Source organism: Burkholderia sp. BE12, assembly GCF_002959955.1.
Lineage (GTDB): Bacteria > Pseudomonadota > Gammaproteobacteria > Burkholderiales > Burkholderiaceae > Burkholderia.
The window spans coordinates 112,575-168,490 of the sequence record NZ_PREY01000015.1 but is presented as its reverse complement, the minus strand read 5'-3'; the positions used below and the strand labels follow the sequence as shown (position 1 = coordinate 168,490).

The following is a 55,916-nucleotide window of genomic DNA, read 5'->3' as shown; positions in this document are numbered from 1 at the left end:
CGCGTGAACGGTTTCGCGAGCGGCGCGGCGGCGGTCGTCGCCGCACTCGCGCTCGCCGCGTGCAGCTCGCCGCCCGCGCGGTTCTACACGCTCAGCCCGGCCGACGCCGCGGCGCCGCTGCGTACCGCGCCGGCCAACCCGGCGTTCCTGATCGAGGTGCCGTCGGTCGGCGTGCCCGAGCAGGTCGCGAAGAGCCAGCTGGTCGTGCAGAAGAACGCCGCGCAGGTCGACGTGCTCGAGCAGGAACGCTGGGCGTCGCCGCCGGCCGACGAGATCCGCCGCGCGCTGTCGGACGATCTCGCCGCGCAGCTCGGCACGATCGACGTCGCGAATTCCGCCTATCCGGCCGGCGTGCCCGTCTATCGCATCAGCGTGAACGTGCAGCGCTTCGAGTCGTGGCCCGGCAAGCGAGCCGCGGTCGACGCCGTGTGGAGCGTGCGCTCGCTCGCCACGCAGGCCGTGATGACCTGCCGCACGAGCGTCGCCGAACCGGTCGCCGACGGCTACGACGCGCTCGTCGCCGGCCACCGGCGCGCGCTCGACGTGATTGCCGCGCAGGCCGCGGCCGGCGTGCGCGCGATGGCCTCACGCCGCGGCGCGACGGCCGCGCCCGCGGCCGGCAGCAAGACGGCGGTCACGCCGGCCGTGCCGTGCCCGGCCAACCCGACGTCCGGCGGCGACGCCGACGCGACGGGTCAGTCCGGCGCATAAGCGAACGCGGACGGCCGCGCAGGCGAACGTTCGATACGGCGTTCGCGTGCGCGGTGTCGAATGGCGCGGCGCGTCCGGCAGCGCGCGCCGCCCGTCGTAGGTCGTAGGTCGTAGGTCGTAGGTCGTAGGCCCCACGCCGCCACAGCCGGTCTCGCGCACCGCCTTCATCGGCCGAACGGCCATTTACATTCTTTGTCAAAGCCGCCGGAACCCGCGCCATGCAACGCGGTCCGCTTGCGTTTTCCGGCCCGATTGACGATCCTACGCACTTTCAGGCTCGCGCCGTTCGTCGTGCGCACCCGCCAGCGGCGCCGGGCCGTTCGGCCCGACCGCCGTGCCTCCCGGCGCCCGCACGCGGTCGGCGTGCACCGCGGCGGGGCAGCCGCATCGCGGGTCGCCGCGCCCCGTCCGGCACCGGCCCCGTCTCACCCGTTCTCCCGGTGCCGCGCCGTTTCCCCGGCCGGCATCCCGAACCCGCCCGTCCCGGGCTTTCGCTATTCCGTTTATGTTTCGTTCCCTGACGACCCTGATCAAGAAGTGGCGCGCGTCCCGCAATGCCGGTCACCAGCTCGATGCGCTGCTCGCGCACGCCGACGCCGACGCGTCGTACGCCGAGCGCAGCGAATGGCTGATCGAGCTCGCGCACTGGCTGCGCCGCAACGGCACGGTGCAGGACGCGCCGGCCGAGCGCGACGCCGACACGCGGGCGTATCCGGCCCATGCGCGGCTGCGCTACCTGTTCCACGTGCTCGATCGCAACCCCGCGTGGAAAGCGCACGCCGGGCGCATCCTGCGCGGCATCCTGCGCGAGTGCGACGGCATTTCGCTGCTGTGCGACGCCGGCATGCCGGTGCATTCGGGCTTCTTCGGCGCGCTGTTCGAGCGGATCGATTCGTCGCTGATCCCGCCCGCGCCGAACCGCCGCGAGCTGTCGGCGCTGTTCACGCTGATGTTCCCGACGCCCGAGGACGCGAAATGGATCGGCGCGCTGCCCGACGACCTGCTCGCGCGCTTCGCCGAGCTGATCTCGTTCGACGTCACCGACGAAGAGCGCCACGAGCCCGGTTCGTTCTCGCGCGACCTGCTGGCCGCGCTGCACAACCTGACCTGCCAGATCAGCTCGACCGGCCTGTCGCAGACGGTGCGCAGCCGGCTGTCCGACGACGATGCACGCAAGCCGCTCGAATCGCAGCCGTTCTACCGCCTCACGCGCGCGATGCTCGCGGTCGAGACCGCGCATGCGGCCGCCGACGACGGCGGCGACCCGAGCAAGCTGCTGCACGAGGTGAACTACCTGCGCGTGCTGCTCGACGAATGCCGGATCGCCATCGACGACGTGTTCGCGCACTTGTACCGCAACGGCGTGTCGGTCGACATCGTGTTTCAGGTCGAACGGATGCGCATGCGCATCCTGCGCGCGGAAATGCTGCTCAACGCGTGGATGGCGCGCGACGACCTGCGCGGCATGGCGCATCTGACTGCCGAGCTCGTCGATGCGAACCAGAGCAGCCAGAGCGTCGCGCACCTCGTGCGCAGCAACTTTTCTCTTTTCGCACGCAAGCTCGTCGAGACCAACGCGGACACCGGCGAGCACTACATCTCGCGCGGCCGCGCCGAATATCTGAAGATGTTGCGGATGGCCGCGGGCGGCGGCCTCGTCACGGTCGCGACCGTGTGCGTGAAGTTCGCGATCACGGGCGCGCACCTGCAGTCGATGCTCGAAGGGCTGCTCGCGGGCGTCAACTACGCGGCCAGCTTCATGCTGATGCACTTCCTGCATTTCACGCTCGCGACCAAGCAGCCTGCGATGACCGCGCCGACACTCGCGCGCGAGCTCGACGACACCGGTCACGAGGAAGGCGTGAAGACGTTCGTCGCGTCGGTGATCGCGCTGATCCGCACGCAGGCGGCCGCGATTTCCGGCAACGTGCTCGTCGTGCTGCCCGTGTGCCTGCTCGTGCAGCTGTTCGCGAGCAACGTGCTGCACGCGAACCTGATCTCGCCGGAGAAGGCGCACGCGACGCTGCACTCGTTCTCGCTGCTGGGCCCGACGCCGTTCTATGCGGCGCTCACGGGCGTGCTGCTGTGGGCGTCGAGCCTGCTCGCGGGCTGGGCCGACAACTGGTTCGTGCTGCACCGGGTCGGCGACGCGCTCGCGTACAACCGCCGGCTGCGCCTGACGCTCGGCGCGGCCGGCGCCGCGAAGCTCGCGCACTTCTGCCGGTCGAACGTCGCGGGCGTGGTCGCGAACGTCGGCCTCGGCCTGATGCTCGGCCTCGTCCCGGCGATCGTCACCGTGTTCATGTTCCCGTTCGAGGTGCGGCACGTGACGCTGTCGGCCGGCTCGATCGGGATCGCGCTCGGCGTACTGGGCAAGGATGCGCTCGGCACGCCCGAGCTGTGGTGGGCCGGCGCCGGCGTGCTCAGCATGGCCCTCCTCAACGTGCTCGTGAGCTTCGCACTCGCGTTCACGATGGCCGTGCGCTCGCGCAGCCTGCGCCCGACCAAGGTGCGCGCGCTCGTCGCCGCGATCGTCCGCACGGTGCTGTCGAATCCGCTCGCGCTGTTCTGGCCGGCGGCCAACCGGGCCGCGCGCGCCGGCCAGCCGGGCCCGCACTGACCTGCGGCGGGGCGGCGGCGCCCCGCCAGGCGCCCGTCGCCGTCCGCCCGGCACGCGCGAGCGGCCGTCGCGACGACGCCGCCGCGCCGAAACGCCGGCCCTGGTCGCCCGCGCCGCGTACAATGGTGGACTTTTGCACGTCCTCACCCGCCTTATGTCCTCGCCCACCCTGTTCGAATTCTTCGCCCCCTGCCCGCGCGGCCTCGAAGCGGCGCTTGCCGCCGAGCTGGCCGAAATCGCCGGCCGCCACCTGAACGGCGCGCCGTTCACCGCGGGCGCGCAGGTGCCGGGCGGCGTCCATTTCAGCGGCGGCTGGGCCGCCGGCATGGCCGCGAACCTCCATTCGCGGATCGCGAGCCGGATCCTGCTGAAGATCGCGCACCGCGCGTACCGCAACGAGCAGGACGTCTATGCGCTCGCGCTCGAGCAATCGTGGGAGCGCTGGTTCGCGGCCACGCAGACGCTGCGCGTCGACATTACCGCGATCAAGTCGCCGCTGAAGAGCCTCGAATTCGCGACGTTGCGCGTGAAGGACGCGATCTGCGACCGGATGCGCGACAAGACCGGCGCGCGTCCGAGCATCGATACCGGTGCGCCCGACGTGCGCGTGTTCGCGTTCCTGACGGCCAACGAATGCACGCTGTACCTCGACACGTCGGGCGAGCCGCTGTTCAAGCGCGGCTGGCGTCTCGACAAGGGCGCGGCGCCGCTGCGCGAAAACCTCGCGGCCGGCATCCTGCGCCTGACGGGCTGGACGCCCGGCACCGCGCTGTACGACCCGATGTGCGGCAGCGGCACGTTCCTCGCGGAAGCCGCGCAGATCGCGCTCGGCGTGGCGCCCGGCGTCGAGCGCCGGTTCGGCTTCGAAAAGCTCAAGCAGTACGACATCACCGCGTGGCAGGGGCTGAAGGTCCCGGCGCTCGACGCGAAGCGCGCGGCGCGGGCCAAGCGCGGCGAAGCGCTCGGCGTGTACGGCAGCGACATCTCCGGCGACATGCTCGAGAAGGCGCGCGCGAACCTCGAGCGCGCGGGCGTGCCGTCGGTGTGGCTCAAGCAGGTCGACGCGCGCGGGATGACGCCGCCGTGCGACGGGCCGGGCATCCTCCTCGCGAACCCGCCGTACGGCGAGCGGATCGAAGTGCGCGGACGCAGCGCCCGCGGCGAGGTGCGCGAAACCGGCCGTAACCGCGACAACGACGACGCATTCCGCCGCACGCACACCGACGCGCCGGACAGCGAGTTCTTCAACGCGCTCGGCGATGCGCTGAAACAGCGCTTCACGGGCTGGCAGGCGTTCCTGCTGACGTCCGACCGTTCGCTGCCGGGCCAGTTGCGCCTGCGCGAATCGGCCAAGACGCCGCTGTTCAACGGCGCGCTCGAATGCCGGCTGTTCCGCTTCGACCTGATCGCCGGCAGCGTGAAGGCACGCCCGGCCGCGCCGGAAGGCGACGCATAAGCCATCCGTCCGGTTCCACGAGCCACGACGTGTCCAGGGGCCGCCATCGCGGCCCCTGTGCTTTTGCGCGGCCAGTCAATGCTTCGACTGCGACCAGCGCGCCATCGTGAACGGCAGCGCCTGCCCCGTCTCGAGCAGCGTCTTCAGGCTCGACAGCACGACCGGCCAGCCGCCACGAATCCCGCGATCCATCTCCGAACCGGGCACCAGCCCGTCGTGCGTGACGGTCAGCTTCACGACGCCCTCGTGCGGCTCGACCAGATAGGTCACGCGCGATTCCCCGCCCTCCCCCGACGGCGTGCGCCACGTGACGACCAGCCGGCGCGGCGGATCGTTCTCGATCACTTCGCCGACGATGTCGACCCGCGACGGATCGTCGTAGTCCTGATGTTCCCAGCGCGAACCCGGCCGCCAGTCGGGCGACGCGTTGCGATGCCGCACCCAGTAGTCCTTCGTCAGCTCGGCGTTGGTCAGCGCGTCGAACACGCGCTCGGGCGTGGCCGCGATGAAGGTCACGTACACGAAGGCAGGGTTACCCATCGTCATCTCCCGTGTCGCGGGGCGCTTCCAGCCCCCGCTTGAGATCCGCCAGCGCCTGCAGGCGCTGACGCTCGAACTTGCCGATCCAGCGTTGCGCGATGTCATGGATCGGCACCGGATTCAGGTAATGCAGCTTCTCCCGGCCGCGCCACGTCGTCGCGATGAGATTCGCGGCCTCGAGCAGCGCGAGATGCTTGCTCACGGCCTGCCGGCTCATCGCGAGCCCGTCGCACAGCTCGGACACGGTCTGGCCGTTTTTTGCGTACAGCAGATCGAGCAACTGACGGCGCGTGGCGTCGGCCAGCGCCTTGAAAACGAGATCCATGCCGCTCCTGGGTCGATGACCTTATTATGCAACCAAACGGTTGCATGTCAAGGGTGACAACTCTACTGACAATACGGTGTCAGCAGCCCGCGATCACACTGCAATCCCGGCGCAATGCAGGCTGGTTTCCGCACCGAATCCGAATAACAACGCAACACAAGGAGCTCGTCATGACGTCAGCAACCGCCACTGCAACCCTGGAACGCGCGATCGCCTGGTTCGACATTCCGTCCCTCGATTTCGACCGCGCGATCCGCTTCTACGAAACCGTGCTGCAAACCACGTTGCAGCGCGAAGTCATCGGCGGCGTGCCGATGGCGACATTCGATCGCGACGCGTCGAGCACGGGCGGCAGCATCGTGTTCGATCCGCAGCAGATGAAGCCGAGCGCGAACGGCGTGCTCGTCTACCTGAACGCCGGCGAATCGGTCGTCGCGGCGCTCGAACGCGCGAAGCGCGCGGGCGGCGTCGTGCAGGGCTCCGTCGTCGAGCTGCCGAACAATTACGGCTACGTCGGCTACCTGATCGACACGGAAGGCAACCGCGTCGGCCTGCACGCGCCGAAATGCCACTGAGCGCAGCGGTCAGCGGGCCGGCGCGGCGCTATCATCGCGAAGTCCCCGTAGACAGAGGAATCGAGGTGCTGTCATGACCCGCCGTGCCGACCGCCTGTTCCAGATCGCCGAGCTGTTGCGCGGGCGTCGTCTCACGACCGCGCAGCAACTGGCCGATTGGTTGTCGGTGTCGCCGCGCACGGTCTATCGCGACGTGCGCGACCTGCAACTGTCAGGGGTGCCGATCGAAGGCGAAGCCGGCATCGGCTACCGGCTGAACCGCAACGCGAGCCTGCCGCCGCTCACGTTCACGGCCGAGGAGCTGGCGGCGCTCGCCACCGGCGCGCGCATGCTCGAGACCTGGGGCGGGGCGCGCTTCGCGAGCGCCGCGCGCTCGGCGCTCGCGAAGATCGCGTCGGCGATGCCGGCCGACAAGCGCACGGCGCTCGACCGGCTGCCCGTATTCGCGCCGTCGTTCCACATCGACGAGACGTTTTGCGCGAAGGTCGACGCGATCCACCAGGCAATCGACACGCGCCACATCGTCAGCTTCGACTATCGCGACCGGCTCGGCGCGCATTCGCAGCGCCGCGTCTGGCCGCTCGGGCTCGTCTACTGGGGCGGGCGCTGGACGATCGGCGCGTGGTGCGAGCTGCGCGGCGATTTCCGCACCTTCGACATCGCGCGGATGGGCGACATCACCGTGCACGAGCAGTTTCCGGACATGGAGGGCCGGCGGATCGCCGACTACATGCGGATCGCGGAAGCGCCGATGCGCTGACGCGGCGCGGCGGCGGGCGCGCGGTCGCGCCGGGCGGTCATGCGGGCCTGATCGATCCGGCCCGCCTCCCGGGGGCGCCGCGCACGCTTACGCTCGCCGATTTCCTGCGGCGCGACCACCTGCTCATGTCGTCGGCGGCGTGATCGGGATCGTCGACGAAGCGCTGGTCGCGCTCGGCCACAAGCGGCGCATCGCGGCATCGACCCCGCATGTCGCCGCGCTGCCGTCCCTGCTCGCCGGCTCCGACGCGGTCGCGACGATTCCCTCGCATGCGACGTGCGCGATCGTGCGCGTGCGCGACACGATCGCCGCCTGCGTCGCACGCCTCGTCACACCATGAAAAAGGCCCGGCCGGCTTGCGCCGGTCGGGCCTGTCCGGAGCGCGGCACCCGCATCGAAGCGGGCGCCGCGTAGCCAGGACGTGCGTTACTCGACCGCCTTCACCATGTCCTCGATGACCTTCTTCGCATCGCCGAACACCATCATCGTCTTGTCCATGTAGAACAGGTCGTTGTCGAGGCCCGCGTAGCCGGCCGCCATCGAACGCTTGTTGACGATCACGGTGCGCGCCTTGTACGCCTCGATGATCGGCATCCCCGCGATCGGCGATTTCGGATCGTTCTTCGCGGCCGGGTTCACCACGTCGTTCGCGCCGAGTACGAGCACCACGTCCACCTGGCCGAATTCGCCGTTGATGTCCTCCATCTCGTGCACGATCTCGTACGGCACTTCCGCTTCCGCGAGCAACACGTTCATGTGGCCCGGCATCCGCCCGGCGACCGGGTGGATCGCATACTTCACGTCGATGCCCTTCTCGACCAGCTTGTCGGTCAGCTCCTTCAGCGCGTGCTGCGCACGGGCGACGGCGAGCCCGTAACCCGGCACGATCACGACCGATTCCGCGTTGCCGAGCATGAACGCCGCGTCGTCGGCCGAACCCGACTTCACCGGCCGCTGCTCCTGCGCGCCCGTCGCACCGCCGGCCGCGGCTTCCCCGCCGAACCCGCCGAGGATCACGTTGAAGAACGAGCGGTTCATCGCGTGGCACATGATGTACGACAGGATCGCGCCCGACGAGCCGACCAGCGACCCCGCGATGATCAGCATCGCGTTGTTCAGCGAGAAGCCGATGCCGGCCGCCGCCCAGCCCGAGTACGAGTTCAGCATCGACACGACCACCGGCATGTCCGCGCCGCCGATCGGGATGATGATCAGCACGCCGAGCACGAACGCGATCGCCGTCATGATGATGAACGGCAGCCACGCCTGCGTGATGAAGAACAGGATGCCGAAGCCGAGCATCGCGATCGCGAGCATCAGGTTGATCAGGTGCTGGCCCGCGTACACGACCGGCGCGCCCTGAAACAGCCGGAACTTGTACTTGCCGGACAGCTTGCCGAACGCGATCACCGAACCGGAGAACGTGATCGCGCCGACGAACGTGCCGATGAACAGCTCGACGCGGTTGCCGTACGGGATGAAGCTCGACGACACCGCGTCCTGCGGCACGAGCCCGAACGCCTCCGGCTCCGACACCACCGCATACGCGATGCACACGGCCGCGAGACCGATCAGCGAGTGCATCGCCGCGACGAGTTCCGGCATCTTCGTCATCTCGACGCGCGCGGCGACGAATGCCCCGATGCCGCCGCCGACAATCAGCGCACCGAGCACGAGCGCGAGGCCGAGCGGCAGGTTCGCGCCGAGCCATGCGGCCTGCTTGACGATCAGCGCGATCGTCGTGAGGATCGCGATGGCCATCCCGACCATCCCGAACAGGTTGCCGCGTCGCGCGCTCTTCGGATTCGACAGGCCCTTCAGCGCCTGGATGAAGCACACCGATGCGACGAGGTACAGCAGCGTAACGACGTTCATGCTCATCGCGCGCCCTCCTTGCCGCCCTCGACACGCTTGGGCTCCTTCTTGCGGAACATCTCGAGCATTCGCCTCGTCACGAGAAAGCCGCCGAACACGTTGACGGCCGCGAGCGCGACCGCGAGCGTGCCGAAGAACTTGCCGGTCGCCCCGACGGTGAGCGCCGCCGCGAGCATCGCGCCGACGATCACGATCGCCGAGATCGCATTGGTCACGGCCATCAGCGGCGTATGCAGCGCCGGCGTGACGTTCCAGACGACGTGGTAGCCGACGTACACCGCCAGCACGAAGATGATCACGTTGATCACCGTGTGATTGATGACTTCCATGGTCTCCTCCGTTATTTGCGCGTGACTTCACCGTCGCGGCACAACAGCGTCGCGGCGACGATATCGTCGGTCAGGTCGATGTTCAGCGTGCCTTCCTTCGTGACGATCAGCTTCATGAAGTCGAGCAGGTTGCGCGCGTACAGCGCCGACGCGTCCGACGCGACCATCGACGCGAGGTTCGTGTAGCCGGCGATCGTCACGCCGTTGTGCACGACCACCTGGTCGGCGACGGTCAGCGGGCAGTTGCCGCCCCTGCGGCCGTCGATTTCCGGGCCGCGGCCGGCCGCGAGATCGACGAGCACCGAGCCGGGCTTCATCGACTGCGCGGTCTCGACCGAGATCAGCGTCGGCGCCGGGCGCCCGGGAATCAGCGCGGTGGTGATCACGATGTCGGCCTGCCTCGCACGCTCGTGCACGAGCGCGGCCTGGCGGCCGAGCCACGACGGCGGCATCGGACGTGCATAGCCGCCGACACCCTGCGCGGCTTCGCGCTCTTCGTCGGTTTCGAACGGGACGTCGAGGAATTTCGCGCCGAGCGACTCGATCTGCTCCTTCACGGCCGGCCGCACGTCGGACGCCTCGATCACGGCGCCCAACCGCTTCGCGGTCGCGATCGCCTGCAGGCCCGCGACGCCCGCGCCGAGAATCAGCACGCGCGCCGCCTTCACGGTGCCCGCGGCCGTCATCAGCATCGGCATGAAGCGCGGATACAGCGACGCGGCCACCAGCACGGCCTTGTAGCCGGCGATGTTCGCCTGCGACGACAGCACGTCGAGACTCTGCGCACGCGTCGTGCGCGGCGCGGCCTCGAGCGCGAAACCGGTCACGCCGGCCGCGGCGAGTTTCGCCGCCTGCTCGCCGTTGAACGGCTCGAGCATGCCGACCAGCACGGCGCCGCGCTTGAGCAACGGCAGTTCGGTGTCGGTCGGCGCCTGGACCTTCAGGACGAGATCGGCGCCAAAAGCGGCCGACTGGTCGGTCAATTCGGCGCCGGCGGCCGCATAGGCTTCGTCGGGATAGCTGGCTGCGCTGCCGGCCCCTTTCGCGATACTGACGCGATGGCCGGCCGCCGCGTACTTCTTCACGGTTTCCGGCGTCGCAGCCACGCGCGCCTCGTTGGCCCGCGTTTCAGCAGGCACTCCAATATGCATCGTCGGTTCCTCCAGTCATTGTCAGTATTTCTTTTCTTGCGATCTTTACTGCACAACGAGCCGGACAGGCTGACTTACCGGCTCACGAGCAACGGCGTTCACGCTGCACTTTAACCGAAAGCGATGGCCCCGCCAGCACCTTCCGCACGATCGTGCTCGAATGCGACATGCGCTTGGCCCGCGCCGTCACGCAGCGCCGGGACGGACGATTTACAAGGGTCGGATTCGTCTAACGAACGGCCGGCGGCCGACGACCGGCAGCGTTCGGGCGCAACCGGTAAAATGCCGAACCATGAAACCCGAAATCTGGACCCCGCATGTGACGGTCGCCGCGCTCGTGGAGCGCGCCGGCCGCTTTCTCGTGATCGAGGAGGAAACCTCGACGGGCCTGCGCATCAACCAGCCGGCCGGTCATCTCGAAGCCGGCGAAACGCTGGCCGACGCCGTGATCCGCGAAACGCTCGAGGAAACCGCGCACCCGTTCACGCCCGACGCGCTCGTCGGCGTCTATCTCGCGCACTACGATCGCCCCGGCAACGCCGGCGCGACCTACCTGCGCTTCACGTTCTGCGGCACGGCCGGCGAACCGCTCGCGGGCCATGTGCTCGACGACGGCATCGTCCGCACGCTGTGGATGACGGCCGACGAACTGCGCGCCTGCAGCGAGCGCCATCGGTCGCCCGCGGTGATGCGCTGCGTCGACGACTATCTCGCCGGGCGGCGTATTCCGCTCGATTTCGTCCACACGCATTCGGTCGCCCCGCGCCCCGAGGCATTCGAACGTCAGGCGGTCGGCAAATGAGCAAGCGCCGTGTAGTGGTGGGCATGTCGGGCGGCGTCGATTCGTCGGTGACCGCGTGGCTGCTGAAGGAACAAGGCTACGACGTGGTCGGCCTGTTCATGAAGAACTGGGAAGACGACGACGACGGCGAATACTGCTCGACGCGCCAGGACTGGATCGACGTCGTGTCGGTGGCCGACCTGATCGGCATCGACGTGGAAGCCGTCAACTTCGCCGCGGAATACAAGGACCGCGTGTTCGCCGAGTTCCTGCGCGAATACTCGGCCGGCCGCACGCCGAACCCCGACGTGCTGTGCAACGCCGAGATCAAGTTCAAGGCGTTCCTCGACCACGCGATGTCGCTCGACGCGGAAATGATCGCGACCGGCCACTATGCGCGCGTGCGCGTGCGCGACGGGCGTTTCGAACTGCTGAAGGCATTCGATCATACGAAAGACCAGTCGTACTTCCTGCACCGGCTGAACCAGGCGCAACTATCGAAGACGATGTTCCCGCTCGGCGAGATCCCGAAGACGAAGGTGCGCGAGATCGCCGCGCAGATCGGGCTGCCGAATGCGAAGAAGAAGGATTCGACCGGCATCTGCTTCATCGGCGAACGGCCGTTCCGCGATTTCCTGAACCGCTATCTTCCGACGAAACCCGGCCCGATGAAGACGCCCGACGGCAAGGTGGTCGGCGAGCACATCGGCCTCGCGTTCTATACGTTCGGCCAGCGCAAGGGCATCGGCCTCGGCGGCAGCAAGAGCGGCAGCGGCGAGCCGTGGTTCGTCGCCGCGAAGGACATCGCGTCGAACACGCTGTACGTCGTGCAGGGCCACGATCATCCGTGGCTGCTGTCGCGCGAGCTGGTCGCCGGCAACGTGAGCTGGGTCGCCGGCGAGCCGCCGGCGGACGGCTTCGCGTGCGGCGCGAAGACGCGCTACCGGCAGGCCGATGCGGCGTGCACGTTCGGCCGGGCCGCGATAGACGCCGCGATCGGCGCCGCGGCAGCCGGCCCGGCAGGCGAAGCGCGCTTCTCGCTCGCGTTCGACGATGCGCAGTGGGCCGTCACGCCCGGCCAGTCGGCCGTGCTGTACGACGGCGAAATCTGCCTCGGCGGCGGCATCATCGAGTTCGCGGCCACCGGCCAACCTGGTCAGGCCGCGCCGGCGGGCCACGCGCCGGCACTCGCCGACGCACGCTGACATCCATTCGGTTTAGACTTGCGGCACGCCGCGCCCGGCGGAACACGATTCCGCCGCGGCCGGCGCGCCGCCTTCGCAGCGTACGCATGGCGGCATTTCAAGATTCTTACGGAGTCCCCCCATGCTTTCAAGACGCTACCTGGCGATGTGGTGCGCCGTCCTGCTGCTCGTCGCGGCGGCCGTGCTCGCATCGGTCCACGCACTTTCCTGGCTGTGGATCGTCATCCCCATCGCCCTCGTCGCGCTCGGCCTGTACGACCTGAACCAGGACCGCCACGCGATCCTGCGGAACTACCCGCTCTGGGGTCACTTCCGCTTCCTGTTCGAATTCATCCGCCCCGAGATCCGCCAGTACTTCGTCGAGGACGACACCGACGAAAAGCCGTTCTCGCGCGCGCAGCGCAGCCTCGTCTACCAGCGCGCGAAGAACGTCGCGGACAACCGTCCGTACGGCACCGAGCTGAACGTGAAGGCCGTCGCGCACGAATGGATCAGCCATTCGCTCGCGCCGACGAAGCTGCCGAACCACGACTTCCGCATCCGCGTCGGCGCGAATCGCGCGCAACCGTACGACATTTCGATCTTCAACATCTCGGCGATGAGCTTCGGCTCGCTGTCCGCGAACGCGATCCGCTCGCTGAACCTCGGCGCGAAGAAAGGCGGGTTCGCGCACGACACCGGCGAAGGCTCGCTGTCGAAGTACCACCGCGAGAACGGCGGCGACATCGTCTGGGAAATCGCGTCCGGCTACTTCGGCTGCCGCAACGACGACGGCACGTTCAACCCCGACAAGTTCGCGAAGCAGGCCGCCGATCCGCAGGTCAAGATGATCGAGGTGAAGCTGTCGCAGGGCGCGAAGCCCGGTCACGGCGGCGTGCTGCCGGCCGCGAAGATCACGCCGGAAATCGCCGAGACGCGCGGCGTGCCGATGGGCAAGGACTGCATCTCGCCCGCGACGCACTCGGAATTCTCGACGCCGCGCGGGCTGCTCGAATTCGTCGAGCGACTGCGCACGCTGTCCGGCGGCAAGCCGACCGGTTTCAAGCTGTGCATCGGCCATCCGTGGGAATTCTTCGGAATCGCGAAAGCGATGATCGAGACGGGCATCGTGCCCGACTTCATCGTCGTCGACGGCGCGGAAGGCGGCACCGGCGCGGCGCCGCTCGAATTCACCGACCACGTCGGCGTGCCGCTGCAGGAAGGGCTGCTGCTCGTGCACAACACGCTCGTCGGGATCGGCGTGCGGGACCGCGTGAAGCTCGGCGCGAGCGGCAAGATCATCACCGCGTTCGACATCGCCCGCACGCTCGCGATCGGCGCGGACTGGGTGAACTCGGCGCGCGGCTTCATGTTCGCGGTCGGCTGCATCCAGGCGCAGCACTGCCACACCGACCGCTGCCCGACCGGCGTCGCGACGCAGGACCCGGTGCGCCAGCGCGCGCTCGTCGTGCCCGACAAGGCCGAGCGCGTGTACAACTTCCACCGCAATACGCTGCATGCGCTGCAGGAACTCGTGCAGGCGGCCGGCCTCGCGCATCCGTCCGAGCTGCGCGCGCATCACATCGTGCAGCGGGTCGCGCCGCACGAGGTGCGACTGATGTCGCAACTGCTGAAGTATCTGAAACCCGGTGCGCTGCTCGACGGCCGGACCTGCGGCTTTTCCCTGTACGACAAGTGGTGGCCGATCGCGCGCAGCGATTCGTTCACGCTCGGCGAAGCGGTGTACGCGTCGATCGAGTGACGCGCGCGGCCGCCCGCTCCGGCCGCGGCCGGCGCCGCAAAAGGAAAAGCGCCCCGCGGGGCGCTTTTCTTTCGTCTGCCGAATGCGTGAAGGCCGGGCCGCGGCTCAGTTCTGCGGCAGCGTATCGGCGAACGACTGTCGCTGCTGCAGCTTCACGAAGTGCTTGTCGAGGTTCGGGTGGCGATCGCGCCAGTCGAGCTCGGGCATCCGGAAATCGAGGTAGCCGAGCGCGCAGCCGAGGGCGATGTCGGCGAGCGTGTAATGATTGCCGACGCACCACGTCTTGCCGCCGAGACCCTGCGACATCGCGACGAGCGCGTCGTCGATCTTGCGTTGCTGGCGCGCGATCCAGCTCGCGCTGCGCTGCCCTTCTTCCCGCAGCGTGTGTTCGAGGCGGATCGCGACCGCCGCGTCGAGCACGCCGTCGCCCAGTGCTTCCCAGCAGCGCACTTCGACGCGCTCGCGGCCCGACGGCGGAATCAGCTTGCCGACCGGCGACAGCGTATCGACGTATTCGCAGATCACGCGGGAATCGAACACCGCGGCACCATCTTCCATCACGAGGCACGGGACCTTGCCGAGCGGATTGGATGCGTGAATATCCGTCTCCGGCGCCCACACGTTCTCGAGCTCCAGCTTGTAGTCGATCTTCTTTTCAGCAAGCACGATCCGCGCCTTTCGGACGTACGGGCTGCTGAGCGAACCGATTAATTTCATCATCTGCCTTTTTAAGGGAACCGCCGAGAGTATACGTTGTCGCCGATCATAACCGGCCCGCGCGGCCGGGCAGAAAATCGCCCGTCCGGCCTGTGGATGGTTTGCAACAGCCGCCGCCGCGGGCCTTCCGGCGCCACTTCCCCCCCGCTTTCACGCGCCGCGTCCCGCGGCGCTACAATCGCACGATGAATGCGCCTCTCGATACCGCCATCGCCGTCGACGTCTACCGCCAGCGCCGTGAACGCGTGCTTGCCGCACTGCGTGCCGCGGGCGGCGGCGTCGCCATCGTCCCCACCGCGCCGGAAATGCTGCGCAACCGCGATACGGCTTACCCGTACCGGTTCGACAGCTACTTCCATTACCTGACGGGCTTCACCGAGCCGGATGCCGTGCTCGTGCTGAACGCGGCAGCGCCGCACGGCGCGCCGGAATCGATCCTGTTCTGCCGCGGCAAGAACGTCGACCGCGAGATCTGGGAAGGCTTTCACTACGGGCCCGACGCCGCGCGCGACGCGTTCGGCTTCGATGCGGCATTCGCGGTCGACGTGATCGACACCGAAATGCCGCGCCTGCTCGCCGATGCGGGCACCGTGCACTACCGGTTCGGCGCATCGGCCGACTTCGAGCGCCAGCTCGCGGGCTGGATCGACGCGGTGCGCGCGCAGGCACGCACGGGCGTCGCGGCGCCGGACGCGCTGCTCGACCTCACGCCGCTGCTCGACGACATGCGGCTCGTGAAGGACGAACACGAACTCGCGATCATGATGCGCGCCGCGCACATCTCCGCGCTCGCGCATCGCCGCGCGATGCAGGCGTGCCGCCCCGGCATCCGCGAATACGAGCTCGAGGCCGAGCTGCTGTACCTGTTCCGCAAGCACGGCGCGCAGGCGCCCGCGTACGGTTCGATCGTCGCGGCCGGCGCGAATGCGTGCGTGCTGCACTACCCGGCCGGCAACGCGGCCGCGCAGGACGGCGACCTGATCCTGATCGACGCCGCCTGCGAACTTGACGGCTATGCGTCGGACATCACGCGCACGTTCCCGGCCAACGGCCGCTTCTCGCCCGCGCAGCGCGCGCTGTACGACATCGTGCTCGCCGCGCAGCAGGCCGCGATCGACGCGACGCGCGCGGGCGTATCGTTCGAGGCGCCGCACGATGCGGCCGTCCGCGTGCTCGCGCAGGGGCTGCTCGACACCGGCATCATCCCGAAAACACGCTTCTCGAACGTCGACGACGTGATCGCCGAGCGCGCGTACACGCGCTTCTACATGCACCGCACGGGCCACTGGATCGGGATGGACGTGCACGACTGCGGCGACTACCGCGAGCGGCTCGCCGAGCGCGACGCCAACGGCGCGTTGCCGTGGCGCACGCTGAAGCCCGGCATGACGCTCACGGTCGAGCCCGGCCTGTACGTGCGCGCGGCCGACGACGTGCCGCCCGAGTACTGGAACATCGGCATTCGCATCGAGGACGACGCGATCGTGCGCGAGCACGGCTGCGAGCTGATCACGCGCGGCGTGCCGGTCGCGGCCGACGAGATCGAGGCGCTGATGCGTGCGGACACATGACCGGCCGCCGACCGTTACCTCCGTTTCACGAATCAAGATGACGACCGCTTCCTCCCCGGCCACGCCGGATTACGACCTCGCCATCGTCGGCGCCGGCCCCGTCGGGCTCGCGCTCGCCGGCTGGCTCGCGCGCCGCAGCGCGACGCAGCACGCGTCGATCGCGCTGATCGACGCACGCGAACCGGCCGCGAGCGCGAACGATCCCCGCGCGATCGCCGTGTCGCACGGCAGCCGCGTGCTGCTCGACACGCTCGCCTGGCCCGCCGACGCGACGCCGATCGAACATATCCACGTGTCGCAGCGCGGCCATTTCGGCCGCACGCTGATCGACCGCGACGAGCACGCCCTCGCCGCGCTCGGCTACGTGGTGCGCTACGGCTCGATCGTGCAGGCGCTCGCGAATGCGGTGCGCGGCACGCGCGTCGACTGGCTCACGTCGACCACCGCACGCGCGCCGCGGCAGGACGCCGACGGCGTCACGCTGACGCTCGACGGCCCGCAAGGCGAGCGCACGCTGCGCGCGCGCATCGCCATCAATGCCGAAGGCGGGCTGTTCCACGAACAGCAGGCCGATACGGCCAAGCATCGCCGCGACTACGGGCAGACCGCGCTCGTCGGCACGGTCACGGTATCGGCGCCGCGCCCGAACGTCGCGTGGGAACGCTTCACGCACGAGGGCCCGCTCGCACTGCTGCCGCTCGGCGGGCCGCGTCAGGCCGACTACTCGCTCGTCTGGTGCTGTACGCCCGACGAAGCGGCGCGACGTGCCGCGCTGCCCGACGACGCGTTCCTGCGCGAGCTCGGCAGCGCATTCGGCGAACGCATGGGCGAATTCGTCGCGATCGCCGGGCGCGCGTCGTTCCCGCTCGGCCTGAACGCCGCGCAGACGCTCGTCAGCGGCCGCGTCGCGATCGTCGGCAATGCCGCGCAAACGCTGCACCCGGTGGCGGGCCAGGGGCTCAACCTCGGGCTGCGCGATGCGCACACGCTCGTCGACACGCTGTCCGCACAAGGCTTCGAAGCGACCGCGCTCGCGACCTTCAACGCGCGCCGCGCGCTCGACCGGCGCTTCACGATCGGCGCGACCGACACGCTGGCGCGCCTGTTTACGATCGACTCGGGCCCGCTTCCGCTGCTGCGCGGCGCCGCGCTCACCGCGCTCGAGTTCGTGCCGCCGCTCAAGAAGGCGATCGCGCGTCAGATGATGTTCGGCCAGCGCAACTGACGCGCGGCACGCCGTGCGGCGCGTCCGGGCGAACCAGGCAAACCGGGTCAAATCGGCGGGGCATGGGAATACGGTAAAATGCCCGTTTTCCGCCTTCCCTTCCCCTGCCCGCGCCGGTCGCGGGCGGCGCCATTGCGATGCCCGTTATCGGCCCTCACGTATTGCGTAACAACCTGTTCGTCGCCCCGATGGCCGGGGTGACGGATCGTCCGTTCCGCCAGCTGTGCAAACGGCTGGGAGCCGGTTACGCCGTGTCCGAGATGGTCGCGTCCAACGCGCAGCTGTGGAAAAGCGCGAAGACGATGCGGCGCGCGAACCACGAAGGCGAAGTCGAGCCGATCGCGGTGCAGATTGCCGGCGCCGATCCGGCGATGATGGCCGAGGCGGCCCGCTACAACGTCGACAACGGCGCGCAGATCATCGACATCAACATGGGCTGCCCGGCGAAGAAGGTCTGCAACGTCGCGGCCGGCTCCGCGCTGCTGCAGAACGAGCCGCTCGTGCAGCGGATCGTCGAGGCCGTCGTCGCGGCGGTCGGCACGGGGCCCGATGCGGTGCCGATCACGCTGAAGATCCGCACCGGCTGGGACCGCGAGCACAAGAACGCGATCACGGTCGCGCGCCTGGCCGAAGCGGCCGGCATCTCGATGCTCACCGTGCACGGCCGCACGCGCGCCGATCTGTACCGCGGCGACGCCGAGTACGACACCATCGCGGCCGTGAAGGCGGCCGTGCGGATTCCGGTCGTGGCGAACGGCGACATCACGTCGCCCGCCAAGGCGAAGGCCGTGCTCGATGCAACCGGCGCCGACGCGCTGATGATCGGTCGCGCCGCGCAAGGCCGGCCGTGGCTGTTCCGCGAAATCGATCATTTCCTGCAAACCGGCGAGCTGCTGCCCCCGCCGCGGATCGACGAGATCCAGCACGTGATGAACGAACACCTGGAAGACCACTACGCGTTCTATGGCGAATTCACCGGCGTCCGTACTGCGCGCAAGCACATCGGCTGGTACACTCGCGGCCTTTCCGGTGCCAACGGGTTCCGGCACCGAATGAACACGCTCGATTCCACCCGCGAGCAGCTCGCCGCCGTCAACGCATTCTTCGAGGCGCAAAAGGCGCTGTCGGACCACCTCGTCTACGTCGATGACGAAGCGGAAAACAGTCAGGGCGAGTCGGACGACCATAACCAGTTAGCAGCATGAGCAAGCACAACATCGAACAATGTGTCCGCGAGAGCCTGGACGTGTATTTCCGGGATCTAGACGGCTCCAATCCGCACGACGTCTATGAAATGGTGATGTCCTGCGTCGAAAAGCCGATGCTCGAGGTCGTGCTCGTACAGGCCGGCGGCAACCAGTCGCTCGCCGCGGAGTACCTCGGCATCAATCGCAATACGCTGCGCAAGAAGCTGCAGCAGCACGGCCTGCTGTAGGCGGCCGTCCCGTCCCCGTTTCCCTGGCTATTGGTGGTTCCATCATGATCAAGCAAGCGCTCATTTCCGTTTCCGACAAGACCGGCATCGTCGATTTCGCGAAGTCGCTGTCCGACCTCGGCGTCAAGCTGCTGTCGACGGGCGGCACCGCGAAACTCCTCGCCGACGCCGGCCTGCCCGTGACCGAAGTGGCCGATTACACGGGCTTCCCGGAAATGCTCGATGGGCGCGTGAAGACGCTGCACCCGAAGGTGCACGGCGGCATCCTCGCCCGCCGCGACCTGCCCGAGCACATGCAGGCGCTCGAACAGCATGGCATCCCGACGATCGACCTGCTCGTCGTGAACCTGTATCCGTTCGTCGCGACGATCGCGAAGGACGACTGCACGCTGGCCGACGCGATCGAGAACATCGACATCGGCGGCCCGACGATGCTGCGCTCGGCCGCGAAGAACCACCGCGACGTGACGGTCGTCGTCGATCCTGCCGACTACGCGGTCGTGCTCGATGAAATGAAGGCGAACGGCAACACGGTCGGCTACCCGACCAACTTCCGTCTCGCGACGAAGGTGTTCGCGCACACCGCGCAATACGACGGCGCGATCACGAACTACCTGACGAGCCTGACCGACGAGCTGCAGCACGCATCGCGCAGCGCGTACCCGGCCACGCTGAACATGGCGTTCGACAAGGTGCAGGACCTGCGCTACGGCGAGAACCCGCACCAGAGCGCGGCGTTCTACCGCGACATCGCGACGCCGGCCGGCGCGCTGGCGAATTACCGCCAGCTGCAGGGCAAGGAACTGTCGTACAACAACATCGCGGATTCGGACGCGGCGTGGGAATGCGTGAAGACGTTCGACGCGCCGGCCTGCGTGATCATCAAGCATGCGAACCCGTGCGGCGTCGCGGTCGGCAACGACTCGGCCGACGCGTACGCGAAGGCGTTCCAGACCGACCCGACCTCGGCATTCGGCGGCATCATCGCGTTCAACCGCGAAGTCGACGAAGCGGCCGCGCAAGCCGTGGCGAAGCAGTTCGTCGAAGTGCTGATCGCCCCGTCGTTCTCCGACGCCGCGAAGCAGGTGTTCGCCGCGAAGCAGAACGTGCGCCTGCTCGAGATCGCGCTGGGCGACGGCCACAACGCATTCGACCTGAAGCGCGTGGGCGGCGGCCTGCTCGTGCAGTCGCTCGATTCGAAGAACGTGCAGCCGAGCGAGCTGCGCGTCGTCACGAAGCGCCAGCCGACCGCGAAGGAAATGGACGACCTGCTGTTCGCATGGCGCGTCGCGAAGTACGTGAAGTCTAACGCGATCGTGTTCTGCGGCAACGGCATGACGCTCGGCGTCGGCGCCGGCCAGATGAGCCGCGTCGATTCCGCGCGCATCGCGAGCATCAAGGCGCAGAACGCGGGCCTGACGCTCGCCGGCTCGGCCGTCGCGTCGGATGCGTTCTTCCCGTTCCGCGACGGCCTCGACGTCGTCGTGGCGGCCGGCGCGACCTGCGTGATTCACCCGGGCGGCTCGATGCGCGACGACGAAGTGATCGCGGCAGCCGACGAGCACGGCATCGCGATGATCCTGACGGGCGTGCGCCACTTCCGTCACTGATCGCCGCATGCGGCCCGCGCGGCCGCTGCACGAGAACCCGGCGGCATCATCCCCGCCGGGTTTTTTATTGCGCGGCGCCTTCGCGCACGACGGGGCGACCGGCTTGCCGCACCATTCGTTGTAGTATCGCTGCATCACGCCACTCTCCTCACTCATGCGAATTCTCGGCATCGACCCCGGCCTGCGCGTCACCGGCTTCGGCGTCATCGACGTCAGCGGCCACCAGCTCGCCTATGTCACCAGCGGCGTGATCCGTACGCCGACGGCCGACCTGGCCACCCGCCTCGGCACGATCTTCCAGGGCGTATCGACGCTCGTGCGGGAGCACGCGCCCGACCAGTCCGCGATCGAAAAGGTGTTCGTCAACGTGAACCCGCAGTCGACGCTGCTGCTCGGCCAGGCGCGTGGCGCCGCGATCTGCGGCCTCGTCGCGGGCGGGTTGCCGGTCGCCGAATACACCGCGCTGCAGCTCAAGCAGGCCGTGGTGGGCTACGGCCGCGCGACCAAGACGCAGATGCAGGAAATGGTCACGCGGCTGCTCAATCTGTCCGGCCAGCCGGGCTCCGACGCGGCCGACGCGCTCGGCATGGCGATCTGCCACGCACACGGCGGCAACACGCTCAGCACGCTGGGCGGCCTCGCGCCGGCGCTCGCGCAAAAAGGGCTGCGCGTGCGGCGCGGCAGGCTGGTCGGCTGACGCCGCCGCGCACCGCGGCGCGGCGCATCGGCTCGACCGCGTTGGCGCCTTGACCGTTTTACCCGCGCCCGACATGCCCGCGACACGCGCCGCCTCGGCCTGACGGACGCGCCCATCGGCATTGCGCCGCGCGTGCGCTACACTCGCGCTTTCTTCCTCGCATCCCGTCCTCCATGATCGGTCGCATCGCCGGCATCCTGCTCGAAAAGAACCCACCTCATCTGCTCGTCGACTGCAACGGCGTCGGCTACGAAATCGACGTGCCGATGAGCACCTTCTACAACCTGCCGCAAACGGGCGAGCGCATCGTGCTGCTCACGCAGCAGATCGTCCGCGAGGACGCGCACCTGCTGTACGGCTTCCTGACGCCGCAGGAACGCACGACCTTCCGCGAGCTGCTGAAGATCACCGGCATCGGCGCGCGCATGGCGCTCGCCGTGCTGTCCGGCATGAGCGTGCAGGAACTCGCGCAAGCGGTGACGATGCAGGACGCCGCCCGCCTCACGCGCCTGCCCGGCATCGGCAAGAAGACGGCCGAGCGCCTGCTGCTCGAACTGAAGGGCAAGCTCGGCGCCGACCTCGGCGCGCTCGCCGGGGCCGCGTCGGCATCCGACCACGCGACCGACATCCTCAACGCGCTGCTCGCGCTCGGCTACTCCGAGAAGGAAGGCCTTGCCGCGATCAAGAACGTGCCGGCCGGCACCGGCGTGTCCGACGGCATCAAGCTCGCGCTGAAGGCGCTGTCGAAGGCGTAACGCGCGGTCGATCCGGCCGTCGAAGCCAGTGTCGCGCCGCCGCGCGGTACGCGCCAGTCGGCCGTTCGGCCAGGTGGTGCGCGCTTCGACGCGCGGTACAATGGCCGCATGATTGAAACCGACAAACTCGCCACCGAGCAGCGGATCATCGCCGCCACGCCCACCTCGTCGCACGAGGAGGTGTTCGAGCGTGCGCTGCGGCCGCGCCAGCTCGACGACTACGTCGGCCAGGAAAAGGTGCGCGGCCAGCTCGAGATCTTCATCGAAGCCGCGAAGCGCCGCTCCGAGCCGCTCGATCACGTGCTGCTGTTCGGGCCGCCGGGTCTCGGCAAGACGACGCTCGCGCACATCATTGCGCGCGAGATGGGCGTGAACCTGCGCCAGACGTCGGGCCCCGTGCTCGAGCGCGCAGGCGATCTCGCCGCGCTGCTGACGAACCTCGAGGCGAACGACGTGCTGTTCATCGACGAGATCCACCGGCTGTCGCCGGTCGTCGAGGAAATCCTGTATCCGGCGCTCGAGGATTACCAGATCGACATCATGATCGGCGAAGGGCCGGCGGCGCGCAGCGTGAAGCTCGACCTGCAGCCGTTCACGCTGGTCGGCGCGACCACCCGCGCGGGGATGCTGACCAATCCGCTGCGCGACCGTTTCGGGATCGTCGCGCGCCTCGAGTTCTACGACGCCGAACAACTGTCGCGCATCGTGCGGCGCTCGGCGTCGCTGCTGAATGCGCAGATCGATCCGAACGGCGCGCTGGAAATCGCGAAGCGCGCGCGCGGCACGCCCCGGATCGCGAACCGTCTGCTGCGCCGCGTGCGCGATTTCGCGGAAGTGAAGGCCGACGGCCAGATCACCGCGGCCGTTGCCGACGCCGCGCTCGCGATGCTCGATGTCGATCCGGTCGGCTTCGACCTGATGGACCGCAAGCTGCTCGAAGCGATCCTGTACAAGTTCGACGGTGGCCCGGTGGGGATCGACAACCTCGCGGCGGCGATCGGCGAGGAGCGCGACACGATCGAGGACGTGCTCGAACCGTACCTGATCCAGCAGGGCTTCCTGCAGCGCACGCCGCGCGGCCGCGTCGCGACGCTGCTCACGTATCGCCACTTCGGGCTGTCGGTACCCGATGCGCGCCGCACCACCGAGCGCGACGATTGGGATACCCCCGACGGGAAGTAATCCGTCGCCGAGTCACGCCCGCCATGACGACGCCGCCCGGCCGCCACCCCACCGCACCCGTGCCGGGCCCGCGCTGGGCCGAGCCGATCCGCAAGCGGCTCGTGGCCGGCATCACGCACCTGACCGCCGGCGGCGGCGGCCCGTCGATCGATCTCTCTTCGCCGCCTGGAGACCCGGGGCTGTTCGGCCCCGACGCCGTCTGCTGGCGCGTGCATGCCGATTTCACGTCGATGATGACGGGCGGCATCGCCGCGCTGCTGCTGCAGGCGCTCCACCCGCTCGCGCTCGCGGGCGTCTGGGATCATTCGTCGTTCCGCACCGACATCTTCGGCCGCTTGCGGCGCACCGCCACGTTCATCACGGGTACGACGTTCGGCAGCCGCGCGGACGCGCTCGCGCTGATCGAGCGCGTGAAAGCGATCCACGCGCGCATCGCGGGCAGTGCGCCCGACGGCCGGCCGTACCGCGCCGACGATCCCGAATTGCTGACCTGGGTGCATGTCGCGGAAGTGTCGAGCTTTCTCGCCGCGCATCTGCGTTACGTGAATCCCGCGCTGCCGGGCGAACTGCAGGATCGCTATTACGCGGAGACAGCGCTGATCGCCGAGCTGCTCGGCGCCCGTGAGGTTCCGCGTTCGCGCGCCGAGGTGGCGGCTTATCTCGCGCGGATGCTGCCCGAGCTCGAAGCCGGGCCGCGTACCTTCGACGTGATGTCCATCCTGCTGAATGTGCCGGTCGCGAAACCCACGCTGCGGCCTGCCGCGTCGCTGGTGATGCATGCCGGGATCGACCTGCTGCCGGAGTGGGCGCAGCGCATGCTCGGCGTGTCGACGTTCGCGCCGTTACGGCGCGCGGTAGTCCGACCCGGCATACGCGCCATCGCGCCCGTGCTGCGCTGGGCGCTCGTGAACGGCGCATCCAAGCGTGCGCGCCGCCGCGCGACGGCCATCCCGTCCGACGGCACCCCGCCCGCCTGACGATCCGCCTCCCCGATCATTTCAATTTACTGTCAAATGCCTGTGACAAGCCGACAGGCTTGCACCTGCAGGACGGGGTCGGCGTACTCAGAGCACCTTGCGGTACCCGTCGTCGTCGTCGCTCGCGGCTTCGAGATGCGACACGTCGGCCCACTGCACGACCTGCGCGCGGCCATCCACGTAATCGACGACGTTGATGCTGGTGTTGAGCAACTGATAGTTGCGCGGCGCCGACAGATCCAGACCATTCGCAAAGCGATACACGCAATCGAGCACGCCGCCGTGCGCGACGCACGCGATCCGGCCGCCCGGATGCGCGGCGACGATCGGTTCGAGCGCATGCAGCACGCGGTGATAAAACTCCCGCTGCGACTCGCCGCCCTCCGGCGCGAAGCCCGGATCGCGCGTCTGCCAGGCCGCATACGCGTCCGGAAACAGCGCCTCGATCTCGGTGCTGTCGTGCCCCTGGAACGCGCCGTATGAACGTTCGCGCAGCCCCTCGCGCAGCAGCAGCGGCAGCTCGAGCGCATCGGCGAACGGTTGTGCGGTCTGTTGCGCGCGCATCAGATCGCTCGAATAGACCGCGTCGATCCGCGCGCCGTCGCGCGCCTCGCGCTCGAGCCGGGCGGCCAGCCGCCGCGCCTGCGCGAGCCCGGAATCGGCCAGCGGAATGTCGATATGCCCCTGGATTCGCTTGATGCGGTTCCAGGCCGTCTCGCCATGGCGGATGAAAAGAATCTGCGTGGTGGCCATCGCGGTGCGTCTCCGGGGAAGAATCAGGGCCGCACTTGCAGCCAGAACGTCACGGGGCCGTCGTTGACGAGCGACACCTGCATGTCGGCGCCGAATTCGCCCGTCTCGACGACCGGATGGCGCGCCCGCGCGGCCGCGACGAAATAGTCGAACAGCCGCGCGCCTTCGTCGGGCGGCGCGGCCGGCGTGAAGCTCGGACGCAGCCCGCTGTTGGTATCGGCCGCGAGCGTGAACTGCGACACGAGCAGCAGGCCGCCTGCGCGGCCTGCGCCGTCGATGTTCGACACAGGCAGGTTCATCTTGCCGGCTGCGTCGCTGAACACGCGGTAGCCGAGCATCTTTGCCAGCAGCTTGTCGGCGGCCGCCTCCGTATCGCCGCGCTCCGCGCAGACGAGCGCGAGCAGGCCCGCGCCGATCTCGCCCGTCGTGCGGCCGCCGACACGCACGTCGGCGCGCGTCACGCGCTGGATCAGCGCGATCATGCGGTCAGCGTGACGCGCGCGAAGCGGCGCTTGCCGACCTGGACGACGAACTCGCCGGCCTCGACCTTCAGGCCCTTGTCCGACACGATCGTGCCGTCGATCTTCACGCCGCCCTGCTCGATGTTGCGCAGTGCCTCGCTCGTCGACGGCACGAGGCCGGCCTGCTTCAGCAACTGGCCGATCGCCAGCGGCGCGCCGGCGAGCGTAACCGACGGGATGTCGTCCGGCACGCCGCCCTTCGCGCGGTGGTTGAAGTCCTCGAGCGCACGCTCGGCATCGGGCTGCGAGTGGAACCGCGCGACGATCTCCTGCGCGAGCAGCACCTTGAAGTCGCGCGGATTGCGGCCGCCTTCGGCCTCGCGCTTGAAGCCGGCGATCTCGTCCAGGCTGCGGAACGACAGCAGTTCGAAGTAACGCCACATCAGCGTGTCCGAAATGCTCATCAGCTTGCCGAACATGTCCGTTGGCTTCTCGCTGATGCCGACGTAGTTGCCCTTCGACTTCGACATCTTCTCGACGCCGTCGAGGCCTTCGAGCAGCGGCATCGTCAGGATGCACTGCTGTTCCTGGCCATACTGCTTCTGCAGTTCGCGGCCGACCAGCAGATTGAACTTCTGGTCGGTGCCGCCGAGTTCGAGATCGGCGTTCAGCGCGACCGAATCGTAGCCCTGCATCAGCGGGTACAGGAATTCGTGGATCGAGATCGGCACGCCGCCCTGGAAGCGCTTCGTGAAATCCTCGCGCTCGAGGATCCGCGCGACCGTGTAGCGCGACGCGAGCTTGATCATCCCGTCCGCGCCGAGCGGCATCGACCATTCGCTGTTGTAGCGGATCTCGGTCTTGTCGCGATCGAGCACGAGCGCGGCCTGCTCGAAGTAGGTCTTCGCGTTCGACTCGATCTGCTCGCGCGTGAGCGGCGGGCGCGTCGCGTTGCGGCCCGACGGATCGCCGATCAGCGACGTGAAATCGCCGATCAGGAAGATTACCGTGTGGCCGAGGTCCTGCAGCTGGCGCATCTTGTTCAGCACGACCGTATGGCCGATGTGGATGTCCGGTGCGGTCGGGTCGAGGCCGAGCTTGATGCGCAGCGGCGTGCCCGTGGCTGCGCTGCGCGCGAGCTTCTGCGCGAACTCTTCCTCGATCAGCAGCTCGTCGACGCCGCGCTTCGTGACGGCGAGCGCATGCCGGACTTCGTCGGTGATCGGGAAAACGGGCTTGGAACTGGGTTCGGTGCTCATCGGTGCCAGGAAGAATGTCGCAAAAACAGGGATTTTCCCATAACTTGCGCGCGCATCGCTTAACGACGCGTCACGTTGCGCGGATAATCGGGGCGCAAGGCGCGCGGCACGGGCCCGCGCCGCTCGATCCAGGAGAACCCAACGTGCCGCAACGACAGCCGCAGCATGCCCATCCGGCAGACGGCATCTACTTCGGGCTGATGTCGGGAACCAGCATGGACGGCGTCGACGGCGTCGCCGTGCGTTTCGAGGCGGGCCGCGCGCCGGTCGTGCTCGCGGAAGCGTTCGTCGGCTTCGCGCAATCGCTGCGCGACGCGCTGTTCGCGCTGCAGCAGCCCGGCGACAACGAGATCGACCGCGAATCGCTCGCGGCGAATGCACTCGTCACGCGCTATGCGGTGTGCTGCCACGAATTGCAGCGCACCGCCGGACTGTCGCGCGACGAGATCCGCGCGATCGGCGTGCACGGTCAGACGGTGCGCCATCGGCCGGAACGCGGTTATACGCGGCAACTCAACAATCCGGCGCTGCTCGCCGAGCTGACCCATGCCGACGTGATCGCCGATTTCCGCAGCCGCGACGTGGCCGCGGGCGGCCACGGCGCGCCGCTCGCACCCGCCTTCCATGCGACGGTGTTCGGCGCGCCGGGCGAAACGCGCGTGGTCTGCAATCTCGGCGGGATCAGCAACATCACGATCCTGCCCGGCGCGGGCGGCGACGTGCGCGGCTTCGACTGCGGCCCCGCGAATGCGCTGATCGATGCATGGGCGACGCGCCATCTGGGCAAGCCGTACGACGACGGCGGCAAGTTCGCCGCACGCGGCAGCGTACACGCGCCGCTGCTCGACGCGCTGCTCGACGAACCGTATTTCACCGCGCCGCCGCCGAAAAGCACCGGACGCGACCTGTTCAATCCCGCATGGCTCGATGCGAAGCTCGCCGCGTTCCAGCAGGTGGCGCCGGAGGATGTGCAGGCGACGCTCACCGCGCTCACCGCCGTGTCGGTGGCACGCGAGATCGCGCAGCACGCGCCGGGCTGCAAGGCCGTCTTCGTATGCGGCGGCGGCGCACGCAATCCGATGCTGCTCGACGCGCTCCGGCGCGCGCTGCGCGACGCCGGCGTGCCGGCCGCCGTCGATACGACGGCCGCGCTCGGCGTCCCGCCGCAGCAGGTCGAAGCGCTGGCGTTCGCGTGGCTCGCGTACCGCTTCACCGCGCGCCAGCCCGGCAATCTCGCGAGCGTGACGGGTGCCGCCGGCGAGCGCGTGCTCGGCGCGCTCTATCCGCGCTGATGCGATACCCGCCGCGCGACGGGCGCTGCAAGACGAGCACGCAACAAAAAACGGGGCATCAAGCCCCGTTTTCATTCCGGCGAACCGGTGTAGATCCGACGTGCGCTCAGACCGAGAACGACGAACCGCACCCGCAGGTAGTGGTCGCGTTCGGGTTCTTGATCACGAACTGGGCACCGTTGAGGTCGTCCTTGTAGTCGATCTCGGCGCCGACCAGGTACTGGTAGCTCATCGAGTCGATCAGGAGCTGGACACCGTTCTTGTTCATCACGGTGTCGTCCTCGTTGACTTCCTCGTCGAACGTGAAGCCATACTGGAAGCCGGAGCAGCCGCCACCCTGCACGAACACGCGCAGCTTCAGGTCGGGATTGCCCTCTTCGTCGATCAATTGCTTAACCTTGTCGGCCGCGGCGTCGGTGAAGACGAACGGCAGCGGCATATCGGTCGTCGTTGTTGCGGATTCGGTAACAGCGTTCATTCGAACTCTCCAAGAAGCTTTAGCCGCTATTGTAGGGCCGATCAGAAGATCGTGCTGAAGTCCATGAAATCAATAGGTTCTTGTCGATTTCATCAAGGCCGCCCGCGCGGGCGGCGGCCGCGGCAGCCCGGAAGCAGGCATAAAAAAACCGCCAGCGTGAAAGCTGGCGGTTTTTTTGGCGGACGCCGCCCGAAAGCGGCGAGGCCATGAAGCGAAATTAACGCTTCGAGAACTGCTTTGCGCGGCGTGCCTTGCGCAGACCGACCTTCTTACGCTCGACTTCACGCGCATCGCGCGTGACGAAGCCTGCGCTCGACAGCGACGGCTTCAGCGTCGCATCGTAGTCGATCAGTGCACGGGTGATGCCGTGGCGCACTGCGCCTGCCTGACCCGTTTCGCCGCCGCCGTTGACGTTCACCTTGATGTCGAACGTCTGGCCGTGGTTCGTGAGTTCCAGCGGTTGACGCACGATCATCAGCGACGTTTCGCGCGAGAAGTAGTCAGCGATGGGCTTGCCGTTGACGATGATGTCGCCCTTGCCAGCCTTGATGAAGACACGTGCGACTGCGCTCTTGCGGCGGCCCGTACCGTAGTTCCAGTTACCGATCATGTGGGCTCCCCTTAGATCTCGAGCGCCTTCGGCTGTTGAGCCGAATGCGGATGCGTCGCTTCTGCGTAGACCTTCAGCTTCTTGATCATCGCGTAGCCGAGCGGACCCTTCGGCAGCATGCCCTTGACCGCCTTCTCGAGCGCGCGGCCCGGGAAGCGTTCCTGCATCTTGCCGAACGTCGTTTCATAGATACCGCCCGGGTAGCCCGAGTGACGGTAGTACTTCTTGTCCAGCGTCTTGTTGCCCGTGACCTTCAACTTGCTCGCGTTGATGATGATGATGAAATCACCAGTGTCGACGTGCGGGGTGAACTCAGGCTTGTGCTTGCCGCGCAGACGGCGTGCCACTTCGCTGGCAACACGGCCGAGAACCTTATCCGTCGCGTCAATCACGTACCATTCGCGCGTCACCTCATGGGCTTTTGCGGAAAACGTCTTCATGATCGATCCAAAAAAAATGCTTTGCCCGATGTGTTCTTCCTGCTTGTCTGTGTGCGCTTCGAGGCGCGGTGCAGGCTCTCCCTGTTCTTTTTCCGTGGGCATGAATGCGGAAAAGCCCTGAATTATAAAGGAAATGCGGCTACGCGGTCAAAGAGAATCCACGTCCCGTGTTCGCGACGGCCGAAATGGGCCAAAATCCGATCGTGCCCCGACGAGCCAGGCGAACCGAGCGCCTGGGGAGGCACCCATCGACGCGCGGCACATGACCTTGCCGCGCCAGACCGGCCGAACCCGAAAAACAACAAATCAGCATGATGAAACAACGACTTGCACCCTTCCTCGCGGCCGCCCTGCTGGCCGCCGCGGCGCCCGCCGTCGCCGCCCGCTCCGGCTGCGAAGCCAAGCTCGACGCACTCGACGCGCGCATCGCCGAAGCCCGGACCGCCCACGCCGAAGAGCGCATCGCGCGCCTGCGCGCGGTGCGCGAACGCGTCCGCCACTTCTGCGCGCGCGGCCACGGCCACGCGTCGGCCGCCCATGCGCCGATGCCCGAGGCCGGCTCGCGCGGCACGCCGCCCGACGCGAACTCGCAGCCTGCCGCGCGACAGCCCGCGTGACGGTGCCGGCGCGCGCAAGCCGCGCGCCGATGTTTGCATGGGACGAAAAAAAGCCCGAACGGCTGGTTCGGGCTTAATCCACCTTAGGAGGAGGGTGGAGGAGACATTCGGAGGTTGCCGCAGCGCGACAACCAATGAGGTTCATTATACGAATGCCCTGCGGACTTCACAAGAAAATTTGCATTACGAAATCAAATCCCACGATATGAGATTTCGACCAGCAAGCTTACGAAAATGAATTGTCGTTTAAAATCAAAAACATAATCACGTCGGACACGACCTAAAACCGTCCTCCCCTAGAGCAAAACCCCTAAACTCGACAGGGAAATCGCCGCTCGCCGCCCTGCTCGCACCGCGCCGGCGTTGCACGTCGTGCAGCGCATCAGCCGACCGTTGCACCGCGGGCTACAATGCCGGATCGAATCCGAATCAGGCAACGCTGGAGTGCAAGCATGGAATGCAAAGTAAGCTGGATGGGCCAGGACGGCATGGCGTTTTCCGCCGAGACCGGCAGCGGGCATCTCGTCACGATGGACGGCGCGCCCGAAGGCGGCGGCCACAACCTCGCGCCGCGTCCGATGGAAATGGTGCTGCTCGGCACCGGCGGCTGCACGGCCTATGACGTCGTGCTGATCCTGAAGAAGAGCCGCCAGGAAGTGAGCGGCTGCTCGGTCGCGCTGAAGGCCGAGCGCGCGAGCGAGGATCCGAAGGTGTTCACGAAGGTGCACTTCCACTTCACGGTCACCGGCCGCAATCTGAACCCGGCCACGGTCGAGCGCGCGATCAACCTGTCGCACGACAAGTACTGCTCCGCGTCGATCATGATCGCGAAGACGGCCGAACTCACGCATTCGTTCGATATCGTCGCCGCCTGAACACACGGCGCGCGCCCATAGAAAAAAGGGCCGGCGCTCCGCAAGGAGACGCCGGCCCTTTCGCATTCGAACGGCAAAGCAGGCCGATAAGCCGGATTCTGTGCACGCCGCGCGCCGAAGCACGCAACGCGTGGCAGCCATTCCTCTAGGCGCGCCATTGCTGACGCGCTCAAGCTTCCTACCCGCAGACGAGACGGGGGCCCCGTCCTGCATCCGAAAATGCGCGCCTGCCTACTTGGAATTGCTCCGGGTGGAGGTTACCGTGCCGGCGTACGTTGCCGCAGCCGCGGTGCGCTCTTACCGCACCGTTTCACCCTTACCTGATCCCGGCTTGCGCCGGGCCATCGGCGGTTTGCTTTCTGTTGCCCTGTTCCGCGTGTCGCCACGGATGGCCGTTAGCCATCACCCTGCCCTGTGGAGTCCGGACTTTCCTCGCCCCCGCGCGCCCGAAGGCGGCGAGGCCGCGACTGCCTGGCCTGCTTTGCGACGCGCATTCTAGCACTGCGCGCCGCCGTCGGCAGCGCGCGAGCGGCGGCCGCGGCGAAACACGGCCGGATCGTCGTAGAACGCGGCGTCGGCGTTCGCCGCGCACCAGCCCGGCACGCCGAGCACCGGCAGCGGCGCGAAATCGCGGCTCGTCAGCGCGCGCGTCGCGAGTTCGGCGGCGATTCGCGCGTCGACATGCGCGCTGCGTTGCGCGTCGGGCCATGAAAAATAGTCGGCGCTCACTTCGACGATCCACGCGTGCGCGGTGCAGGACTTGTAGGGCACGACGAGCTGTTCGAGCAGTGCATGGCCGACCAGCCGCGCTTCGCAGCGCGTGCCCCACGCGTCGCGCGCGGCCACCAGCAGCCGCGGCCAGTCGAAGCCGCGCAGCGCATCGGCAAGCGAACGGTCGGCCGTCACGAACAGCGCGGCGTTCTCGTCGAATAGCGTCAGCGCATCGCGCAGCGTGCCGCGCACGGGCCCGACACCCCCCGCCGCGTCGATCGCGGCGGCCTGGCGCGCGTTCAACACGGCCTTGATGCGTGGATACGCGAACCAGACGAGCGCATTGAAGAAATCGTGAAGATTGTGGCGGGTCGGTACGCGGCCGGTGCCCGCGATATGGGTCTCGTACGCGACGCCGGGCGGCAGCTCGGCCTGCGGCACGAAGCGCAGCGGCCTGCCGCGACCGGAGACGCGCTCGCCGCCGCGCAACGCACCGTTCAACGCATCGAGCAGCGCGACCTCGCCCGCACGGGCGGCCGCCTGCCACGCGCGGCCCGGCTCCGCGTAATGCGCGAGCCACGGCGCGGACCAGTCGATCCGCGCGAACGTCGCCGTCGCGCGACCAGCCGCAGGGCCGGGTTCGCGCGGCGGCGCGCCGGTCACGCGAGTTTCCAGCCGATCGTTTCGCCGCCGCGCAGCGGCACGACCGGCGTATCGCCCGCGAAGATCTCGCGCGGCAGTTCCCACGCCTCGCGGCGCAGCGTGACCGTCTCGGCGCTGCGCGGCAGCCCGTAGAAATCCGCGCCGTAGAAGCTCGCGAACCCTTCCAGCTTGTCGAGCGCGCCAGCCGTGTCGAACGCTTCCGCGTACAGCTCGAGCGCGTGCAGCGCCGTGTAGCATCCCGCGCAGCCGCACGCGGTTTCCTTCGCGCCGCGCGCATGCGGCGCGCTGTCGGTGCCGAGGAAGAAGCGCGGGTTGCCCGACGTCGCGGCCTCGACCAGCGCCACGCGATGAGTCTCGCGCTTGAGCACCGGCAGGCAGTAGTAATGCGGGCGAATCCCGCCGACGAACAGCGCGTTGCGGTTGTACAGCAGGTGATGCGCGGTGATCGTCGCGCCGAGCAGGCCGGGCGCCGCGTCGGCATCGCGCACGTAGTCGGCCGCGTCCTTCGTCGTGATGTGCTCGAACACGACCTTCAGGCCCGGGAAATCGCGGCGCAGCGGCGTCATCACGCGGTCGATGAACACCTTCTCGCGGTCGAACAGGTCGATCGACGCATCGGTCACCTCGCCGTGCACGAGCAGCGGCATGCCGGTTTCCTGCATCGCCTCGAGCGTCTTCGCACATTTCGCGAGATCGGTGACGCCGTGGTCGGAATTCGTCGTCGCGCCTGCCGGATACAGCTTCACGCCGTGCACGAAGCCGCTTTCGCGCGCGCGGCGGATTTCGTCGGGCGGCGTGTTGTCGGTCAGGTACAGCGTCATCAGCGGTTCGAACGTCATCCCGGCCGGCAGCGCGGCGAGGATGCGCTCGCGATAGGCCTGCGCCTGCGCGGTGGTCGTGACCGGCGGCTTCAGGTTCGGCATGACGATGGCGCGGCCGAACTGGCGGGCGGTGTGCGGCAGCACGGCGGCGAGCATGTCGCCGTCTCGCAGGTGCAGGTGCCAGTCGTCGGGACGGGCGAGCGAAAGCGTCGCCGGGGAGGAAGCGTTCGAGGCAGTCATAGGAGGCGTCGTGAGGAACGGGCTTGCCATCGGCGGGGCCGGAACGCGCGTGCGCGGGGCCGACTGACGGCAAACCGCAACACGGGGCCTTTGGCCAGCGGAATCCGCTTTTTACCGCTCAGGGCTCGGTGATATGCTAGAAGCCGCATTGTACCGGGGTTCGCCCGGTTCGTTACCCCCCTGCTTCAGCCTGCCGCCCCACGTAAAATGTGCCAACTCCTTGGAATGAACTGCGCCGCGCCGACGGACGTCACATTCTCCTTCACAGGTTTCGCGGCCCGGGGCGGGCTCACCGATCACCATGCCGACGGCTGGGGCATCGCGTTCTTCGAAGACAAGGCCTGTCGCCTCTTCATCGATCACCAGGCCTCGGCCACGTCGCCGATCGCCGAAATGGTGAAGCGCTACCCGATCAAGTCCAAGAACACGATCGCGCACATCCGCAAGGCGACGCAAGGGCACATCCTGCTCGAGAACAGCCATCCGTTCATGCGCGAGCTGTGGGGCCGGCACTGGATCTTCGCGCATAACGGCGACCTGCAGGACTACGCGCCGGACATGGACGGCAGCGTCTACCATCCGGTCGGCACGACCGACAGCGAACAGGCGTTCTGCGTGCTGATGCAGGGGCTGCGCGAGGCCTTTCCCGGCGCGCAGCCGCCGCTGCCCGAACTGTTCGAGCGCGTCGGCGAGCTGACGCGCGGCATCACCGATCACGGCGTGTTCAACTTCCTGATGTCGAATGGCCAGGCGCTCATCGCGCACTGCTCGACGCGGCTGCACTACCTCGTGCGGCGCTGGCCGTTCTCGACCGCGCATCTCGTCGACGAAGACCTGTCGATCGACTTCGCGAAATACACGACGCCGGAGGATCGCGTCGCGGTGATCGCGACGCAGCCGCTCACCGACAACGAAGTCTGGACCGCATTCGAGCCGGGCGAGCTGATCATGTTCCAGTGCGGCGACGTCGCCGCGCGGATGCGGATTCCGGTGCCCGAGCGCGTGCTCGAGAAGCTGCGCAACCCGTCGCTCGACGCGTCGGCGTCCGCGCCGCGCACGGTGGTTCGCGAAGCGCTCGCCACCGCGGCCGATGGCGATGCCGACGACGCGATCGATTTCTGACGCGCGGCATCGGCCGCTTCCTGCTCACTGCCTGCTGCGCGAGCTTCGTACGACGCGTCCGACGGCGCCCGTCATCAGCGCAAATCGCCCCGCTTCTGCCAATACGGTTTCATTTTGACCACCACCGGCGCAACCGATCGACGTCACGCAACATTTTCTTGATTTTATTAATTTACAAGCGAAAATAAATAAAAGGCGAGACAAGAAAAATAACCACCAATTAAAACAATAAAATCCGGGACCCGCATTTTAGCGCACCCCGTCCGCCGGAACCGTGCGCTATCCCACCTACTCCGGCAGCCCTTCTGGATCTTCACAAAATCCTCCCGAGCCCGCCACCACCATGGCCTTCGGTTCGATCAACCACACAAATCAAAAATACCGCGCATTACGGTTCGCATCATTACAGTTTCCCATTTCTCGATAATCGACGGCCACCGGAATCAGTAGACTGCGCCAATCCTCGGTGTAACGAAACACGATTGGCGCGACACGCAGCCACAGCCGCCGCACGCCCCTTCGGATCATTTCCCCACCGCGGAATGCGAATTCGCCGAATGGCGGCGAATGCCACGTCAAAAAGAAGAAAGAGGGGTATGTCGTGAATCACTCATTTCGATCGATATGGAGCGAGGCCGCCGGCTGCTGGGTCGCGGTTGCGGAAACGACCCGGGCGCGCGGCAAGCGCTCGGCCAGCGCATCGGGTTCAAGCCGCCGCACCACGCGCGCAACGACGCGCCGGTCGCCGCTTCGCGTCGCGGCGCTCGGCGCCGCACTGGCGGCTCTGTCGGCCGGCGCCGCGCACGCATCGACCTGCGGCGGCGGCGCCGCAATCGCGAACGGCGGCACCTGCACGCTGGACAGCTTCAGCCCGACGGTCAACGACAACCTGGCCGGCGCCACGACCGTGTCGGGCGGCGACCGGGTCGGCCTGACGGGTGCCTGGACCGGCGCGACCGGCGACATGGGCTATACGCTGACGCCGCTCGGCAGCACGTCCGTCGTATCGGGCAACCCCGACCAGCCGCTGCTGTCGATCGGCGGCAAGACGCGCAGCGTCAGCACGCCCGACTCGATCACCGGCAGCCATACGTCGGTCGCGACCTATGATTCGGGTGCGTTCGCTGCATCGAGCGCCGGCTCGACCAACGTGCCGGTCTATCACGACGTGAACGGCAACCAGTACGTGAACACGCGGATCGGCACCGTCGATCGCTCCGGCGGCACGCTCGACGTGTCGATCGGCGATCCGGCGGGCGCGCCGACGGCGGCCGGCAACGCGATCACGATGGCGCCGAAGCAGACCGACCTGTTCGTCGCGGACGGCACGGGCACCGCGCAAAGCGTCGTCAACTGGAACTCGCGCAACCAGGTCTGGCTCGGCACCGGCGACTATCTCGCGAGCGGCGGCCCCGTCAGCCACGTGCTGCTCGACGTGCCGGCGTATGCAGGCACTTTCACGGCCTTCGACGGCAGCGCATGGACGGTCACTGACGCCGCGTCGCTCGCCGCGTACAACACTTTTCTCGTGCGCTCGGTCCAGAGCGGCGCACTCGGCTCGCAGGCCGCCTACGACCACGCATTCGGCCAGGCCGTCACGTTCTCCACGCAATCGTTCGAGTATGCGAACAACGTGTCGCCCGGCGACAAGAACACGCTGCAGATGGACTACCTGACGGTCATGCACGGCACCGGCGCAAACGCGACGCTGCACATCGGCAAGGACGGCCAGATCGACTTCCGCGGCACCAACACGATCGATTCGAGCTCGGCGGTCCTCGCCGAAAACGGCGCGCACTTCGTCAACGACGGACGGCTGTCGGGCGACTTCACGCTCGTGCGCCTGCTGACCGGCGCGAGCGGCGTGAACAACGGCGTGATCTCGTCCGGCTACGCAGCCGGCGACAACTTCAACACGGGCGGCGCGGCGCTGCCCTACAACTTCAGCCTCGGCGCGTACACCGAGGGCAGCGGCATCTACGCGAACGGCGCCGGCACGACTTTCGTCAACAACGGCGTGATGAACGTCGGCGCGTGGACCTTCAACGGCACGCGCCCCGACCTGCAGAACTACGCGGTCGCCGCCACGGACGGCGCGCGCGCGTCGAACGCCGGCACGATCAACGTCGGCGTCAACGCGACGACGCTCGACAGCCAGGTGATCGGCGGCCTCGTCGCCGGCGGCAGCTTCACGAACGAAGCCGGCGGCACGATCTATCTCGGCCGCGCCGCGCAGTACGACGCCGCGTCGCCCGAAGCCGCGAACGACGTCGCGCTGTCCGCGCACGCGTACGGCATTCTTCTCGGCGCGTCGGGCACCGCGAGCAACCTCGGCACGATCGTGATCGGCGCGCAGATGCAGAACGGCGCCGCGCTGGCGAGCATCGGGTCGACCGCCGGCACGCTGACCAACGCGGGCGCGATCGTCGTCAACGGCGCCGCGCCCGGCACGCCGCTCGCCAACGTCGGCATGCTCGCCGCCGACACCGCGGCGGACGTGACCAACACGGGCACGATCACGCTGAATGGCGTAAACGGCATCGGCATCATGGTCGTCGGGACCGGCACGCATGCGACGGCCGCGACGTCGACCGGCACGATCAACGTGGCCGGCGGTCTCGATCCCGCGTCGGGCACGCGCAACTACGGCGTCTGGGCCGAGGGGCCGCTCGCGAAGGCCACGATCGACGGTGCGCTCAACCTGACCGGCGTCGGCGCGATCGGCGTGCATGCGCGTTCGGGCGCGACGATCGACGTCGGTGCGAACGCCGTGCCGGCCTTCACGTCCGGCACCCACCAGATCGGCTTCTATGCATACGGCGCAGGCTCGACGATCAACGTCGCCGCGCAGCACCTGAGCGTCGATACCGACGATTCGACGCTGTTCCGCGTCGCCGGCGGCGCGGCCTACGCGGGTACGTCGGCGGCCGGCGCGCTGACGACCGACGTCAACGGCCAGCGGGCGCGCGGCGTACTGGCGACCGACGCGGGCACCACGTTGTCGACCGGCAACGCGATCTACAACGTCAAGGGCGCGAACGGCGTTGCGATCGCCGTGGAAGGCGGCGCGAAGGGCACGATCGACGCCGGGGCGACGATCGGCCTGAGCGCGGCCGGCGCGACCGCGGGCATCGTCGACGGCCAGGCGCACGATCTCGCCGGCGCGAATGCCGGCGCGCCGGTCACGACGACGCTGACCAACGATGCCGCCGTCACGTCGTCGACCGCCGGCGTGACCGGCTTCATCGCGCAAAACCTCGGCACGCTCGAGAATCGCGGCACGGTGTTGCTGACCGGCGCCGGCTCGACGGGTGTCGTGGCCGGCACGCTCGGCACGGTGAACAACGCGTCGACGATCCGGGTCTCCAACGGCACGGGCGCGCTCGTGCAGGGTGCGTCGGCCACGCTCGCCAATGCGGGATCGATCGAAGCCGACGACGGCATCGCGGGCGTGCGCCTGACGGGGGCCGGTGCATCGGTCGCGCTATCGGGCGCCGGCACCGTCATCGCGAACGGCAGCGCCGACGGCGTGCTGATCGACTCGACCGTCGCGGGCGGCGGTATCGCGGCCGGCGCGACGTCGATCGCGGTCGGCGGGTCGGGCAGCGGGATCCGCAACCTCGGTGCGAATGCAACGATCGCGCTGTCCGGCACGCAGGTCGCCACGACCGGCAACGGCGCCGCCGGCCTGACGTCGACCGGCGCGGGCGCGCGCATCGCGACCGATGCGGCCACGGTCGTCCGCACGGCGGGCGCCGATGCGCGCGGCCTGTTCGTGTCCGGGGCCGATTCCACACTCACGGCCAATGGAACGACCGTCGCGACGACCGGCACGAACGCCCATGCGATCGTCATGGACGCCGGCGCGACGGCCCTGCTGTCGGGCACGAAAATTTCGACATCGGGGGGCGCGGCCGACGCCATCGTCGTGCAAAACGGCGGCCGCATCGCCGATGCGGGGTCGTCGCTCGCCAGCGCGGCCGGCAACGGCGCAACCGCGAACAGCGGCGGCGTGCTCGCGTTGACCGGCACGGCGCTCACGGGCGCGACGGCCGGCGTGCTGACGTCGGACACGCTCGCGAACGGCGCGGCCAGCTCGGTACTCGTCGACGGCGGCAGCGTGACGTCCGCCACCGGGCCGGCCTTCGCCGCGCGCGGCGGCACGGCCAACATCGCGGTGCGCAACGGCACGGTCGTGACGGCCGGCAACGGCACGCTGCTGAACCTCACGAACGGCAGCACGGTCACGTTCGACGCATCGGCGGTGAACCTCGCGGGCGACATCGTTTCCGACGCGTCGAGCACCGGCAACGTGTTCCTCGCGAACGGCACGACGCTGACCGGGAAGATCGACCCGGTCGCGCTGACCATCGACGGCACGAGCACGTGGCGCATGACGGGCAGCTCGGTCGTGAGCCGCCTGAGCAACGCGGGCCTCGTCGCGTTCGCCGCGCCGACCGGCTCGCCGACGCTGACCGGCAGCTACAAGACGCTGACGACCGGCGGCTACGTCGGCAATGGCGGCACGATCGCGCTGAACACGTATCTGGGCGCCGACGCGTCGCCGACCGACCGGCTGATCGTGAACGGCGGCGCGGCGAGCGGCACGACCGGCCTGAAGATCGCCAACACGGCCGGCACCGGCGCGCGGACGACCGGCGACGGGATTCCCGTGGTCGTCACGGCCAACGGCGGCACGACCGCCGCGTCGGCGTTCCATCTCGCGGGTCCGGTACAGGCCGGCGCCTATGAGTACCGACTCTATCGCGGCGGGCAAAGTGATGCGAACGGCTGGTACCTGCGTTCGCAACTCGACCAGACCGACCCCGGCGACCCGATCCACCCGTCCGGCGGCGGCGACGGCGGCAGCGACGGGAATGGCAACGGCAACGGCGGCGCGCTCGCGTATCGTCCGGGCGTCTCCGGCTACGCGATGACGCCGCTGCTGAACGCCGACTACGGCTTCTCGACGCTCGGCCGGCTGCACGAGCGCGTCGGCGACATCTACAACGTCGAGCAGCAGCAGCCCGGCAATCGCGACGGCGTGTGGGGGCGCATCGGCGGCCAGAGCCTCGATGCGAACGCGGGCCGCTTCTCGGCCGACGAACGCACGTTCTTCGCGCAGTTCGGCAAGGACTGGACCCTCGACCAGGCGCCGAACGGCGCCGGCAGCACGCATGCGGGCGTCACGGCCAGCATCGGCGTGTCGAATGCGAGCTTCAGCGACATGGCGCGCGCGAGCTCGCCCGACCTGTCGACGTCGACGGGCTCGGTCGAGATGCACGCGCAGAGCGTCGGCGGCTACTGGACGCGCTACCTGTCCGACGGCACCTACTTCGACAGCGTCGGACAGCTCACGCACTACGGCAACCGCTATCGCGACAGCTACGGCAACGAAGCGTCGCAGAACGGCTTCGGCGTCGCGCTGTCGCAGGAAGTCGGCAAGCCGTTCGCGATCGGCACGTTGCCGGTCGCGGTCGAGCCGCAGGCGCAGTTGATGTATCAGTATCTGAAGCTGAACGGCTTCAACGACAACGTGTCGGCCGTGTCGGGCACGACGACGAATGCGTTGCGCGGCCGCGTCGGCGTGCGCATCTTCCGGCCGAACCTCCAGTCGGACGCGGGCGGCGGCGCCGCGACGCCGTACTTCACGGCCGACGTGCTGCACGACTTCCTGTCGCCGGGGCAGACCGTCGTCGGCGGCACGCCGTTCGCGACGCATCTCGGGCGCACGTGGTACGAGCTCGGCGTCGGCGTGACGGCCGGCTTCGGCAAGTCCGGCGAGCTGTACGCGAATGCGAAGATCGCGCGCAACATCGGCGGCGATTACCGGCGCGGGATCGTCGGGCAGGTCGGCTACCGGTACAGCTGGTAACGCCCGGCGGCCGACGAAAAAAAACCGCCCGGCTACTTGCCGGGCGGTTTTTGCATGGGTGCGCGCAGGACGCGCGAGCGCTCAGTGCAGAATCTTCGCGAGGAAGTCCTTCGCGCGATCCGACTTCGGATTCGCGAAGAAATCCTCCTTGCGGTCGTCCTCGACGATCGCGCCCTGATCCATGAAGATCACGCGATGGGCGACCTTCTTCGCGAAGCCCATCTCGTGCGTGACGACCATCATCGTCATCCCTTCCTTCGCGAGTTGCACCATCACGTCGAGCACCTCGTTGATCATCTCGGGATCGAGCGCGGACGTCGGTTCGTCGAACAGCATCGCGATCGGGTCCATCGACAGCGCGCGCGCGATCGCGACACGCTGCTGCTGGCCGCCCGACAGCTGGCCCGGAAACTTGTGCGCATGCGCCTTCAGGCCGACGCGATCGAGCAGCTTCATGCCCTTCTCGGCCGCTTCGTCCTTGCCGCGGCCGAGCACCTTGATCTGTGCGAGCGTCAGGTTCTCGGTGATCGACAGGTGCGGGAACAGCTCGAAATGCTGGAACACCATCCCGACCTTCGAGCGCAGCTTCGACAGGTTCGTCTTCTTGTCGCCGACCGACTGGCCGTTCACGAGGATCTCGCCCTGCTGGAACGGCTCCAGGCCGTTCACGGTCTTGATCAGCGTCGACTTGCCGGAGCCCGACGGGCCGCACACGACGACCACTTCGCCTTTCTTGACCTCGGTCGTGCAATCGGTGAGGACCTTGAACTGGCCGTACCACTTCGAAACGTTCTTGATGGAAATCATCGTGTGACCTTTTTCTGGAGACCCTTGACGAGAACAGACGCCAACGAGCAAATCACGAAATAGCATGCGCCGGCGAACAGGACCATCTCGACGGTCGTGCCGTCGCGATCGCCGATGTTGGCGGCCGTGCGGAAGAAGTCCGCGAGACTGATCACGTACACGAGCGACGTATCCTGGAACAGGACGATCGCCTGCGTGAGCAGCAGCGGCACCATCGCGCGGAACGCCTGCGGCAGGATCACGAGGCGCATCGCCTGCGCGTAGTTCATCCCGAGCGCGAACGCGGCATTCACCTGCCCGCGCGGCACCGACTGGATGCCGGCGCGGATGATCTCGGAATAATACGCGGCTTCGAACAACGAGAACGCGACCATTGCCGACGCGAGGCGGATGTCGATCGTCGGCGACAGCCCGAGCACGCCCTGCAGCAGCTGCGGCACGATCAGGAAGAACCACAGCAGCACCATCACGAGCGGGATCGAGCGAAACACCGTCACGTACGCTTTCGCGAACCACGCGAGCGGCTTCACGCCGGACAGCCGCAGCAGCGCCAGCACCGTGCCCCAGACGATCCCGACCACGATCGCGATCAGCGTGATCTTGAACGTGACGATCGCGCCCGACCACAGCGTCGGCAGCGCGCCGGGAATACTACTCCAGTCGAACTGATGCATCACTTGCCTCCGATATAGCCGGGCAGCCGCGTACGGCCTTCGATCCAGCGCATGAACGCCATCACGACGAGGTTGATCAGCACGTAGGCGAGCGTGACCGCGATGAACGACTCGTAGGTCTGCGCGGTGTAGTCGACGAGCTGGCGCGCCTGCGCGGACAGATCGAGCAGGCCGATCGTCGACGCGACGGCGGAGTTCTTGAAGATGTTCAGGAATTCCGACGTAAGCGGCGGCACGATGATCCGGTACGCCACGGGCAGCAGCACGTAGCGATACGTCTGCCATTGCGTGAAGCCCATCGCGAGGCCGGCCGCGCGCTGGCCCTTCGGCAGCGCGTTGATCCCCGAGCGCACCTGTTCGCACACGCGCGCGCCCGTGAACAGGCCGAGACAGATGATCGACGCGGTAAAGAACTGCGTGCCGGGCGGCAACTGCTTGATCCAGGTGCCGATCGACGCGGGCAGCAGCTCGGGTATCACGAGATACCAGACGAAGAACTGCACGATCAGCGGAATGTTCCGGAAGATCGACACGTAGACGGTGCCGATCGCGGCCAGCCATTTGTTCGGCACGGTGCGCAGCACGCCGAACAGCGATCCGACGATCAGCGCGATGACCCAGGCGGCGAGCGACACTTCGACCGTCACCCAGAAGCCGGACACCAGCCATCCGAAATAAGTCGTCGGCTCGCCGGTCGACACGGGGCTCAGGAAGATGCCCCAGTTCCAGTGGTAAGACATGGGCAAGACTCCAGCAAAAAGAAACGGAAGAAGCATGGCCTCTTCCGTCTCATGAGCGTCATTTCTGCATCAACGGCAGTGTGGTCAGTCGAGCGCCTTGTCGTTCGGGTTCGCGTACAGCTTCTTCATCGACTCGGACAGCGGGAAGTTCAGGTTCAGCCCCTTCGGCGGGATCGGGTTCTCGAACCACTTCGCGTAGATCTTCGCTGCTTCGCCCGACTTCTCGACTTGCGAGATCGCGTCGTCGACGACCTTCTTGAAGTCGGTGTCGCCCTTGCGCATCATGCAGCCGTAAGCCTCTTCCGATTGCGGCGTGCCGACGATCACCCACTCGCCCGGCTGCTTCGCCTTCGCGCGCTCGCCCGCGAGCAGCGCGTCATCCATCATGAACGCGACCGCGCGGCCCGATTCCAGCGTGTTGAACGAATCGCCGTGATCCTTCGCGCTGATGATGCTCATGCCGAGCTGCTTGTCGTTGTTCATCTTGCGCAGCAGGCGCTCCGACGTCGTGCCGGCAGTCGTCACGACCGTCTTGCCCTTCAGGTCGGCGAAATCCTTGACGCCGGAATCCTTCTTCGTCATCAGGCGCGTGCCGATCACGAAGATCGTGTCGGAGAACGCGGCCTGCTGCTGACGCTCGACGTTGTTGGTCGTCGAGCCGCACTCGATGTCGACCGTGCCGTTCTGTACCAGCGGAATACGGTTCTGCGACGTGACGGGGATGTTCTTCACCTGCAGGTTCGGCAGATTCAGCTTCTTCTTCACCGCGTCCACGACCTTCAGCTGGAAGTCGCGCGAATAGCCGACCACCTGCTGGTTCTGGTCATAGTAGGAGAACGGAATCGACGATTCGCGGTGGCCCAGCGCGATCACGCCCGTGTCCTTGATCTTCTTCAGCGTGCCCGTCTCCTGAGCGTGCGCGCCGCTTGCGAACGCGCAAAGCGCCGCCACCATCAGGACTGCCTTGTGGTATTTCATTTTTGGTCATCTCCTTGGCTAAAACCCGCGCCAGTGTATCAAAGTAATATTTTTGAAAGTACTGGTTGTTTACCGCACTACGAATCGCCCTGTGCGGAGCCGTCCTCCCGGCTCCGGGCACGCCGAATGCGCGCGCGGGCGATGCCGGATCCGGCATCGCCCGCGAGGGTTCATATCCCCAATCGGGTGGATTGCGTCATGAATCGATCATCATCTACGATCAGGGATAGAGGCCGCGCATTTCGCGCGCCATCAGGATGCGCTTGCACGCGACGATGAACGCCGCCGTACGCACCGTCACCTTGTGCTCTTCCGCGACCGCCCACACGCCGGCGAACGCTTCGCGCATCACGCGCTCGAGACGGTGGTTGATCTCGTCTTCCGTCCAGAAGAAGCTCGAGAAATCCTGCACCCACTCGAAGTACGACACGGTCACGCCGCCTGCGTTCGCGATCACGTCGGGGATCACGAGCACGCCGTTCGCGCTCAGGATGTCGTCGGCCGCCGTCGTCGTCGGGCCGTTCGCGCCTTCGACGATGATCTTCGTGCGGATCTTCGCCGCGTTCTTCTCGGTGATCTGGTTTTCCAGCGCCGCCGGGATCAGGATGTCGGTCTCGACCGTCCAGAACTCGTCGTTCGGCATCGGCTCGGCGCCTTCGAAGCCCGCGACGCCGCCCGTGCGTGCGACGTGGTCGAGCAGCTTGTTCGAATCGAGGCCGGCCGGCTGGTAGATCGTGCCCGTGTGATCCTGCACCGCGATCACCTTCGCGCCCGCTTCCTGGAACAGCTTCGCCGCGATGCCGCCGACGTTGCCGAAGCCCTGCACCGCGATGCGCGCGCCTTCGATTTCCAGGCCCTTCTTCTTCGCCGCTTCGCAGCCGACGACGAACACGCCGCGGCCCGTCGCTTCCTTGCGGCCGAGCGAGCCGCCGAGCGCGATCGGCTTGCCGGTCACGACGCCGGTCGACGTCTGGCCCTGGTTCATCGAGTAGGTGTCCATCATCCACGCCATCACCTGTTCGTTGGTGTTGACGTCCGGCGCCGGAATGTCGGTGTTCGGGCCGATGATGATGCCGATTTCGCTGGTGTAGCGACGCGTCACGCGCTCGAGCTCACCGCGCGACAGCTTGCGCGGGTCGACGCGGATGCCGCCCTTCGCGCCGCCGTACGGCACGTTCACGGCCGCGTTCTTCACGGACATCCATGCCGACAGCGCCATCACTTCCGACAGCGTCACGTCCTGGTGGTAGCGCACGCCGCCCTTGCCCGGGCCGCGCGACACGTTGTGCTGCACGCGATAGCCCTCGAAGTGCGCGACGGTGCCGTTGTCGAGCTCGATGGGGCAGTCGACGATCAGGATGCGCTTCGGGCGCTTCAGCGTTTCGAGCCAGCGCGACAGCGAACCGAGGTACGGCGCGACGCGATCGACCTGCCGAAGATAGTTGCCCCACGGGCCGAGATCGTCGGCGTGCAGGTAGGACGGGATGGACTGCTGTTGCGAAGACATGGATGCTCCAACGTTCAACGGATTGCGCACATTGTCGAAAAAGCCGTTTTTTTTATCCAATGCCGTTTGTTTATTCGATTATGCGTTTCTTGCATGATCGCGATTTTTCGCAAAATCGCGGTCGATTTGCGCAAGAACGCCCGCGATCCGCCGGGCATCGCGTTCGTGAAAAATCGGTTGGCCAGCGCGCGGGCCGGCCGGCGGACAGCCGTCCGACAGGCGCTGCAAGGCCGCCGTCAGCCGGCCGGCCGATCGGCGCCGGATTAACCGTCGGCGGTTAACCGGCGGTATCGCCGGAGGCCTCGCGCAGTTCGTCGCGCACGACCTCCCACAGCGCGCGCACGAGCTTCTGGCGCGGATCGTCGCCCTGCAGCGCGAGCTTGTCGCAGTACAGCCGGATCTCCATCGTCAACGTGAACGGATGCGCGCCGCCGCCGCGCGCCGACCGGTCGAGCCGGATCAGCCGGCCGCCCGCGACCGCATCGTCGACCGCGCTGTGCGGCAGGAACGCGACGCCGTGGCCCGCAAGCGCCATCGCTTTCAGCCCTTCGGCCATGTCGGTTTCGTACACGCGATCGAGGAACAGCCGCGTCGGCGCGTTCGCGATGATGACTTCGGTCATCCGGCCGAGATACGCGTTCGGCGTATACGACAGATACGGCACGCGCGCGTCGGCCGCGCCCGGCAGCGTATGGCGCGGCCGGCCCGCGCGGCCGGGCGCCGAGAACGGGCTGATCGGCTCGCTGCCGAGAATCAGCATGTCGTAGCGAGCCGGGTCGAGCGCGACCGGGTGGCTCGGGTGGTGGTAGCCCATCACGAGGTCGCAGCCGCCCTCGACGAGCGATAGCACCGCGTCGTGCACGTTCAGCGCGCGCAGCCGCGTGTGAACCTGGCCCATCTTCGCCTCGATCCGCTCGAGCCAGCGCGGGAAATACGTGAGCGACAGCGTGTGCGGCACCGCGAATTCGATCGTCGGCACCGGCGCGCCGACGTGGCCGCGCAGCAGCGTCCTTGCCTCGTGCGCCTGCGACAGCATCGTCAGCGCCTGCTCGTAGAAGATCTGCCCGGCCTGCGTGAGCCGGGTCGGATAGACCGAGCGATCGATCAGCTCGGTCGCGAGCCACGCCTCGAGCGCCTGGATGCGCCGCGAAAACGCCGGCTGCGACACGTGCCGCAGCTCGGCGGACCGGCTAAAGCTGCGCGTTTCCGCGAGCGAGACGAAGTCTTCGAGCCATTTCAGTTCCATGCGGGCGGGCGCGGCGGGCGGCGGTCGGGAAGAAGCCTGCATTCTACCGGCGGGCAGGCCGCGCCGGCGGCCCGGCCGGCGGCCCGACGAGCCGGCGCGAGCGCCTGCCGGCTGGCCATTCGCGCGCCGCCCGCGCATCGCTCGCCCGTGGCGCCCGCGCACCGGACCGGTTCGGCCGGAATCGTCCCGCGCCGATGGTAAAATACCGGATTCCCTCCCCTCGCTCGACCCGGCCTCAAGGCCCCGCCCGATCATGTCCGACACTCGTCCCGATACGCTTTTCGCCCTCACCGCGCTCTCGCCCATCGACGGCCGCTACGCCAGCAAGACCGAAGCGCTGCGCGACTGGCTCTCCGAAGCCGCCTTCATGCGCCACCGCGTCACCGTCGAGGTGCACTGGCTGATCGCGCTGTCGCGCGCCGGCTTCGCGGAAGTCCCGCGCTTCTCGGAAGCGTCCGAGCAGTTCCTGCTGCAGCTCGCCGAGCGCTTCACCGCGCACGACGCCGCGCGCATCAAGGAAATCGAGCGCGTGACGAACCACGACGTGAAGGCCGTCGAATACTGGCTGAAGGAATCGGTGAAGGGCCAGGCCGAACTCGAGAAGGCCAGCGAATTCATCCACTTCGCGTGCACGTCCGAGGACATCAACAACACGTCGCACGGGATGATGCTCGCCGGCGCGCGCGAACACGTGATCCTGCCGGCGCTGCGCACGGTCTACCAGCGCCTCGTCGCACTCGCGCACGCACACGCCGAACAGCCGATGCTGTCGCGCACGCACGGCCAGCCGGCCAGCCCGACGACGCTCGGCAAGGAACTCGCGAACGTCGCCGCCCGCCTCGCCCGCGCGATCGCGCGCATCGAGAAGGTCGAGATCCTCGGCAAGATGAACGGGGCGGTCGGCAACTTCAACGCGCATCTTTCCGCGTATCCGGAATTTGACTGGGAAGCGTTCTCGCGCGACGTGATCGAAAACCGCCTGAAGCTCACGTTCAACCCGTACACGATCCAGATCGAGCCGCACGACTACATGGCCGAGCTGTTCGACGCCGTCGCGCGCGCGAACACGATCCTGCTCGATCTCGACCGCGACGTGTGGGGCTACATCTCGGTGGGCTACTTCAAGCAGAAGACGAAGGCCGGCGAAATCGGCTCGTCGACGATGCCGCACAAGGTCAACCCGATCGACTTCGAGAACTCGGAAGGCAACCTCGGCCTCGCGAACGCGACGCTGCGCCACCTCGCCGACAAGCTGCCGGTGTCGCGCTGGCAGCGCGACCTGACCGACTCGACGGTGCTGCGCAACATGGGCGTCGCGCTCGGCTACTCGCTGCTCGCGTACGATTCGCTGATCCGCGGCCTCGACAAACTCGAAGTGAACCCGCAGCGCCTGAACGACGATCTCGACAACTGCTGGGAAGTGCTCGCGGAGCCGGTGCAGACGGTGATGCGCCGCTACGGCATCGAGAACCCGTACGAGCAGCTGAAGGAGCTGACGCGCGGCAAGGGCATCACGCGCGAAGCGCTGCAGGAATTCGTCGGCACGCTCGCGATCCCGCAGGACGCGAAGGACCGCCTGCTCGCGATGACGCCGGCATCGTACATCGGCAAGGCCGTCGAACTCGCGAAGCGGATCGCATAAGCACCACCGTCGCCCGACAAAAAACCCGATGCGAGCAATCGCATCGGGTTTTTTCATGGGCGCGCGCGGGGCGAAGATCAGAACGAAATCATCCGGCCCGGGTTGAGCGCGCTCATCACGCTCATCGCGGCCTTCGCGGCCGGGATCGCGATCGGCGACAACTGCCGGCCGAGCGGAATCGCGCGATGGTCGATGCCCGTGAGCATCGAGAAATCATCGTTGCGGCCGACGAAATCGTCGCAGATCGCCTGGCCGATCCGCACCGTCTGCGCGACGCCGTGGCCGCTCCAGCCCTGCACCATGTACATCGGCACGCGACCGTCGGTCTTGCGGCTGTCGGTGGCGCCGTTCAGCGTGAAATCGCTGACGCCGCTCCAGCAGTAGTCGAGCGCGAAGCTGCCGTCCGCCTGCGGAAACACCGTGTTCAGGCGAGTCAGCAGATACGCGTTGACGTCGGGCTGCGCCCAGCAACTGCCGGTGCCCTGCCCGCCGAACAGCAGGCGGTTGCCGCGCACCGGCCGGTAGTAGTCGATCTGGAACTGCGTGTCGTACACCGGCATGCCGGCCGGCATCAACGTCGCGACGTCGACGTCGAGCGGCGCCGTCACGCTCACGTACGTAAAGAACGGCACCGTGGTCCCCGCGCCGTCGTCGAGCAGCCGGAACGTCGTGTTGTGCAGCGCGAGCACGACGCCGCGGCGCGCGGTGATCGTGCCGCCCGGCGTCGTCGCGACGACGCCCGCGGGCGTCTCCTCGAGCTCGAGCACCTCGGTACCCTCGAACAGCGCGCCGCCGTTCAGCCGGAAGCCGTGCACCATGCCGCGCACCAGCGCGAGCGGGTGAATCTGGCCGCCGAGCGCGTCGATCGCCGCGCCGTGATACAGCCCCGAGCGCACGTATTCGTCGTGCAGCTGATGGCGGCCGACGAGCGTCACGCCCGCATCGCCGAGATGGCGGCGCGCATCCGCGCCGTCGAGCAGCGCGCTCATGTGGCCGGGGTGAACCGCCGCCGTGACGTGGCCGCGCTTGCGGTCGAGATCGAGCGCGTAACGCGCGCCGATCTCGTCGATGAGGCCCATCGACTCGGCCGATGCGAAGCGCCACAGCCGCTTCGCATCGGCGTGCGACAGGTGGTCGATCATGTCGGCGGCTTCCCAGCGCGCGAGGCCGGGCGTCAGCTGCCCGCCGTTGCGGCCCGACGCGGCCGAGCCGACGTGATGCTTGTCGACGAGGATCGTGTCGACGCCCGCTTGCGCGAGATGCAGCGCCGCCGATGCGCCGAGCAGGCCCGCGCCGATCACGAGCACGTCGCAGACGGCGTCGCGCGTCAGCGGCGCGCCGTTTTCATGGCGCGACAGCGACGCCTCGTACCAGTTGGCCGGACGCTCGCCGTCGTAGCGGGCCGGGTCGCACCAGTTCCAGTTGTCTTTTTCGATGTTCAGTTGCGTTTGCTCGAAACGCGCTTCGCCCTGGATCAGGGGTTTGTTATCGGACGTCATGATTGACCTTGCATGATGGGGCCGCCTGTCGATGAGCCTTCTGGCTTCGCGGGTGGGGCAGCCGGTTCCACATGGGAGTCAACGAGAAAAGAGGCGCGAGGGCCCGTGTTGACGGCGGGCACGCTCGTGCCGCCTGGATCCCGGACTGTGCGAAAGCACGTATTGAAAGGTGCCGGGACACCCAATTTCTACACCGCAGAAATAATTCTACAGTGTAGAATAAGCTTTCGTCAAGTTTACAGCCGGCGCCATGCCGGCCTGCCGGCCCGCCTCGATGACAGACAAACCCGCCCAAGGCCCGCGCGGTCTCGACAAGGACGCGATCGTCGCCGCCGCGCTCGCGCTGCTCGAAGACGTCGGCGAAACCGCGTTCAGCGTGCGCAAGCTCGCGCAAACGGTCGGCTGCGACCCGATGAGCGTGCTGTATCACTTCAAGTCGAAGGAGGGCTTGAGCCGCGCGATCGCGAATGCGCTGTCGCGCTCGCTCGTGCCGGTCGATCCGTCGCAGCCGTGGCGCGAACGGCTGCGCGACCTCGCGCGCCAGTACCGCGCGCTCGCGCTGCGCTACCCGGCCGCGTTCGCGCTGCTGCAGCGGCACATGAGCACGGGGCCGGCCGATCTCGCGCACATCGAGGCCGTGCATCGCGCACTGACCGACGCCGGCATCCCGCGCGCGGCGCTGCCGTCGGTATGCGTCGGCTGGTACGCGAGCGTGATCGGCCTCGCCGCCGCCGAGGCGGGCGGCCTCACGCGCGCCGCGAACGATGTCGAGCTCGCGGAAATGCACGCGCTGTCCGACGCCGGGCATCCGCTCGTCAAATCGGCCGCCCCGCTCTATGCGCGGCTCGATCCGGCCGTCGTGCACGACACGATGCTCGACGTGCTGCTCGACGGCATCGCGCAACGCGCGCGGACGGCCTGACCCGCGTACGCCCCGCCAACGAAAAAGGCGCCCGAAGGCGCCTTTTCCATGACGATGACCGCGAACGCGCTCAGTGCGAGTGCGCGAGGCCGATCTTCAGCATGACCTGATCGACGATCTGCTCGGGCGTCAGCTCGATGCTGACCTCGATCGCTTCGTCCGGGCCCGGCTCCTCGAGCGTGTCGAGCTGGCTTTTCAGCAGCGACGGATCGAAGAAATGGCCGGTGCGGCTCTTCAGGCGCTCTTGCAACACCTCGAACGAGCCCTTCAGATACACGAACCGCACGTCGGTATCGGTGCCGCGCAGCACGTCGCGGTACGAACGCTTCAGCGACGAGCACGTGAACACGGCCGTCTCGCCCGCGCGCTGCTTTTCCTCGATGGCCGCGCGGATCGTGCGCAGCCACGGCCAGCGGTCTTCATCGGTCAGCGGAATGCCGTGGTGCATCTTTTCCTTGTTCGCCGCGCTGTGAAACGCGTCGCCGTCGGTATAGCTGCACGACAGGCGTTCCGCCAGCATTTCGCCGATCAGCGACTTGCCGGCGCCCGACACGCCCATTGCGATCAGAATCATTGACTACCCCTTGTTACAGAACCATGCTCAGCAGCAACGTGAAACTGAGACCCAGCACCGAGATGATGGTTTCAAGCAGCGACCAGGTCTTGAACGTCTGACCGACCGTCATCCCGAAGTATTCCTTGATCAGCCAGAAACCGCCGTCGTTCACGTGCGAGAAGATCAGCGAGCCCGAGCCCGTCGCGAGCACCAGCAGCTCCGGGCTGACCGTCGTGCCGGCCGCCGCCGCGATCGGCGCGACGATGCCGCAGGCCGTCGTCATCGCGACCGTCGCCGAACCCGTCGCGAGACGCATCAGCGCCGCGACGAACCAGCCGAGCAGCAGCGGCGACAGGTGCGCGTGCTTCGCGGTCTCGACGATCTGCTGCGAGATGCCGCTGTCGCGCAGGACGCCGCCGAAGCCGCCGCCCGCGCCGACGATCAGCGTGATGCCGGCGATCGGCGCCAGGCACTCGCCGCAGAACTTCTGGATCTGGTCGCGGTTGAAGCCCTGCAGCTTGCCGAACGTGAAGAAGCTCACGAGCACGGCGATCAGCAGCGCGACGTCCGAGTTGCCGGCAAAGCGCAGCAGGTTGTTCGGCAGCGACTTCGGCGCGAACACCAGGTCGGCCCAGCTGCCGATGAGCATCAGCACGACGGGCAGCAGGATCGTGAACAGCGTGATGCCGAAGCTCGGCAGTTCGCGCTTGCGGCCCTCAGCATTCGAATCGACGAATTGCGATGCGAGCGGGTTGTTTTCCGGCAGCTTCACGAACTTCGAGATCGTCAGCGCGAACAGCGGACCCGCGATGATCGCGGTCGGCACGCCGACGATCAGACCGAAGGCGATCGTCTTGCCGATATCGGCGCCGTATTGCTGGACGGCCAGCAGCGCGGCCGGGTGCGGCGGGATCAGCCCGTGCACGACCGACAGGCCGGCCACCATCGGCAGGCCGACGACGAGCAGCGACTTGCCGGTGCGCTTCGCGACGTTGAACGCGATCGGGATCAGCAGCACGAAGCCGACTTCGAAGAACACCGGCAGGCCGACGATGATCGCGACGAACATCATCGCCCAGTGGATGTTCTTTTCACCGAACCAGTCGATCAGCGTGGTCGCGATCCGTTCGGCGCCGCCCGATTCGGCCATCATCTTGCCGAGCATCGTGCCGAGGCCGACGACGATCGCAATGTGGCCGAGCGTGCCGCCGGTACCCGTTTCGAACGACTTGACGATCTTGTCCATCGGCATGCCGACGACGAGACCGAGGCCGAGCGAAACGATGATCAGCACCAGGAACGGGTAGATCTTGTAGCGCGCGATCATCAGGATCAGCGCGGCAATCGCGATCAGCGTGAATACGAGCAGCATGCTGCCTTGTACGGCCCCCATGTGGCACTCCTCCTAGAATTGTTCGAAACCGGGCGAGTCGTTGCGAGTATGCCCGGCTATGCAGGTCTCCGAAACACGGGGGTACCCCCCGTCAGGACGCTGAATTTTACTTATCTTTGCGATCCGCGGATAGAACCGGTTCCATCAGCAAAAACCCTCGGTAAAACAAGCACTAAGCGCCTGTATCCCGAGGGTCAATTCGTCATTTCGTACAAGTTTTAACGGGGCAGCTGGCTCGCCGCTTGCGCGAGGCGCGTGACTTCGGCCCAATCCTGCGCGGCGAGTGCGGCCTTCGGCGTGAGCCACGAGCCGCCGACGCACACGACGTTCGGCAGTTTCAGGAAGTTCGGCGCGGTGTCGACCGTGATGCCGCCGGTCGGGCAGAACTTCAGCGCCGGGAACGGACCGTGGAACGCCTGCAGCATCGGCACGCCGCCCGCCTGCTGCGCGGGGAAGAACTTCACGATGTCGTAGCCGAATTCGAGCGCCTGGATGATGTCGCTCGGCGTCATCACGCCCGGCAGCAGCGGCAGGCCGGCGTCGAGCGACGCGAGATGCAGGTCCTTCGTCAGGCCCGGCGATACGCCGAATTTCGCGCCCGCGCGCTTGGCCTGCGCGCAGTGCTCGGGCTTCGTGATCGTGCCGACGCCGACGACGATGTCGTCCGCGAGCTGGCTCGCGCGCTGGATCGCCTCCAGGCCCGCCGGCGTGCGCAGCGTGATCTCGAGCACCTTCACGCCGCCCGCGTGCAATGCCCGCGACACGTTTTCGCCCTGCTCGACCGAGTCGAATGCGAGCACCGGGATGACCGGGCCCAGCTTCACGATTTCAGCAATCGTCTTCATTGAATTGGCTCCTTGAAATTCATGCGGCGACGCTGACGGCCGTTTCGCCGACCAGCGTCCCGAAAACCGATGCGCCCTGCTCGGCCGGCGCCGCGGCCGCGCGGAACACGCCGAACAGTTCGCGCCCGAAACCGACTTCGTTCTCGGCCTGGTGCCGCGGCTGCGCGACCGGGCGCGCGTGCCACTCGGCGTCGTCGACCTCGATGTCGAGCACGCCGGCTTCCGCGTCGATCACGAGCGTGTCGCCCGTCTTCACCTTGCCGATCGGGCCGGCCAGCAACGCTTCCGGCGACACATGGATCACGGCCGGCACCTTGCCCGATGCGCCCGACATGCGGCCGTCGGTCACCAGCGCGACGTGGAAACCCTGATCCTGCAGCACGCCGAGCAGCGGCGTCAAACGGTGCAGCTCGGGCATGCCGTTGGCGCGCGCGCCCTGGAAGCGCACCACCGCGACGAAATCGCGCTTCAGTTCGCCGCGATCGAACGCTTCCTGCACGGCTTCCTGCGAGTCGAACACGATCGCGGGCGCCGTCACCTTGCGGTGCTCCGGCGCGACCGCCGAGATCTTGATCACGCCGCGGCCGAGCCGCCCTTGCATCAGGCGCAGGCCGCCGTCCGGCTGGAACGGCTCGCGAATGCCGCGCAGCACCTTCGTGTCGTGGCTCTCGGCCGCGCCGTCGATCCACGTCAGCTTGCCGTCGATCAGCTTCGGCTCCTTCGTGTAGTGCGAAAGGCCCTTGCCCGCGACCGTCGTCACGTCCTCGTGCAGCAGCCCGCCTTCGAGCAGGTTGCGTACCAGGAACGCGACACCGCCCGCCGCATGGAAATGGTTCACGTCGGCCTTGCCGTTCGGGTAGATCTTCGCGAGCAGCGGCACGACGGCCGACAGCTCGTCGAAGTCGTTCCAGTCGATCAGGATGCCGGCCGCGCGCGCGATCGCGACGAGGTGCAGCGTGTGGTTGGTCGAGCCGCCCGTCGCGAGCAGCGCGACGATCCCGTTGACGATCGCCTTTTCGTCGATCACATGACCGATCGGCGTGTAGTGGCCGCGCTCGACCGTCAGATCGAGCACGCGGCGCGCGGCCTCGGCCGTCAGCGCGGTGCGCAGCGGCGTATGCGGGTGAACGAATGCCGAGCCCGGCAGGTGCAGCCCCATCAGCTCCATCAGCATCTGGTTGCTGTTCGCGGTGCCGTAGAACGTGCAGGTGCCATGGCCGTGATACGCGGCCGATTCGGCTTCGAGCAGCGCGTCGCGGCCGACCTGGCCGGTCGCGAACTGCTGGCGGATCTTCGCCTTGTCGTCGTTCGACAGGCCGCTCGTCATCGGGCCGGCCGGCACGAAGATCGTCGGCAGGTGGCCGAACTGCAGCGCGCCGATCAGCAGGCCCGGCACGATCTTGTCGCAAATGCCGAGGCAGAGCGCCGCATCGAACATGTTGTGCGTGAGCGCGATCGCCGTGCCCATCGCGATCGCCTCGCGCGAGAACAGCGACAGCTCCATGCCCGGGTTGCCCTGCGTGACGCCGTCGCACATCGCCGGCACGCCGCCCGCGAATTGCGCGACCCCGCCGTTTTCACGCGCGGCCGCCTTGATGATCTCGGGGAAATCCTTGTACGGCGCGTGCGCGGACAGCATCTCGTTGTACGAGGACACGATGCCGATGTTCGGCTCGCGGATCGCCTTGATCGCGAACTTGTCGCTGCCCTCGAGGCCCGCGAAGCCGTGCGCGAGGTTCGCGCACGACAGCGCGCCGCGTGCCGGGAACTTGCCTTGCGCGCCGTCGATGCGCTGCAGATAGGCGGAACGGGTCGATTGGCTGCGGGCGATCACGCGTTCGGTGACCTTCGCCAGAGTGGGGTGCAGCGACGTCATGCTGGGCGCTCCTGTATGCCGGCCGACACCGGCGGTTGGAATCGTGGGGACGGTCGAGCTTCGTCGATCGAACGAGAGCAGTCTAGTAGAAAAACTACAAGCATGCAATGCAGATCAGTTCGCTCGCAACCCTTATTCCCGCCACCAGCAAGGCTTTAATCAGTGAAAACCCTAATTCACCTCGCCGGCCCCGCATCGGAATCATCACAATTGCGCTAGTATTTTCATGTAGATTTTCTACAATTCGATGAGATACACTCGCTCATCCGAACCCGATTTCCACATGCCGTCCCATGCTGCCCCGCATTGAAGCGATCCGCGCCGAGTTGCGCCCGTCGGAGCGCAAGCTCGCCGACTACATTCTCGCCGCGCCGCGCGAGGTGCTCGACCTCGCGATGACCGAGCTGTCGACCCGTGCGGGCGTCAGCCAGCCGACGATCGCGCGCTTCTGCCAGGCGCTCGGCTGCAGCGGCTTTCGCGAATTCAAGATCCGGCTCGCGCAGAGCGTGGCGCCGGGCGTGTCGTCGGTGTACCGCGACGTCGAGCCCGACGAACCGGCGCCCGGCATCATCGGCAAGGTGTTCGACCGCACGATCGGCGCGCTGATCGAAGTGCGCAACAGCCTGTCCGCGGGCAGCGTCGCCGACGCGATCGCGCTGCTGTCGAACGCGTCGCGCATCGAGTTCTACGGCGCCGGCGGCTCGGGCATCGCCGCGCAGGACATCCAGCACAAGTTCTTCCGGCTCGGCGTGCCGAGCGTCGCGTATTCGGATCCG

Annotated in this window: 53 protein-coding genes and 1 other RNA gene (2 of these 54 cut by a window edge); 27 read left to right on the top strand and 27 right to left on the bottom strand. The window is 67.6% G+C overall.

Annotation, left to right across the window (positions count from 1 at the left end):
- The 3 genes from C4B30_RS19010 to C4B30_RS18995 all read left to right on the top strand — a co-directional run.
- Window positions 1-711, top strand: the 3' portion of a protein-coding gene (locus C4B30_RS19010; RefSeq protein WP_027783587.1) for a PqiC family protein. 9 nt of this gene lie to the left of the window's left edge; only the last 711 of its 720 coding nucleotides appear in the window; the start codon falls outside the window, past its left edge; it ends in the stop codon at window positions 709-711.
- 505 nt (window positions 712-1,216) lie between these two features.
- Complete coding sequence (locus tag C4B30_RS19000) at window positions 1,217-3,331, top strand: site-specific recombinase (RefSeq protein WP_105132799.1); 2,115 nt, start codon at window positions 1,217-1,219, stop codon at window positions 3,329-3,331.
- A gap of 154 nt (window positions 3,332-3,485) precedes the next feature.
- Complete coding sequence (locus tag C4B30_RS18995) at window positions 3,486-4,787, top strand: THUMP domain-containing class I SAM-dependent RNA methyltransferase (RefSeq protein ID WP_027783585.1); 1,302 nt, start codon at window positions 3,486-3,488, stop codon at window positions 4,785-4,787.
- 75 nt (window positions 4,788-4,862) lie between these two features.
- Here C4B30_RS18995 and C4B30_RS18990 read toward each other — a convergent pair whose 3' ends face one another.
- Both C4B30_RS18990 and C4B30_RS18985 read right to left on the bottom strand, forming a co-directional pair.
- Window positions 4,863-5,327 (bottom strand): SRPBCC family protein, encoded by a 465-nt coding sequence (locus C4B30_RS18990; protein WP_027783584.1) that lies wholly within the window; start codon window positions 5,325-5,327, stop codon window positions 4,863-4,865.
- On the bottom strand, window positions 5,320-5,652 hold the full coding sequence (locus C4B30_RS18985) for an ArsR/SmtB family transcription factor (protein WP_027783583.1): 333 nt from the start codon (window positions 5,650-5,652) through the stop codon (window positions 5,320-5,322). Before C4B30_RS18985 ends, C4B30_RS18990 begins: the two co-directional genes overlap by 8 nt.
- 170 nt (window positions 5,653-5,822) lie before the next feature.
- Here C4B30_RS18985 and C4B30_RS18980 point away from each other — a divergent pair, with 170 nt between their 5' ends.
- The 3 genes from C4B30_RS18980 (at window position 5,823) to C4B30_RS36310 (ending at window position 7,327) form a co-directional block, all read left to right on the top strand.
- Complete coding sequence (locus C4B30_RS18980) at window positions 5,823-6,227, top strand: VOC family protein (protein WP_027783582.1); 405 nt, start codon at window positions 5,823-5,825, stop codon at window positions 6,225-6,227.
- A 73-nt stretch (window positions 6,228-6,300) separates the two neighbouring features.
- Window positions 6,301-6,987, top strand: a complete 687-nt coding sequence (locus tag C4B30_RS18975; RefSeq protein WP_027783581.1) for a helix-turn-helix transcriptional regulator — start codon at window positions 6,301-6,303, stop codon at window positions 6,985-6,987.
- A gap of 139 nt (window positions 6,988-7,126) precedes the next feature.
- Window positions 7,127-7,327: a hypothetical protein gene (locus tag C4B30_RS36310; RefSeq protein WP_442778460.1), complete on the top strand. Its 201-nt coding sequence runs from the start codon at window positions 7,127-7,129 to the stop codon at window positions 7,325-7,327.
- 86 nt (window positions 7,328-7,413) lie between these two features.
- On the opposite strand, the gene C4B30_RS18965 is transcribed toward C4B30_RS36310, so the two are convergent.
- From C4B30_RS18965 to C4B30_RS18955, 3 genes are read right to left on the bottom strand one after another with little or no spacing between them, the layout of a single operon-like run.
- A complete protein-coding gene (locus tag C4B30_RS18965) occupies window positions 7,414-8,868 on the bottom strand; it encodes an NAD(P)(+) transhydrogenase (Re/Si-specific) subunit beta (protein ID WP_027783579.1) in 1,455 nt (484 codons plus the stop codon).
- Window positions 8,865-9,191, bottom strand: coding sequence for an NAD(P) transhydrogenase subunit alpha (locus C4B30_RS18960; protein ID WP_006476884.1), 327 nt, complete (start codon window positions 9,189-9,191; stop codon window positions 8,865-8,867). The genes C4B30_RS18965 and C4B30_RS18960 overlap by 4 nt, the downstream gene beginning before the upstream one ends.
- 11 nt (window positions 9,192-9,202) lie before the next feature.
- On the bottom strand, window positions 9,203-10,342 hold the full coding sequence (locus tag C4B30_RS18955; protein WP_105132798.1) for a Re/Si-specific NAD(P)(+) transhydrogenase subunit alpha: 1,140 nt from the start codon (window positions 10,340-10,342) through the stop codon (window positions 9,203-9,205).
- 292 nt (window positions 10,343-10,634) lie between these two features.
- Here C4B30_RS18955 and C4B30_RS18950 point away from each other — a divergent pair, with 292 nt between their 5' ends.
- The 3 genes from C4B30_RS18950 (at window position 10,635) to C4B30_RS18940 (ending at window position 14,069) form a co-directional block, all read left to right on the top strand.
- Window positions 10,635-11,144 (top strand): NUDIX hydrolase, encoded by a 510-nt coding sequence (locus C4B30_RS18950; RefSeq protein ID WP_089499641.1) that lies wholly within the window; start codon window positions 10,635-10,637, stop codon window positions 11,142-11,144.
- Window positions 11,141-12,328, top strand: coding sequence for a tRNA 2-thiouridine(34) synthase MnmA (mnmA, locus tag C4B30_RS18945; RefSeq protein ID WP_105132797.1), 1,188 nt, complete (start codon window positions 11,141-11,143; stop codon window positions 12,326-12,328). The genes C4B30_RS18950 and mnmA overlap by 4 nt, the downstream gene beginning before the upstream one ends.
- A 121-nt stretch (window positions 12,329-12,449) precedes the next feature.
- Window positions 12,450-14,069, top strand: coding sequence for an FMN-binding glutamate synthase family protein (locus C4B30_RS18940; protein WP_105132796.1), 1,620 nt, complete (start codon window positions 12,450-12,452; stop codon window positions 14,067-14,069).
- Between the two features lie 105 nt (window positions 14,070-14,174).
- Here C4B30_RS18940 and C4B30_RS18935 read toward each other — a convergent pair whose 3' ends face one another.
- Window positions 14,175-14,789, bottom strand: a complete 615-nt coding sequence (locus C4B30_RS18935; protein ID WP_027783574.1) for a glutathione S-transferase family protein — start codon at window positions 14,787-14,789, stop codon at window positions 14,175-14,177.
- A gap of 182 nt (window positions 14,790-14,971) precedes the next feature.
- On the opposite strand from C4B30_RS18935, the gene C4B30_RS18930 reads away from it, so the two are divergent.
- From C4B30_RS18930 to C4B30_RS18890, 9 genes are all read left to right on the top strand, one after another.
- Window positions 14,972-16,357 (top strand): aminopeptidase P N-terminal domain-containing protein, encoded by a 1,386-nt coding sequence (locus tag C4B30_RS18930; protein WP_027783573.1) that lies wholly within the window; start codon window positions 14,972-14,974, stop codon window positions 16,355-16,357.
- Window positions 16,358-16,394: 37 nt separating this feature from the next.
- Window positions 16,395-17,582, top strand: coding sequence for a UbiH/UbiF/VisC/COQ6 family ubiquinone biosynthesis hydroxylase (locus C4B30_RS18925; RefSeq protein ID WP_027783572.1), 1,188 nt, complete (start codon window positions 16,395-16,397; stop codon window positions 17,580-17,582).
- Between the two features lie 137 nt (window positions 17,583-17,719).
- On the top strand, window positions 17,720-18,787 hold the full coding sequence (gene dusB / locus C4B30_RS18920; protein WP_027783571.1) for a tRNA dihydrouridine synthase DusB: 1,068 nt from the start codon (window positions 17,720-17,722) through the stop codon (window positions 18,785-18,787).
- Window positions 18,784-19,017, top strand: a complete 234-nt coding sequence (locus C4B30_RS18915) for a Fis family transcriptional regulator (RefSeq protein WP_006476892.1) — start codon at window positions 18,784-18,786, stop codon at window positions 19,015-19,017. The genes dusB and C4B30_RS18915 overlap by 4 nt, the downstream gene beginning before the upstream one ends.
- A gap of 44 nt (window positions 19,018-19,061) precedes the next feature.
- Window positions 19,062-20,627, top strand: coding sequence for a bifunctional phosphoribosylaminoimidazolecarboxamide formyltransferase/IMP cyclohydrolase (gene purH, locus C4B30_RS18910; protein ID WP_027783570.1), 1,566 nt, complete (start codon window positions 19,062-19,064; stop codon window positions 20,625-20,627).
- A gap of 154 nt (window positions 20,628-20,781) precedes the next feature.
- Complete coding sequence (gene ruvC / locus C4B30_RS18905; RefSeq protein WP_027783569.1) at window positions 20,782-21,324, top strand: crossover junction endodeoxyribonuclease RuvC; 543 nt, start codon at window positions 20,782-20,784, stop codon at window positions 21,322-21,324.
- Between the two features lie 173 nt (window positions 21,325-21,497).
- Window positions 21,498-22,079, top strand: a complete 582-nt coding sequence (gene ruvA, locus C4B30_RS18900) for a Holliday junction branch migration protein RuvA (protein WP_027783568.1) — start codon at window positions 21,498-21,500, stop codon at window positions 22,077-22,079.
- A 108-nt stretch (window positions 22,080-22,187) separates the two neighbouring features.
- Complete coding sequence (ruvB, locus tag C4B30_RS18895) at window positions 22,188-23,261, top strand: Holliday junction branch migration DNA helicase RuvB (RefSeq protein ID WP_027783567.1); 1,074 nt, start codon at window positions 22,188-22,190, stop codon at window positions 23,259-23,261.
- A gap of 23 nt (window positions 23,262-23,284) precedes the next feature.
- Complete coding sequence (locus C4B30_RS18890; RefSeq protein WP_105132795.1) at window positions 23,285-24,238, top strand: oxygenase MpaB family protein; 954 nt, start codon at window positions 23,285-23,287, stop codon at window positions 24,236-24,238.
- 87 nt (window positions 24,239-24,325) lie between these two features.
- On the opposite strand, the gene C4B30_RS18885 is transcribed toward C4B30_RS18890, so the two are convergent.
- Genes C4B30_RS18885 through tyrS form a run of 3 tightly spaced genes read right to left on the bottom strand, consistent with a single transcriptional unit; the run spans window position 24,326 to window position 26,711 of the window.
- On the bottom strand, window positions 24,326-24,991 hold the full coding sequence (locus tag C4B30_RS18885; RefSeq protein WP_027783565.1) for a histidine phosphatase family protein: 666 nt from the start codon (window positions 24,989-24,991) through the stop codon (window positions 24,326-24,328).
- Window positions 24,992-25,014: 23 nt separating this feature from the next.
- Entirely contained in the window at window positions 25,015-25,473 is a 459-nt protein-coding gene (gene dtd, locus C4B30_RS18880) for a D-aminoacyl-tRNA deacylase (protein ID WP_027783564.1), read from the bottom strand.
- A complete protein-coding gene (gene tyrS, locus C4B30_RS18875) occupies window positions 25,470-26,711 on the bottom strand; it encodes a tyrosine--tRNA ligase (protein WP_027783563.1) in 1,242 nt (413 codons plus the stop codon). The genes dtd and tyrS overlap by 4 nt, the downstream gene beginning before the upstream one ends.
- 143 nt (window positions 26,712-26,854) lie before the next feature.
- Here tyrS and C4B30_RS18870 point away from each other — a divergent pair, with 143 nt between their 5' ends.
- A complete protein-coding gene (locus C4B30_RS18870) occupies window positions 26,855-28,003 on the top strand; it encodes an anhydro-N-acetylmuramic acid kinase (protein ID WP_027783562.1) in 1,149 nt (382 codons plus the stop codon).
- Window positions 28,004-28,109: 106 nt separating this feature from the next.
- Here the strand turns inward: C4B30_RS18870 and erpA are convergent, their stop codons facing one another.
- From erpA to rplM, 4 genes are read right to left on the bottom strand one after another with little or no spacing between them, the layout of a single operon-like run.
- Window positions 28,110-28,481: an iron-sulfur cluster insertion protein ErpA gene (gene erpA / locus C4B30_RS18865; RefSeq protein ID WP_105132794.1), complete on the bottom strand. Its 372-nt coding sequence runs from the start codon at window positions 28,479-28,481 to the stop codon at window positions 28,110-28,112.
- Window positions 28,482-28,500: 19 nt separating this feature from the next.
- The gene (locus tag C4B30_RS35675; RefSeq protein ID WP_175888600.1) at window positions 28,501-28,689 is read right to left on the bottom strand and encodes a hypothetical protein; all 189 of its coding nucleotides are present in this window, start codon (window positions 28,687-28,689) and stop codon (window positions 28,501-28,503) included.
- Window positions 28,690-28,698: 9 nt separating this feature from the next.
- Window positions 28,699-29,091, bottom strand: a complete 393-nt coding sequence (rpsI, locus tag C4B30_RS18860) for a 30S ribosomal protein S9 (RefSeq protein WP_006476904.1) — start codon at window positions 29,089-29,091, stop codon at window positions 28,699-28,701.
- A gap of 11 nt (window positions 29,092-29,102) precedes the next feature.
- Window positions 29,103-29,531 carry a 50S ribosomal protein L13 gene (rplM, locus tag C4B30_RS18855; RefSeq protein WP_009687896.1) on the bottom strand — a complete coding sequence of 143 codons (429 nt, stop codon included), beginning with the start codon at window positions 29,529-29,531 and terminating at the stop codon, window positions 29,103-29,105.
- Between the two features lie 311 nt (window positions 29,532-29,842).
- Here rplM and C4B30_RS18850 point away from each other — a divergent pair, with 311 nt between their 5' ends.
- Window positions 29,843-30,148 (top strand): DUF1090 family protein, encoded by a 306-nt coding sequence (locus C4B30_RS18850; RefSeq protein ID WP_027783561.1) that lies wholly within the window; start codon window positions 29,843-29,845, stop codon window positions 30,146-30,148.
- Window positions 30,149-30,558: 410 nt separating this feature from the next.
- Window positions 30,559-31,023 (top strand): OsmC family protein, encoded by a 465-nt coding sequence (locus C4B30_RS18845; RefSeq protein WP_080681310.1) that lies wholly within the window; start codon window positions 30,559-30,561, stop codon window positions 31,021-31,023.
- Window positions 31,024-31,094: 71 nt separating this feature from the next.
- Here C4B30_RS18845 and rnpB read toward each other — a convergent pair.
- The 3 genes from rnpB to pyrC form a co-directional block, all read right to left on the bottom strand.
- Window positions 31,095-31,506: RNase P RNA component class A (gene rnpB / locus C4B30_RS18840), an RNA gene on the bottom strand.
- Window positions 31,507-31,518: 12 nt separating this feature from the next.
- Window positions 31,519-32,397, bottom strand: a complete 879-nt coding sequence (locus C4B30_RS18835; RefSeq protein WP_027783559.1) for a DUF3025 domain-containing protein — start codon at window positions 32,395-32,397, stop codon at window positions 31,519-31,521.
- A complete protein-coding gene (gene pyrC, locus C4B30_RS18830) occupies window positions 32,394-33,458 on the bottom strand; it encodes a dihydroorotase (RefSeq protein WP_027783558.1) in 1,065 nt (354 codons plus the stop codon). Before pyrC ends, C4B30_RS18835 begins: the two co-directional genes overlap by 4 nt.
- Window positions 33,459-33,665: 207 nt before the next feature.
- Between pyrC and C4B30_RS18825 the strand changes: the two genes are divergently transcribed.
- Window positions 33,666-34,580 (top strand): class II glutamine amidotransferase, encoded by a 915-nt coding sequence (locus C4B30_RS18825; protein WP_027783557.1) that lies wholly within the window; start codon window positions 33,666-33,668, stop codon window positions 34,578-34,580.
- 601 nt (window positions 34,581-35,181) lie between these two features.
- On the top strand, window positions 35,182-40,455 hold the full coding sequence (locus tag C4B30_RS18820; protein WP_105132793.1) for an autotransporter outer membrane beta-barrel domain-containing protein: 5,274 nt from the start codon (window positions 35,182-35,184) through the stop codon (window positions 40,453-40,455).
- An 81-nt stretch (window positions 40,456-40,536) separates the two neighbouring features.
- Here the strand turns inward: C4B30_RS18820 and C4B30_RS18815 are convergent, their stop codons facing one another.
- The 5 genes from C4B30_RS18815 to C4B30_RS18795 all read right to left on the bottom strand — a co-directional run bounded on the left by C4B30_RS18815 (window position 40,537) and on the right by C4B30_RS18795 (window position 45,161).
- The gene (locus C4B30_RS18815) at window positions 40,537-41,262 is read right to left on the bottom strand and encodes an amino acid ABC transporter ATP-binding protein (RefSeq protein WP_027783555.1); all 726 of its coding nucleotides are present in this window, start codon (window positions 41,260-41,262) and stop codon (window positions 40,537-40,539) included.
- Complete coding sequence (gltK, locus tag C4B30_RS18810) at window positions 41,259-41,936, bottom strand: glutamate/aspartate ABC transporter permease GltK (RefSeq protein ID WP_027783554.1); 678 nt, start codon at window positions 41,934-41,936, stop codon at window positions 41,259-41,261. Before gltK ends, C4B30_RS18815 begins: the two co-directional genes overlap by 4 nt.
- Window positions 41,936-42,676: an amino acid ABC transporter permease gene (locus tag C4B30_RS18805; protein ID WP_027783553.1), complete on the bottom strand. Its 741-nt coding sequence runs from the start codon at window positions 42,674-42,676 to the stop codon at window positions 41,936-41,938. Before C4B30_RS18805 ends, gltK begins: the two co-directional genes overlap by 1 nt.
- Before the next feature lie 84 nt (window positions 42,677-42,760).
- Window positions 42,761-43,654, bottom strand: coding sequence for a glutamate/aspartate ABC transporter substrate-binding protein (locus C4B30_RS18800; protein ID WP_027783552.1), 894 nt, complete (start codon window positions 43,652-43,654; stop codon window positions 42,761-42,763).
- 220 nt (window positions 43,655-43,874) lie between these two features.
- Window positions 43,875-45,161, bottom strand: a complete 1,287-nt coding sequence (locus C4B30_RS18795; protein WP_027783551.1) for a Glu/Leu/Phe/Val family dehydrogenase — start codon at window positions 45,159-45,161, stop codon at window positions 43,875-43,877.
- A 93-nt stretch (window positions 45,162-45,254) separates the two neighbouring features.
- Here C4B30_RS18795 and C4B30_RS18790 point away from each other — a divergent pair, with 93 nt between their 5' ends.
- Window positions 45,255-45,428: a hypothetical protein gene (locus C4B30_RS18790; protein WP_155257341.1), complete on the top strand. Its 174-nt coding sequence runs from the start codon at window positions 45,255-45,257 to the stop codon at window positions 45,426-45,428.
- A 10-nt stretch (window positions 45,429-45,438) separates the two neighbouring features.
- Here the strand turns inward: C4B30_RS18790 and C4B30_RS18785 are convergent, their stop codons facing one another.
- Window positions 45,439-46,407, bottom strand: a complete 969-nt coding sequence (locus C4B30_RS18785) for a LysR substrate-binding domain-containing protein (protein WP_027783550.1) — start codon at window positions 46,405-46,407, stop codon at window positions 45,439-45,441.
- A 253-nt stretch (window positions 46,408-46,660) separates the two neighbouring features.
- On the opposite strand from C4B30_RS18785, the gene purB reads away from it, so the two are divergent.
- On the top strand, window positions 46,661-48,049 hold the full coding sequence (purB, locus tag C4B30_RS18780; protein WP_027783549.1) for an adenylosuccinate lyase: 1,389 nt from the start codon (window positions 46,661-46,663) through the stop codon (window positions 48,047-48,049).
- A 77-nt stretch (window positions 48,050-48,126) separates the two neighbouring features.
- Here the strand turns inward: purB and C4B30_RS18775 are convergent, their stop codons facing one another.
- Window positions 48,127-49,548 (bottom strand): NAD(P)/FAD-dependent oxidoreductase, encoded by a 1,422-nt coding sequence (locus C4B30_RS18775; RefSeq protein WP_027783548.1) that lies wholly within the window; start codon window positions 49,546-49,548, stop codon window positions 48,127-48,129.
- 274 nt (window positions 49,549-49,822) lie between these two features.
- Here C4B30_RS18775 and C4B30_RS18770 point away from each other — a divergent pair, with 274 nt between their 5' ends.
- A complete protein-coding gene (locus C4B30_RS18770; RefSeq protein ID WP_027783547.1) occupies window positions 49,823-50,470 on the top strand; it encodes a TetR/AcrR family transcriptional regulator in 648 nt (215 codons plus the stop codon).
- 70 nt (window positions 50,471-50,540) lie between these two features.
- Here the strand turns inward: C4B30_RS18770 and C4B30_RS18765 are convergent, their stop codons facing one another.
- The 4 genes from C4B30_RS18765 to edd all read right to left on the bottom strand — a co-directional run bounded on the left by C4B30_RS18765 (window position 50,541) and on the right by edd (window position 55,140).
- Window positions 50,541-51,044, bottom strand: coding sequence for a gluconokinase (locus C4B30_RS18765; RefSeq protein WP_027783546.1), 504 nt, complete (start codon window positions 51,042-51,044; stop codon window positions 50,541-50,543).
- A gap of 13 nt (window positions 51,045-51,057) precedes the next feature.
- A complete protein-coding gene (locus C4B30_RS18760) occupies window positions 51,058-52,419 on the bottom strand; it encodes a GntP family permease (RefSeq protein WP_027783545.1) in 1,362 nt (453 codons plus the stop codon).
- Window positions 52,420-52,637: 218 nt separating this feature from the next.
- Entirely contained in the window at window positions 52,638-53,264 is a 627-nt protein-coding gene (eda, locus tag C4B30_RS18750; RefSeq protein ID WP_027783544.1) for a bifunctional 4-hydroxy-2-oxoglutarate aldolase/2-dehydro-3-deoxy-phosphogluconate aldolase, read from the bottom strand.
- 19 nt (window positions 53,265-53,283) lie between these two features.
- A complete protein-coding gene (edd, locus tag C4B30_RS18745) occupies window positions 53,284-55,140 on the bottom strand; it encodes a phosphogluconate dehydratase (protein WP_027783543.1) in 1,857 nt (618 codons plus the stop codon).
- A gap of 293 nt (window positions 55,141-55,433) precedes the next feature.
- Here edd and C4B30_RS18740 point away from each other — a divergent pair, with 293 nt between their 5' ends.
- Window positions 55,434-55,916, top strand: partial view of a MurR/RpiR family transcriptional regulator gene (locus C4B30_RS18740; protein ID WP_027783542.1) — the 5' portion only. The gene runs 366 nt beyond the window's last position; only the first 483 of its 849 coding nucleotides appear in the window; its start codon is at window positions 55,434-55,436; the stop codon falls past the right edge of the window.

Excerpts from the sequence above, each read along its gene's own strand:
- C4B30_RS18940 (WP_105132796.1), top strand. The coding sequence starts at position 12,450 with ATGCTTTCAAGACGCTACCTGGCGATGTGGTGCGCCGTCCTGCTGCTC.
- C4B30_RS18930 (WP_027783573.1), top strand. The coding sequence starts at position 14,972 with ATGAATGCGCCTCTCGATACCGCCATCGCCGTCGACGTCTACCGCCAG.
- C4B30_RS18795 (WP_027783551.1), bottom strand. The coding sequence starts at position 45,161 with ATGTCTTCGCAACAGCAGTCCATCCCGTCCTACCTGCACGCCGACGAT.
- C4B30_RS18890 (WP_105132795.1), top strand. The coding sequence starts at position 23,285 with ATGACGACGCCGCCCGGCCGCCACCCCACCGCACCCGTGCCGGGCCCG.
- dusB (WP_027783571.1), top strand. The coding sequence starts at position 17,720 with ATGCCCGTTATCGGCCCTCACGTATTGCGTAACAACCTGTTCGTCGCC.
- edd (WP_027783543.1), bottom strand. The coding sequence starts at position 55,140 with ATGACGTCGCTGCACCCCACTCTGGCGAAGGTCACCGAACGCGTGATC.
- C4B30_RS18760 (WP_027783545.1), bottom strand. The coding sequence starts at position 52,419 with ATGGGGGCCGTACAAGGCAGCATGCTGCTCGTATTCACGCTGATCGCG.
- purH (WP_027783570.1), top strand. The coding sequence starts at position 19,062 with ATGATCAAGCAAGCGCTCATTTCCGTTTCCGACAAGACCGGCATCGTC.
- C4B30_RS18785 (WP_027783550.1), bottom strand. The coding sequence starts at position 46,407 with ATGGAACTGAAATGGCTCGAAGACTTCGTCTCGCTCGCGGAAACGCGC.
- C4B30_RS18965 (WP_027783579.1), bottom strand. The coding sequence starts at position 8,868 with ATGAGCATGAACGTCGTTACGCTGCTGTACCTCGTCGCATCGGTGTGC.
- C4B30_RS18985 (WP_027783583.1), bottom strand. The coding sequence starts at position 5,652 with ATGGATCTCGTTTTCAAGGCGCTGGCCGACGCCACGCGCCGTCAGTTG.
- C4B30_RS35675 (WP_175888600.1), bottom strand. The coding sequence starts at position 28,689 with ATGGCCTCGCCGCTTTCGGGCGGCGTCCGCCAAAAAAACCGCCAGCTT.
- C4B30_RS18885 (WP_027783565.1), bottom strand. The coding sequence starts at position 24,991 with ATGGCCACCACGCAGATTCTTTTCATCCGCCATGGCGAGACGGCCTGG.
- C4B30_RS18845 (WP_080681310.1), top strand. The coding sequence starts at position 30,559 with ATGCCGGATCGAATCCGAATCAGGCAACGCTGGAGTGCAAGCATGGAA.
- C4B30_RS18770 (WP_027783547.1), top strand. The coding sequence starts at position 49,823 with ATGACAGACAAACCCGCCCAAGGCCCGCGCGGTCTCGACAAGGACGCG.
- C4B30_RS18775 (WP_027783548.1), bottom strand. The coding sequence starts at position 49,548 with ATGACGTCCGATAACAAACCCCTGATCCAGGGCGAAGCGCGTTTCGAG.
- C4B30_RS18805 (WP_027783553.1), bottom strand. The coding sequence starts at position 42,676 with ATGTCTTACCACTGGAACTGGGGCATCTTCCTGAGCCCCGTGTCGACC.
- ruvB (WP_027783567.1), top strand. The coding sequence starts at position 22,188 with ATGATTGAAACCGACAAACTCGCCACCGAGCAGCGGATCATCGCCGCC.
- C4B30_RS18995 (WP_027783585.1), top strand. The coding sequence starts at position 3,486 with ATGTCCTCGCCCACCCTGTTCGAATTCTTCGCCCCCTGCCCGCGCGGC.
- dtd (WP_027783564.1), bottom strand. The coding sequence starts at position 25,473 with ATGATCGCGCTGATCCAGCGCGTGACGCGCGCCGACGTGCGTGTCGGC.
- C4B30_RS18815 (WP_027783555.1), bottom strand. The coding sequence starts at position 41,262 with ATGATTTCCATCAAGAACGTTTCGAAGTGGTACGGCCAGTTCAAGGTC.
- rpsI (WP_006476904.1), bottom strand. The coding sequence starts at position 29,091 with ATGATCGGTAACTGGAACTACGGTACGGGCCGCCGCAAGAGCGCAGTC.
- erpA (WP_105132794.1), bottom strand. The coding sequence starts at position 28,481 with ATGAACGCTGTTACCGAATCCGCAACAACGACGACCGATATGCCGCTG.
- C4B30_RS18800 (WP_027783552.1), bottom strand. The coding sequence starts at position 43,654 with ATGAAATACCACAAGGCAGTCCTGATGGTGGCGGCGCTTTGCGCGTTC.
- C4B30_RS19000 (WP_105132799.1), top strand. The coding sequence starts at position 1,217 with ATGTTTCGTTCCCTGACGACCCTGATCAAGAAGTGGCGCGCGTCCCGC.
- C4B30_RS18950 (WP_089499641.1), top strand. The coding sequence starts at position 10,635 with ATGAAACCCGAAATCTGGACCCCGCATGTGACGGTCGCCGCGCTCGTG.
- eda (WP_027783544.1), bottom strand. The coding sequence starts at position 53,264 with ATGAAGACGATTGCTGAAATCGTGAAGCTGGGCCCGGTCATCCCGGTG.
- rplM (WP_009687896.1), bottom strand. The coding sequence starts at position 29,531 with ATGAAGACGTTTTCCGCAAAAGCCCATGAGGTGACGCGCGAATGGTAC.
- C4B30_RS18790 (WP_155257341.1), top strand. The coding sequence starts at position 45,255 with ATGATCGCGATTTTTCGCAAAATCGCGGTCGATTTGCGCAAGAACGCC.
- C4B30_RS18960 (WP_006476884.1), bottom strand. The coding sequence starts at position 9,191 with ATGGAAGTCATCAATCACACGGTGATCAACGTGATCATCTTCGTGCTG.
- ruvC (WP_027783569.1), top strand. The coding sequence starts at position 20,782 with ATGCGAATTCTCGGCATCGACCCCGGCCTGCGCGTCACCGGCTTCGGC.
- C4B30_RS18825 (WP_027783557.1), top strand. The coding sequence starts at position 33,666 with ATGTGCCAACTCCTTGGAATGAACTGCGCCGCGCCGACGGACGTCACA.
- ruvA (WP_027783568.1), top strand. The coding sequence starts at position 21,498 with ATGATCGGTCGCATCGCCGGCATCCTGCTCGAAAAGAACCCACCTCAT.
- tyrS (WP_027783563.1), bottom strand. The coding sequence starts at position 26,711 with ATGAGCACCGAACCCAGTTCCAAGCCCGTTTTCCCGATCACCGACGAA.
- C4B30_RS18975 (WP_027783581.1), top strand. The coding sequence starts at position 6,301 with ATGACCCGCCGTGCCGACCGCCTGTTCCAGATCGCCGAGCTGTTGCGC.
- C4B30_RS18765 (WP_027783546.1), bottom strand. The coding sequence starts at position 51,044 with ATGATTCTGATCGCAATGGGCGTGTCGGGCGCCGGCAAGTCGCTGATC.
- C4B30_RS18850 (WP_027783561.1), top strand. The coding sequence starts at position 29,843 with ATGATGAAACAACGACTTGCACCCTTCCTCGCGGCCGCCCTGCTGGCC.
- purB (WP_027783549.1), top strand. The coding sequence starts at position 46,661 with ATGTCCGACACTCGTCCCGATACGCTTTTCGCCCTCACCGCGCTCTCG.
- C4B30_RS18955 (WP_105132798.1), bottom strand. The coding sequence starts at position 10,342 with ATGCATATTGGAGTGCCTGCTGAAACGCGGGCCAACGAGGCGCGCGTG.
- C4B30_RS18980 (WP_027783582.1), top strand. The coding sequence starts at position 5,823 with ATGACGTCAGCAACCGCCACTGCAACCCTGGAACGCGCGATCGCCTGG.
- C4B30_RS18935 (WP_027783574.1), bottom strand. The coding sequence starts at position 14,789 with ATGATGAAATTAATCGGTTCGCTCAGCAGCCCGTACGTCCGAAAGGCG.
- C4B30_RS18990 (WP_027783584.1), bottom strand. The coding sequence starts at position 5,327 with ATGGGTAACCCTGCCTTCGTGTACGTGACCTTCATCGCGGCCACGCCC.
- gltK (WP_027783554.1), bottom strand. The coding sequence starts at position 41,936 with ATGCATCAGTTCGACTGGAGTAGTATTCCCGGCGCGCTGCCGACGCTG.
- mnmA (WP_105132797.1), top strand. The coding sequence starts at position 11,141 with ATGAGCAAGCGCCGTGTAGTGGTGGGCATGTCGGGCGGCGTCGATTCG.
- pyrC (WP_027783558.1), bottom strand. The coding sequence starts at position 33,458 with ATGACTGCCTCGAACGCTTCCTCCCCGGCGACGCTTTCGCTCGCCCGT.
- C4B30_RS18915 (WP_006476892.1), top strand. The coding sequence starts at position 18,784 with ATGAGCAAGCACAACATCGAACAATGTGTCCGCGAGAGCCTGGACGTG.
- C4B30_RS18925 (WP_027783572.1), top strand. The coding sequence starts at position 16,395 with ATGACGACCGCTTCCTCCCCGGCCACGCCGGATTACGACCTCGCCATC.